The organism is Streptosporangium sp. NPDC053982, from assembly GCF_055585205.1.
Genome location: NZ_JBVJKQ010000010.1, coordinates 1 through 56217, shown reverse-complemented (window position 1 = coordinate 56217; position 56217 = coordinate 1). Strand labels below are relative to the sequence as shown.

The following is a 56217-nucleotide window of genomic DNA, read 5'->3' as shown; positions in this document are numbered from 1 at the left end:
CCGCACCGCTCCCAGCTCGACTTCCTCGGCCGCCCGGCGTACCTGGTCCAGCGTGACCACCACGCCGCATGGGTGAACGGCCGCGCCCTGGAGCTGGCCGGGATCACCCGTGACACCCCCGACCCCGCCGACGGCCGGATCGAGCGCGACGCCGGCGGAGAGCCCACCGGGGTGCTGCACGAGGGCGCGATGGAGCTCGTCGGCCCGCTCGCCCCGCGGCCCACCACCGCCGACCAGGTCGCGGCGCTGCTGGACGCCCAGCGCCACCTGTTCTCCCTGGGCGTCACCGCCTGGCAGGACGCCATCGTCGGCCCCTTCGCCGGCTCCCACGACCAGCTCCCCGCCTACCTGGAGGCCGCCTCCGCAGGAAGGCTCACCGCCCGGGTGGTGGGCGCGCTGTGGTGGGACCGGACGCGCGGCGCCGAGCAGATCCCCGAGCTGCTGGAACGCCGCAAGGCCGCCGAGGGCCTGGAGCGGTTCCGCGCCACCTCGGTGAAGATCATGCAGGACGGCATCGCGGAGAACTTCACCGCCGCGGTGATCGAGCCCTACTGCCGCTGCGGCGGCGCGGGCGGCGGCACGGGCCTGTCGTACGTCGACCCCGAGCTGCTGAAGGGCCACGTCGCCGAGCTGGACCGGCACGGCTTCCAGGTGCACTTCCACGCGATCGGCGAGCGGGCCGTGCGCGAGGTGCTCGACAGCCTCGCCGGGACCGACCCGGCGAACCGCCACCACGTCGCGCACCTGCAGATCATCGAGCCGTCGGACGTCCCGCGCTTCGCGGAGCTGGGCGTGACGGCCAACCTGCAGCCGCTGTGGGCCACCCACCACGCCCAGATGGACGAGCTGACGATCCCGTTCCTCGGCGAGGAGCGCTCGTCGTGGCAGTACCCGTTCGCCGACCTGCTGCGGGCCGGCGCCCGGTTCTGCGCGGGCAGCGACTGGCCGGTCTCCAGCGCCGACCCGATCCAGGGCATGCACGTGGCGGTCAACCGCACCGAGCCGCCGAGCTCGGTGCACGCGGACTACCCGACGGCGCAGACCCCGTTCCTGCCAGGTCAGTCCCTGGACCTCGTGACCGCGCTGACCGCCTACACCGAGGGCTCGGCGTGGATCAACGGCGACGACGACGCGGGGGTCATCGCACCGGGCAACCGCGCCGACCTCGTCGTGCTGGACCGCGACCCGTTCACCGAGCCCGCCGCCGACATCTGGCGGACGAGGGTCGCGGCGACCTTCGTCCGCGGCGAGCAGGTGTACGGCCGCTGACGTCGGGCCGCCCGCGCCGCGCCGTACGGCCCCCTCGGGCCGGACGGCGCGGCACACGCCGCACCGTGGCTTCGTCGTGACCGCGTCCCTCGCACGCCGCCACGGCGTTCGCCTGCTTCGTCCGCGGCGAGCGGGCGTCCCCGGCGCGACGGGTCACTCGATGGCGGCGAGGTTCACCACCACCCGCCTGCCGTTGAGGACATAGTCGAGCAGCCCCGGCGCGGTGTGGTCCAGGTAGGTGTCCTCCAGGTGGGAACTGCGCCCCCGGTCCATTCGCCTGTCGCGGAAGCCCAGGTCGGCGACGCGGCCGGTGGCCAGATCGTAGAGCACGATACGGCTCTGCTGATCGCCGGTGCCGGCGCCGAGGGTGCCGTACTGCGGGAACGTGAGGAACCGGCCGAGTGCCGGAAAGCCCCTCGGCCCTCCCGGGATCACGCGCTCGCCGGAGCCGTCGCGGCGGCGGGCGACCACCTCCGCGCCCCCGCCCGCGGCAGGCCGGGTCAGCGCGCACCAGGTGACCCCGCAGCCGCTGATCCGCTCCTTTCCGGTCTTGACGACACCCTGCTTCTCACCGTTTACGAGGTTGACGATGCGGTCGAAATCGGATTGTGGGTCGCGGCCGCTCCCTGACCCGGCCCAGGGCCACCGGAGAAGGTGATATCCCTGGGAGCGAGGGACCATCGTCGTCTTCCCGCCGGAGAGTGAGACCCGGTAGACGCCGCCTTTCACCACGCGCGACCACACCACGTGCCCGTCGGCGATCTCCATCATGTCGAGGTCGCCGTATTTCATGGTCTGCGGGAACGAGGCGATCCGGCGCGGCGTCCCGCCCGTGACCGGAGCGGTCCAGACGTCCACGAACGAGCGGAGGTCCTTCCAGCGGACGGTCGCCCACGCCAGCCGGCCCTCACCCGACACCGCGGAACGGATGTGGGTCGTGCCGGCGGGCGGAGCGAGGTCGACCAGCCGCCTGGCGCTACCGGAGCCGAGGTCGTAGGCCCAGAACTCGTCGGGCCGGTTCCCAACGTCCTTCCTCCCGGTCCGGACCAGCAGCGTGCGTTCGTCGAGGAACAGCTCCGGAAGCATTTTCCTGCCGTCGGGCAGCTTCGTGGGCATGGTGTGGACCGCGTCCGGCCAGACCTTGACAGGCGGCGGCGCGACCTCGTCGGTGGTCCCCGGCTCAGGAGGCACCGAGGCGGCGGAACGGGGTGCGGGCGTCCTCTTCTGAACGGGAGCCTCCGAGGACGCCTGCCCGGACGATCCGGAGCCGGAGGACAACCCCTCGACCGCGAGCGTGGAACCCACCGCCAGCACGGCGACCGCCGCGGCGGCGGCCAGGACGGGGCCGGGACGGCGGCGCCGTACGTCATGGGGCCGTACGTCACGGGTCCGCAGGAACCGCTCCGGTGACGGCGGCGGCTCCTCTTGAGCCATCTCGGCGAAGGTCTCGCGCAACAGGTCTTCGACGTTCATCGGAACTCCCTCACCGTGTCCAGTTCCGGGGCGACCTTCCTCAGACGTTCCAGCGATCGGTGGATCTGACTGCGGACCGACCCCACCCGGATGCCGAGCGTCCGCGCGATGTCGGTCTCGGACAGGTCCTCGAAGTAGCGCAGCACCAGCATGGTCCGTTGCCGGGGCGTCAGGCGGGCCAGAGCGGCCCGCATCGTCAGCCGGAGGTCCACCGACTCGGCGTGGCCCTCCCCCACCTGCTCGGGCAGCCATCCGACGGCCGTCTCCGTCCCCCGGGAACGGCGACGCCACCGGCTGACCTGCTCGTGGTACATGGCCCGGCGGACGTATCCCTCGATCGCCGCCGGGTCGCGCAGAGCGCTCCACCTGGCCGCCGTCTTCGCCAGTGCCGACTGCACCAGGTCCTCGGCGACATGCCGGTCACCGGTCAGCAGATACGCGGTGCGGAACAGCGCCGCCGACCGGTTGACGACGAACTCCCGGAAGTCCGCCTCGAATCCTGGATCCACCCGTCCTCCTCGTCATGTCAAAGAGCAAGGACGCGGACGAGCCGAGGATCTATGCCGGTCGTCCCGGATCGGCCGGTTTCCACTGTGGCACCGTAGGAGGGTGGGGCGATCGGGAGACGTCCAGCCCGCACGGCTCAGCCGGGTCGACCTGCGATGAGGTGATGCCGGGAACCCCTTCCCGGGTCACGGAAGAGGTTCGGCGTCCTACCTGCCGACTCGACAGCCGGGCGGCGAAGTGGTCGGTTGAGGACAGGGTCACCAAGGATTGCATTTAATGCAATTATTGCATATTGTGCAAATCATGGATGCAGCGGAGGAGCGTCGCGGACGCAACAGGGCGCGGAAACGGCGGCTCATCGGGGACACGGCGGTGGGCCTGGCCCTGGAGGTGGGACTGGAGAACCTGACCGTCGAGAGGATCGCCGAGGCGGCCGACATCTCCACCCGGACCTTCTTCAACTACTTCTCCTCCAAAGAGGAGGCTCTCACCGTCGGGCCCTCACGGTCGGCGGAGGAGCTGGCGGCGCTGGTGGCCGCACGTCCCGCGGACGAACCGGCGGTCCGGACGATGCGGGTCATGGCCAAGGAGATCGCCGACTCCTTCGTGCCCAGCCGACAGCAGATCGCGCTCTGGCGCCGCAACCCCGAACTGCTCGCCCGGGCACGCAGGCCCGCCGACCAGGAGCGAATCTTCGCGACCCTCATGCGGGCCGTGGCCGCTCGGACGAAGCGTCCGCCCGGCGAGGTCTACCCCGGCGTGCTGGTCGTCACGACGTTCTCCATCATCGAGTGGGCCGTACGGGCCTCCTGGCAGGACGACGCCGGCAGGTCGCCGGACGATCTGATCGACGAGGCGTTCGACCTGATCGAGTGCGGCCTGTGACGAGCATGCAGGCGCGGCTGACCACCGTCGCGGTCAGGCTGATGGGCGTCAAACGGCGCATGTACGGCAGCGCGGAGAAGGTGCACAGGAGCATCGCCGCGGATCGCAGGAGAGGCCCCGCCGTACCCGGATACAAGGATCGGCTCTCCGTCGAGGAGCGGCGCATGGCCGCTCACCGCGTCTACACGGTGAGCCCGAAGACCGGCCGCACCGGCCGTCACCTGCTGTACCTGCACGGCGGCGGCTGGTCCCTGTCGATCACCTCGCTGCACTGGGACCTCATCGGCACGCTGGCCGAGCGGCTGGGCTGCTCGATCACCGTCCCCATGTACCCCCTCGCCCCCGAGCACAACGCCCGCGACGTGTGGGCCATGCTCCTGCCTCTCTACCGGGATCTCGCCGGGGAGTCCTCCCCGGAGCGCCTGACCGTGGTGGGCGACTCGGCGGGGGGCAACCTGGCCCTGTCTCTGGTCATGCAGGCCAGACAGGCCGGCCTGCCGCAGCCGGCGCGTCTGGTGCTGGTGTCGCCGTGCGTCGACGTCTCCTGCAGCGATCCGGCGATGGCGAAGCTGGAGCGGGACGACCCGATCCTCGCCCCCGAGGGCGTGCGCGAGGCCGGTCGTCTGTACGCGGGAGGTCTGGACCCGCGTGATCCGGTGGTCAGCCCCCTGTACGGCTCGCTCCGCGGCCTGGCTCCCATCGCCGTCTTCACCGGAACCCTCGACATCCTCAACGTCGACGCCCACCGGCTCAGGGACAGGGCACGACAGGAGGGCGTGTCCCTGGAGTGGTTCGAATACCCCGGCATGATGCACGTCTGGCCCCTGTACTCCCTGCCCGAGTCCAGACGGGCCGTCGACGAGATCGTCGCGATGATCGAAGGGCCCCGGACCTGAGTTCCTCCACCCGTTCCAGCCGGGCGCGCGGGTGGGCCGGCGCGAGCCAGGGCGGCGAAGCCGTACGGTGAGCCGGCCTTGCCGTGACTGCCGACGATCCGGGGCATCTGTCGGGGGATCCGCGATCACTGCCGATGGCGGAAGCCGATGCGCATCAGCCGGCGGTCAGCCCGGTCCTCGAGTCGAGTCGGCCGGACGGTGCCGGGGTCGTGGGGCTGGTTGAGATCCGCGACGATCTCCGCCGGCACGGCCTGACGTTCAGCTGGGTCGGTGACAGGCATGGCCCGTGCAGGCAGATCTGCGCGGATCCCGTTCTTGAGGTGGAAGGTGAAGCCGGGATCGGCGAGAAGGTTCGCATGCCAGTCGGTCTCGGCACCGCCGGCGCCGCTGCACAGGCAGGTGGTGCCCGCAGCACGGTAGAAGAAGATCTCGATGTGGCGTGGCCGGCCGGTGCGGCGCCCCAGCGTCGTGATGTCGATGATCCGTTCGCTGGTGCCTGCCGCAGGTGTGATCTCGATGGCTCGCCGGACGTGATCGGGCAGGTGCGACAAAGACGCGTCATGTGCGGAGTCGTTCCATCCGGTCGTGTCTGGACTGCTCATGCGGTCTCGGTCTGAAGGGCGGGCCCGAGGAGGAGTCCACCGTCGATGACGTACTCCGACCCCGTGATGAACGACGCGTCCGATGACGTGAGGAACAGGAGAAGCCGGGTGACGTCGGCCGGCTCTCCGAGTCGGGGGATGGCGAACGGCTCGGGTGAGTAGAAGTCGGCGATTGCCGCGGTGGCGCCGGCCGCTGGTTCTTGGATGAAGGGAGTCGCGATCACGCCGGGGTGGATGGTGTTCACGCGGATGCGGTCCCGGCCGAGCTCGAGCGCCGCCGTTCGGGTAAGTCCTCGCACGGCCCACTTGCTGGCGACGTACGGCGCGTAGTGCGCCGTGCCGCCCAGGCCCATCGTCGAGGCGATGTTGACGATGGCTCCCCCTGTCGCGCGGCGCAGAGCGGGGGCGGCGACCTTGATGCCGAGGAAGGTCCCTGTGAGGTTGATGTCGAGGATGCGCGACCACGTGGCCTGGTCCGTGTTCTCAATCGGCACCGGCGGGTTCTGGACGCCCGCGTTGTTGACGAGCACGTTCAGGGCGCCGAAGGCGCTCTCGGCGGCCAGCACGGCAGCGGACCACGAACTCTCGTCGGTGACGTCGAGGCGGGTGAAGTGAGCGCGGGTCCCGAGCTCGCCGGCGAGAGCGGCGCCGCGTTCGGTGTCGATGTCGCCGATCACCACGTTCGCTCCCTCCGCGTGAAAGGCGCGTACGTGGCTCGATCCCTGGCCACCGGTCCCACCGGTCACGAGCACGGTCTGGTTGCCGAAGCGGTTCATCCGATGTTCCTTCGGTACGTGGGTGACCGACCGGGATCATCTGCGATGAACGGCCGGCCGATGGTGAGCCGGGCGACTCGCCACTGCCTTGACAGTAGGTCGGCGGCAGTGGCGAGTCAAGCCACTCACCTCGTATGCTCGGTCCATGAACAGGGTCGTACCGACGTACCACCAGCGCGTCGCCCAGGAAAAGCGCGCGCTGATCGTGACGGCCGCGACCGCGCTGTTCCTCGAGTTGGGCTACGACCGGACATCGCTGGCGCGGATCGCAGAGCGCTCGGGTGTCTCGCGGGCCACCTTGTTCAAGCAATTTCCGAGCAAGGCCGCCCTGTTCGACGCCATCGTCACCGAGTCCTGGTCAACCGCCGACGAGGAGGATCCTCCGCCGGCGGGCAACGTCGTCGGCGGGCTCAGCGCCATCGGCCGCCGTTACGCCGAGCTGTTGAGCCGGCCCCAGATGACCGACCTGTTCCGGATCGTCATCGCCGAGCTGCCGCGGTTCCCGGAGCTGGCCCATGCGCAGTTCTCGCACGGGAAGATGCCCTACTTCGAGTCCGTCCGCAGCTACCTTCTGGCTGAGCACGAGGCGGGAACGGTGCGGGTCGAGGACGTGGACCTCGCAGCCACCCAGTTCCTAGGCATGATCTCCAATTACGTCTTCTGGCCGAAACTCCTGGTGCCGGGCTGGGAGGTGAGCGCCGAACGCGTCGCTCAGGTCGTCGACGAGGCCGTCCGCACCATCGCCGCCCGGTACGCCGCGACTGGGCCGGGGGCGTCCACCAACGACTGAGTCCCGCCGCCGCCAAAGGAGTTCGGCGTCCAGGCTTGCGCGGGACTCTCTGACCTGGATGGTGGTGCCGTACGGGTCCAGGCGGGCGGAGAAGCGGCGGAGGCGTTCGACCGAGCGGGCGGAGGTCAGGGCTCCGGCCAGCGGGACGCGCCCTCGATCCACCGCTCCGCCTCGGCCGGGTCCGCCCCGAACACCTTGGCCATCCGCGCCCGGTAGATCGGCCTGATCTCCTGCCGCCCCCGCTCCCAGCGGCTCCACGTCGTCGGCGACACCCACAGCGCCCGTGCGATCTGACTCTGGCTCATCCCCATCCGCTTGCGCGCCCGCACCAGCTCCGGACGCCCCGCGCCGCATCCCGGCCCCTCCATGGCCACCCCGATCACGCATGGCAACCGATACGGAACCCATTGTCAACACGACTGACGGGCGTCGGGTGTCGGCGACGGAAACGACCGGGAAACGACCACCCGGCGGCGTGATCCGCTCGCTGTACGGCGGCGGCCGTACCCGTGGGACGACCCGCGCAGCGAACGGCGACGACATCGGGGGGATCTCCCCCGCGCCGCTCCGGGTGCCGTCTCCTACTGGACGACGGTCACCGACGGCGACGGAGGACGCGCATGCCTTCATCCCCCTGCCGCCCCGCCCGGAGCCCTCCTTCACGACGGGAGCGCCCGGTAAGGCGGTCGGCTTCGCCCTGCCCACCCACTCGGGCGAGCGCCTGACCGCGCCCCCCACTTCACCTGGCCCGCCGTACGGTCCGGCTCCGGTTGAGCCCATGAAGCCGGGCGGACCACCCGGGGCCCGACCGTCCCCCGAAAGGGCGCCAAGGGCGAGTCTCCGCCTTAAAGCCCAGGTCAGCGGGTTACATTGGCGTGAAACGCGACAACGTCGGGCATCGCAGGGCGGGCCACACGACGGGGGCGGCTGGAGGGGTCCATGAACTTCGTGGTGAGTGTCCTGTTCCGCGCCATACCCCTGGTGTTCGGGGCGGTCTGTCTCGCGTACGGCCTCTACATCAGGAGCGGCGGCGCGGACGCCGGCCACTTCGTCGCGGGCTCCGTGAACATGGCGCTGGCCGCGATCTGCTACGCGCTCTTCACCACCGCCGCGACGATCATCCGCCAGTTGATCAACCGTTACAGCCTGTTCTGGCGCGTCGCACTGCCGTTGTCGGGTTACGTCGTCGCGCTCGTCACCATCGGCTGGGGCGTCGCCACCGTGCTCCGGGGTGACGCCGCCGAGTTCGTCGTCGGCGGCCACGTGATCTTCGGCATCGGCCTCATCGCCACCTGCGTCAGTACGGTGGCCACGGCCTCCACGGCCTTCGCCCTCATCCCGGTCAACGCCGCCGGCAGCCCGGAGGACGGTCCTCCGGAGGGCGCCTACCTGCGAGGGCTGGGCATGGTGCTCGTGGCGGTTCCGGTGGTCTGCGCCGTCGTGGGGTTCACCCTCGCCTTCGTCCTCTTCACCCGGGGAGGAAGCGCCGGCTACGTCGCCGGGCACGTCGTCTTCGGGCTGGCGGCGATATGCGCCAGCCTGACCGCCCTGGTGGCGAGCATCGTCCGCCAGGTCCGCAACACCTTCGGCGAAACCGAACGGTACCGGTGGAGCTGGCTGGTCATCGTCATGGGGACGATCAACCTCGTGCTGGGCCTGTACGTCCTGCTGGGCTCCGACAGGCCCTACCGCATCGCACCCGGTTTCATCCTGATCGGCCTCGCGCTGGTCTGCTTCAGCATCCTGTCCAAGGCGCTCCTGCTGGCCCTGGTGTGGCGCCGTTCCTTCCCCCTCGCCGACCGCATCCCCATCCTGCCGATCGTCACCGCACTGACCTGTCTTTTCCTCTCCGCCTTCCTGTTCGAGGCCGCCGTCACCGACTCGCAGTTCTTCGTCCCCGCGCGGGTGATGGTGGGACTGGGCGCGGTGTGCTTCACCCTCTTCTCCATCGTCTCGATCCTGGAGGCCGGGACGTCCGGCTGACCGGGCCCACCGCGCAGGCGGGACGCCGCCGACGGCGACGGCGTCCCGTGCGACCAGGCCGGTTCCCGCCTCGCCCGCCGTCCGCGTCCGGGAACCCGCGGGGGCGGTCCGCCCCCGCGGGTCTCATCCCAGAGGACGCCCCGGCCGGACCGCCCCGTCAGGCACGGCCGGCCTCGCGTGCCAAGTCCTCCAGCCGGGCGCGGTAGCCCTCCCACCACGACCGGTCGCCCGGCGGCAGGTTCCCGGCGTCCTGCCGCAGTCCGGCGGCCCCGTCGATGAGCTCCCGGACGATGTCGGCGTGCCCGGCGTGCCGGTCGGTCTCGGCGATCATATGGATCAGGATCCGGTGCAGGGTCACCTCGTCACGGCCCTCCGGCCACCACGGCACCCGGCCGGTCGCGTCCAGCTCCAGCGCCTCGATCGTCGCGTCCGAATGCGCCTGCACCCGGTGGTACAGCGCGATGATCTCGTCGCGCGACTCCTCCGCGGTCGCCCACATGTCCGCGTTGGCCTCGGCCTCGTCCTCCATCCAGGGCAGCGGTTCGGGGAACGGCCTGCCGAAGACGTCACCGAAGTACCCGGCCTCGGTGCCGGCCACATGTTTGATCAATCCGAGGAGATTGGTCCCGGTGGGGGTCATCGGCCGGCGGATGTCGTACTCCGCCAGTCCGTCGAGCTTCCAGACCAGGGCCTCACGGGCGATCTTCAGGTAACGATGGAGATCCGACTTCGGATCCGATGCAGTCATGCCGGACATCCTGCCACCCGATGCCGCGAACCGGTCCGCCGCTTCCGCGGCACGCCATCCGGGTAGATCCCGGGGATGAGGGACATCATCGTCAGGCGGGTGTACGACGGCGGGCCGTTCGAGGGGACGGCGTTCCTGGTGGACGGCATGTGGCCGCGCGGTGTGCGCAAGGACGAGCTGGAGCGGGTCCGCTGGGTCCGTGACCTCGCGCCCTCGGCGGAGCTGCGGCGCTGGTTCGGGCACCGCCCCGAGCGGTTCGCGGAGTTCCGCCGCCGCTACCGCGAGGAGCTGGACGGCGAGGCGGACACCGTCCAGCCTCTGCTGGAGGCCGCGCGCGGGGGGAAGGTCACGCTGCTGTACGCGGCCAGGGACACCGAGCACAACAACGCCGTGGTGCTGCGGGAGTATCTGCGCGACCGGCTCGCCGGGCCGGACGGCTGACCCTCTCGGACGTCCCCGAAGCCGGCGGCCGCATCGCCGTCGCACGGGTGTCGGCACCGGCCGGAGACCCAACCGGTACGGTGCGGACATGCATCGAAGCCGCGTATACGCCGTTCTGATCGACGCCCCCGAGGCCGAGGCCGCCGACGCCGCGGCCTTCTGGTCCGCCGCGCTCGGCGTGCGGACCGAGCTCATCCCCTCCGAGCCGCAGTTCGTCACGCTGCACGAGGCCCTGCCCGGACTGGTCACCGCCGTCCAGTCGGTCGACGACGCGCCCCGCTTCCACCTGGACATCGAGACCGACGACGTCGAGGCCGAGACCGCGCGTCTGGTCGGGCTCGGCGCCGAGCAGGTGTCACGGTGGCAGGAGTGCCGCGTGCTGCGGGTGCCCGGCGGGCACCTGGTCTGCGTCCTGCCCGTGGAGAGCGACCGGGAGCTCTTCGAGTCCCAGGCCAAGGTCTGGCCCTGATCCCGCCTCCCCGGCCACGGGGCCGGTCTGCGGGCCGGCGGAGGACCTGCGGAGGTCAGTGCGCGACGGTGACCACGATCTTGCCGACCTGGGCGTTCGACTCCAGGTACCGGTGTGCTTCGACGATCTCGCCCAGGTCGAAGGTGCGGTCCACCACCGGCCGGAACGCACCCGAACGCAGCCCGGAGGTCACGAACGCGGCCGCCCGGCGCAGCCGTTCCGGCCGGCTCGCCGTCTCGATCATGGTGTAGGTGCGCATGTTCAGCGCGGGCATGCCGAGGTCGATGCCCGGATAGGGGGTCGGCTCGCCGCTCAGCGCGCCGTACACCAGGAGTGTGCCCTCGTCGGCGACCATCCGGGCCAGGTCCCGCACGCCGGGACCGGCGACGGCGTCGAAGACGAACTCGGCGCCCCGGCCGCCGGTCGCCGTCAGCACCCGCTCGGCCACGTCCTCCGACCCGGTGACGATCACCTCCACCGCGCCCTCCTTCAGCAGCGCCTCCTTCTTGGCGGCGGTGCGGGTGAGGGCGATGGGTGTGGCGCCGACGCGGCCGGCGACGTGGATGGCGGCCAGCCCCACGCTGCTGGAGGCCGCGTTCAGCACGACCGTGTCCCCCGCACGCATCCCCCCGGCCTCCACCAGCGCGCCGTAGGCCGTCAGGTACGGCATCCACACCGCCGCGCCCTCGACGGCGCCGAGTCCTTCGGGGCGGTGCAGCACCGAAGCCGCGGGCACGATCGCCCGTTCGGCGTAGACCCCGTGGTCGTTCTGCGAGAACCCGGGCACGGTGCTGACCGGCTGTCCGGGCCGGAACCCCTCGACGCCCTCGCCGACCGCCTCGACCACGCCCGCGGCCTCGGTGCCCAGCCGGGCGGGGAACCGCTTCACCGGCTCGATGTAGTGGCCGGTGCGGAACAGCACCTCGGCCCGGTTCAGGCCGATCGCGTCCACGCGGATCCGGACCTCGCCCGGACCCGGCTCGCCGATCTCCACGTCCTCCAGCCTCATCACCTCGGGGCCGCCGAGCTCGTGGAACAGCACCGCCTTCGCCATCATGTCGTTCTTCCTCCGTGAGAGACGATGATCGACTCAAACACGGAAGTACGATAGATGTCAAAATACGATGTTCGTCGTACTAAGAGGATCTGCGCCGAACGTATCCGCGGCGTCCCATCGCGTCCCATGGTGTCTTGTAGCGTCCGTGGCGGGCGGACGACCCCGCCCCGGGGTTCCCGATGCTCCCGGCGGACCGGACACGTCATACGGCGGGCGCCCCCTGCGGAAGCCCGCCGCACCGCGGGCGTCCCCTGCGGGAGCCCGCCGTACGGCGGGCACGACGGTTCAGGCGGGTACGGTCGCCGGCGCCCCGAACCACCGGGTCAGGGCGGCGCGGAGGTCCTCGCGCTCACCGGAGTCCGGACGGGGCGAGGACGAGGCCCAGGCGACGTAGCAGTCGGGCCGCAGCAGCAGGGCCGTGATCTCACCGGTCCCGCCCTCCCCGTTCGAGCCGTTCGAGCCGCCCGAGCCGTCCGGAGCACCCGAACCGCCCTGCGCACCGGGGGCGCTCGGGCCCAGCAGGCGCGCGGCGACCACCTTGACCCGGTCGTCCCATCCGGCCGGTTCCCCGGAGAGGGACGCGTCCCCGGTCAGGTCGAGCAGCAGCGGCCGGGCGTCCGCGGTCAGCTCGGCGAGCCGTACCGGACCGGTGCCGGTGCCGGTGCCGGTGCCGGTGTCGGTGTCGAGCGACAGGTCGGGCGCCCACCGGCCCACCAGGGGATGGGCGTCGCCCCCGGCGATCGCGCCCTCGTCGTCCCCGTCGCCCGCGCCCATGTCGTAGCGGATGTCCGATCCGGCCATGGTGGCGGCGATGTGCCGGACGACGTTCCGGTCGCCCAGCAACTCGGTGAACAGCCGCCGCAGCGCGGTGACCTCCGCTCCCGGGGCGATGAGAGCGGACTGCGCCTGGCTGTGCATGACGACCCGCTCCGCCGCGGGTCGCCGTTCGGCCTCGTAGCTGTCCAGCAGGCCGGACGGAGCCCAGCCGTGGATCTCGGCGGCGAGCTTCCAGCCGAGGTTGACCACATCCTGCAGGCCCAGGTTGAGACCGGGACCACCGATCGCCGAGTGCACATGGGCCGCGTCACCGGCCAGCAGCACCCGGCCGTCCCGGAACCGGTCGGCCAGCCGGGTGTTTCCACCGGCCAGGCGGCGCATCACGTGCGGACCGGACCCCGTGGACGGGCCGAGGGGGAGATCGGCCCCGAGAACGCGGCGGACGCTCTCGCCCAGCTCCTCCAGGGTCAGCGGCGGCTGACCGTCGCCCCCGGCCGCGGCGGGCTCCCATTCCATGGTGCTCACCAGGGCCGGGCGGCCGGGGAAGGGCGCGAAGACGAACAACCCGTGTTCGGTGCGGTGGTGCATGAACGGCGGGACGAGTCCGTAGCCGGGCACGTTCAGCCCGCCGGTGGCCGGGTCCACCAGTTCCGGCGGCACGGTGACGGACGCGGTGCGGGAGACCGTGGAGTCCCGCGTCACGCCGGGGAAGCCGATCCCCGCCAGTTTCCGCGTCACGCTGCGCCCGCCGTCGGCCCCGACGAGATAGCGGGCCCTCAGCCGGTAGGGGCCGTCCGGACCGGTGACGTCGGCGACGACCTCCTCGGCGTCCTGCGACAGGCCGGTGAGCTCGTGCCCCCGGCGGATCTCGACGCCCAGCTCGGCGGCACGCTCCTCCAGGACCTGCTCGACGCGCTGCTGCGGCGTCCCCAGCATGTAGAGCGGGTTGTCGTCCAGCGTGCTCAGGTCGAGCGGCAGCGCGCCGAACACGAACCCCGGCACCGGCCGGGGCGGCTCGGCGCCACCGCCGAGCCGCCCGTACAGGCCCCGGCGGTCGAGCATCCGCACCACCTGGCCGACCAGGCCGTTGGCGCGGTTCTCGGTGGTGCGTGCGGGCAGCCGCTCCAGCACGATCGGCCGCACTCCGGCCAGGCTCAGCTCGCAGGCGAGCATCAGCCCGTTGGGGCCGGCTCCGGCGATGACCACGTCTGCGGACATGGCGGTTCCTCCTCGGTGGGATGGATGGGGACTCAGGCCCCGGAGGTTCGGAGCCCGATGAAGAGGGGGCGGAACATGGCGGCACAATTCGTCACGGTATTTTCACGTACGGTGACAGCAGGCGGCCGTGACGGACCACCCGGGCGACGGCCGACGGAGGCACACGGGTACGGGGTTCTGCGGGGTGGGGATCCGGCGGAGACCCGGATCCGGTGGGACGAGCATCCCCGGCCGGACCCCGGAAACCAGGCATTCCGGACCGGACCCCGGAGACCGGACCTCCCGGCCCGGACTCTCTGGGACGGCATCGATCAGAGCCGGCGGATCCGGGAGAGCCGGAAGTTCGGCGGGACCAGAAGGCGGATGAACCGCTCTCAGGCCCGGGGACCGGCGGTTTCCCCTCGACCGGGAACCGGCAGCCCCGCGGCGAGCTGGCCGAGCGCGTCGCGGAGTATCGGCCCGAACGGAACGGGCGGGTCGGCCCGCAGCCAGCGCTCCATGACCAGGCCGACGGCCGCGCCGACCGCGCCGGACACCAGCCGCGGGTACAGGTCGCGGACGGCGTCGGTGCCGGTGCGCTCGGCGATCGCCGCGGCCAGCTCCGCCTCGGCGGCCGCGTTCGCCTTGAACATCTCGCCCTGCAGCGAGGGTTCGCTGATCATCAGCTGGACTCCGGCGATCCACCGCCGGTCGGGTGCCCGTCTGCCGCCGGTCACCTCGTCGCCCGCGCCGCCGGACATGTCACCGGACGCGTCGACGCGCGTGCCACCGGCCGCGCCGCCGGGCATGTCGGCGGGCATGTCGGCGGGCGAGAACTGGGTCTGTACCGCGTTGAGGATCGCCTCCCACAGCGGCTCGGACTCCGGCCGGGCGCGCAGTTCCTCCGCGATCCGGCGTGCGCGGTCGAGGTGGCGGGCGGCGATCGCCTCACCCTTGCTGGAGAAATAGTTGTTGAAGGTGCGGGGGGACACCCCGACCTCGGCGGCGATGTCCTCCACCCGGACGGCGTCCAGCCCGCGCTCCACGACCAGGCGGATGGCCGCCCAGCTCAGCGCGGCACGGGTCTCCTGTTTCTTGCGCTCCCGAAGTCCCGGCCGCTCGGGTTTCCCGGTGTCCATGGGACCACCGTACACATACTTGCGGATTACGAAAAGATGCGTGCCGCGAAATTTTTTCGCCGTATGGCCCGAACCGCGTCGCACGGGCCATTCAGCCCGGCAGCCCGGTACGGGGACACGGACCATCGCCCCGATGCGAGGGCGCAGACCGCCGCCCCGGCGCGGGGACGCGGATCACCGCCCGGTGCGGGAATCGCGGACGGCGATCCGCCGGCACTCCACCCACGGGTGGAGATCGAATCTCTCCACCCCGGCGCCGATCCGCCCCGGCGCGCGTTTCCCTACCGTCTTCCCCGTGAACTCGCTCACTCCGACGAACCCGCTGAGCACGGCGGCCGTCATCGTCCTCGTCATCGCCTTCGTGCTCTACCGGCAGATGATGACCCGGGTCGCCACCCGGACCGGCCTCCTCTGGCTCGCCCTGTTCATGATGGTGGCCGGCGCCGCCTCCGGCGGGCTCGTGGACCCTCGTCGTCTGCCGCTCAGCCTGCTCCTGCTGGCCGTGGATGTCGCCTGCGCGGTGGCCTTCGGCGTCCTGCGCGCCTCGACCGTCCGGGTCTGGCGGGACGGGAAGGGGACGCCCTGGTCCAAGGGCACCCGATGGACCCTGCTGGGCTGGCTGGCCTCCGCCGTCGCGCGCGTCGCGCTGCTCGGCGCCGGCCACGCCCTCGGGCTCGCGTCGGCGCCCACGGCCATCCTGTTCTTCATGGGCGTGACCATCGGCGTCCAGTCCCTCCTCGTCGCCCGCCGAGCCCGCGCCCTGCCCCCGCACCTCACCGCCCCGGCGCACGCGTGACCGCTCCCCGCACCGTACGGCGCTCCGTACCGGGCTCCGTATGCCGCCGCCCACCGCTGGGGCGTCGCCGTACGGCCCGCACCGCCGGACGCCGTCCGGCGCCCGGAGGCCCCGCGCGGCGGAACGCCGGAAACGGCCCGGTACGGAGGGAGGCCGAGCCCACGGGTATCTTCGGGACATGCCCGGAATCCGGTGGCAGGCCGCGGTCCTGCTGCGGGTCGCGGTGGTCGCGACGTTCGCCGCGTTCGCCGTCGTCCAGGTGGTCCGGGACCAGACCGCCGCCCCCGGCCACCGCCTCACGGTCGCGGCACTGGCGCTGGCCGTCGCCGGATGCCTGGCCGCCGCTCCCCCGCCGGGCTCGGCCCGCCGGGAGAAGCCCCCGGTCACGGTCCTCGGGATCCCGGTCAGGCTCGGCACCGCCGTGATCGCCTCGATCGGCCTCCTCGTTCTCTCTCCCGACGGCGGCCTGGCCGTCGCGGCCCTGCTCTTCACCGTCGGGGCGGCGGCCTTCCGCCATCCGCCGCACCGGGCCGTGCCGGTGGGGCTGCTCGCGCTGACCGGCCTGCTGCTGGCCGGGCTGGCCGGCCGTTCCTGGGAACAGGAGCTGCCCCTGGCCGTCAACGTCTGCGTGATCCTCCTCATCGCCTACGCGGTCCGGCAGCGCAGGGCGACCCGGGCCGCCGAGGCACGCGAGGCGGTGCTCGCCGAGCGGGCGCGGATCGCCAGGGAGATCCACGACGTGCTGGCCCACTCCCTGTCCGCGCAGATCGTGCACCTGGAGGGCGCGCGCCTGCTGCTGCGGGCCGAGCGGCACACCGAAGCACTGGAACGGGTGGAGCACGCCGGGCAGCTCGCCAGGTCGGGACTGGAGGAGGCCCGCAGGGCCGTGTCGGCGCTGCGGGAGGACAGCCCGCCACTGCCGGCGGCGATCGAAGCCCTGACCGAGGAGTTCCGGGCCACGACCGGGCAGGCGTGCCCGCTGACGGTGACCGGCCCCGAACGGCGGCTGGCGCCCGAGACCGAGCTGGCGGTGGTCCGCACCGCCCAGGAGGCCCTCACCAACGTCGGCCGGCACGCTCCCGGGGCGCCGGCCACCGTACGGCTGGCCTTCGCCGGCGAGGTCTGCGAGCTGGAGGTGACCAACCCTTCGGGGAGCGGGCCGGGCACGCCGGGAGGGGGGTACGGTCTCGTCGGGATGGCGGAGCGGGCCGAGCTGCTCGGTGGGGCGCTGGAGGCCGGGGAGACGGACGGGGGTTTCCGGGTGCGGCTGAGGCTCCCCGCGGCGGAACGACCCTCCGGCCGGTCCCCCGCCGAACGACGGTCCGGGCGGATCCGTGCGGCGGAACGGTCGGCCGGGCCGTCTCCCATGACGGAGCGGCCCGTTGGGGGGTCTCCGGCGGCGGGGCGCCCTCCGGGCCTGATCCCCGCCGCGCGCCGGCCCGTCGAGCCACCGGAGGAGACCGCAGGATGACCGAGGCCGGGAGGGAGACGGGCGGCGCGCCCGTCCGGGTGTTGGTGGTCGACGACCAGACGGTCGTGCGTGAGGGGCTGACGCTGCTGCTGGGCCTGCTGCCCGGCATCGAGGTGGCCGGTTCCGCGGGCGACGGCGAAGCCGCCCTGCGGCTGGTCCGGGAGACACGGCCGGACGTGGTCCTGATGGACCTGCGGATGCCCCGGATGGACGGCGTCGAGGCCACCGGGCGGATCCGCGCCGCGTATCCGGACGTCCAGGTCGTCGTGCTGACCACCTACTCCGACGACGAGTCGGTGTTCGCCGCGCTGCGGGCCGGGGCCCGGGGCTTCCTCACCAAGAGCGCCGACGCCGAGGAGATCTCCCGGGCCGTCGCCGCAGTGACGCGGGGCGACGCCCAGCTCGACCCGGCCGTCCAGCGCCGCCTCCTGGACGCCATGCCCCCGGCTCCGCCGACCGGTCCGGCCCGGAGAGACCTGGAGGACGCCCGGCCGGACACTTCCCGGGACCACGCCGCCGTGCCGGACCCCGTACGAAACCGTGCCGCCGTGCCGGACCCCGTACGGAACCGCGTCTCCCGGCCGGACCCCGTACGGGACCGCGCCGCCGTGCCGGATCCCGGCCGGGAGCGCGCCGGGCGGACGGGTCCCGCGCAGGAGCGCGACGCCCTGCCCGACGGGCTGACCAGGCGGGAGGGTGAGGTCCTGCGGCTCATCGCCGAGGGCCGCTCCAACGCGGAGATCGCCGCGGCCCTGTTCATCAGCGAGGCCACGGTGAAGACGCACGTCAACAACCTCTTCGCCAAGATCGGGGCGCGCGACCGCGCCCAGGCCGTCGGCTACGCCTACCGCCGCGGCGTGGCCGGGACCTGAACCCCGGCATCCGTACGGCGGGGCCGGGACGCCTCACCCGCCGCCCGGCGTCCCCTGGTCATGGGAGACGCGGAGGGCCCCCGCGGAAGCTCTCCACGGGGGCCCCTCACATCCGCCGGATCAGCGGATCAGTACATCGGGCGGGAGGAGGAACGCAGCCGCTCCAGGGCCTCGGCCAGGATCTGGGCGCCGTCCTTGTCGCTGCGGCGCTCCTTGACGTACGCGAGGTGCGTCTTGTACGGCTCGTTGCGCGGCGGCGCGGGCGGGTTGCTCTCGTCCTGACCGGCCGGGAGGCCGCACCGCGGGCAGTCCCAGAACTCCGGTATGGGGGCGTCGCTGGCGAAGCTGGGGCGCGTCTCATGCATGTTCGCGCACCAGAACGGGACCCTCACACGGGGAGCCGCCTCGCCGCGCTCCGCCTCTCCCATCGGGCCGGCTCCGACACGGCTGCCACGGATCGCGTTGCCACTACCCACGGATGAACTCCTCGCTCGATGGCCCCCCGCCGCTCCGGGTGGGCGCGGGGGGCTGAACCACTGTCACGCTTGGCGAAAGCCAGGGCGTCTGAAAGCCCCGGTCAGGGCTTGAGAAGAAGGCCCAGCGCGATGATGCAGACGAACCAGACCACACCGGTGATGATGGTGAGCCGGTCAAGGTTGCGCTCGACCACGGAGGACCCTCCGAACGATGACGAGAAACCGCCACCGAACAGATCCGACAGACCCCCGCCCTTGCCCTTGTGAAGCAGGACGAGCAGGATCATCAGCAAGCTCGCCAGAATGAGGGCGATGGAGATTCCGATTGTCACCGTTGACCTGTTCCCTATTTACGCGCGGCCCGCGTCCGGGCACGACCCTTGTGTGACGCCTGAGGCGTGACGATTCAAACTTGCTCTAAGAGGGTACGACCTCATGTCAAGTCGTACCCCCCGAACGTCTCGGTCAGCCTGACATTTCACCAAAACGGCAGATTTTCACGAACTCCACCTGATCGAGGCTGGCGCCGCCGACCAGGGCGCCGTCCACGTCGGGCTGCGCCATGATGCCGAGGATGTTGTCGGCCTTGACCGACCCTCCGTAAAGGATACGGACGGCGGCGGCCACATCGGCGTCATACAGCTCGGCGAGTCGGGAGCGCAGCGCCCCGCAGACCTCCTGGGCGTCCTCCGGGGTGGCCACCTCGCCGGTGCCGATCGCCCACACCGGCTCATATGCCAGCACGATCGACGCGGCCTGCTCGGCGGTGACCTTGCGCAGCGCCCCGTCGAGCTGGGCGACGCTGTGGGCCACCTGGCCGCCGGCCCGGCGGACCTCGAGGTTCTCCCCCACGCACAGGATCGGCGTGAGCGAGTGCCGGTAGGCCGCGTGGACCTTGGCGTTGACCACGTCGTCGTCCTCGCGGTGGTACTGCCGCCGCTCCGAGTGCCCGATCACCACGAAGGTGCAGCCGAGCTTGGCGAGCATCGCCCCGGAGATCTCCCCGGTGTACGCGCCGCCGTCGTGCTCGGACAGGTCCTGCGCGCCGTACACCAGGCGCAGCTTGTCGCCGTCCACCAGGGTCTGCACGCTGCGCAGGTCGGTGAACGGCGGCAGGACCGCCACCTCGACCCGGTCGAGGTCCTTGTCGTTCAGCGCGAACGCCAGCTTCTGGGTGTGAGCGATGGCCTCCAGGTGGTTGAGGTTCATCTTCCAGTTGCCGGCGATGAGGGGCTTGCGTGCCGTGCTCATCTGTCACCCGCCGTTCCTCGTCCGCTTCGCGGAGCGCTACTCACGTTTCTGGCGTCGGAAGCGGGCGCGCCGGGACGGCGCGCCCGCTCACCGAGTCGGTTCACTCCCCGCTGTCCAGGGCGACGAGCCCGGGCAGGGTCTTGCCCTCAAGGTATTCGAGGCTGGCCCCGCCACCGGTGGAGATGTGCGAGAACCCGTCCTCGGGCAGCCCGAGCGTGCGCACGGCCGCGGCCGAGTCCCCGCCACCGACGACGGTGAACGCCTCCGAGGCGACCAACGCCTCGGCGACCGCGCGGGTTCCCCCGGAGAACGCCTCGAACTCGAAGACGCCCATCGGGCCGTTCCAGAACACCGTCCGGGCGTCGGCCAGCTTGCCCGCGAACAGCTCGCGGGTGCGCGGGCCGATGTCGAGGCCCTGGCGATCGGCCGGGATCGCGGTGGCGTCGACCACCTCGTACTCGGCGTCCTCGGCGAAGTCGACGGCCGCCAGCACGTCGACCGGCAGGACGAGCTCCACGCCGCGCTTGGCCGCCTCGTCGAGGAAGCCGCGCACGGTGTCGAGCTGGTCCTCCTGGAGCAGCGACTTCCCGACCTCGCGGCCCTGGGCGGCCAGGAAGGTGTAGGCCATGCCGCCGCCGATGAGGAGCCGGTCGACCTTGGTCAGGAGGTTGCCGATCACGCCGAGCTTGTCGGAGACCTTCGCGCCGCCGAGGATCACGACGTACGGCCGGGCCGGCTCCTCGGTCAGCTTCCGCAGGACCTCGACCTCGGCGAGCACGAGCCGGCCCGCCGCGTGCGGCAGCAGCTTCGGCACGTCGTAGACGCTGGCGTGCTTGCGGTGCACCGCGCCGAAGCCGTCTCCGACGTAGAGGTCGGCGAAGGCCGCGAGCCTCTCGGCGAACGCGGCGCGCTCGGCGTCGTCCTTGGACTCCTCGCCCCGCTCGAACCGCAGGTTCTCCAGCAGCGCCACCTGGCCGTCGCCGAGGCCCTCGACGACGGACCGGGCCGAGTCGCCCACCACGTCGGAGGCGAAGGCGACGTCGGCCCCCAGCAGCTCACCGAGGCGCCGGGCCACCGGCGCCAGGGAGTACTTCGGGTTCGGCTCGCCCTTGGGCCGGCCGAGGTGGGCGCAAACCACCACCCGGGCGCCCTTGTCGGCGAGCTCCCGGATCGTCGGGACGGAGGCGCGGATGCGGCCGTCGTCGGTGATGACGTCCCCGTCCAGGGGGACGTTGAGGTCGGCGCGTACCAGGACGCGCCGACCCTTCACATCGAATGCGGACAGGTCCTTCATCAGAGGTCTCGGCCGACCTTCTCGACGAGGTCGACGAGACGGTTGGAGTAACCCCACTCGTTGTCGTACCAGCCGACGACCTTGACCTGGTTGCCGATCACCTTGGTCAGGCCCGCGTCGAAGATGCACGACGACGGGTCGGTGACGATGTCGCTGGAGACGATCGGGTCCTCGGTGTAGGTCAGGTAGCCCTTGAGCGGGCCGTCGGCGGCGGCCTTGAGCGCGGCGTTGACCTCCTCGACGGTGGTCTCGCGGCCGACCTCGACGGTCAGGTCGGTGGCCGAGCCGGTGGGCACCGGCACGCGCAGCGCGTAACCGTCGAGCTTGCCCTTCAGCTCGGGCAGCACCAGGCCGATGGCCTTGGCGGCGCCGGTGGAGGTCGGCACGACGTTCAGGGCGGCGGCGCGGGCGCGGCGCAGGTCGCTGTGCGGGCCGTCCTGCAGGTTCTGGTCCTGCGTGTAGGCGTGGATGGTGGTCATCAGACCCTTCTCGATACCGAAGGTGTCGTTGATGACCTTGGCCATCGGGGCCAGGCAGTTGGTCGTGCAGGAGGCGTTGGAGATGATCGTGTGGCTGGCCGGGTCGTAGGTGTCGTCGTTGACGCCCATCACGACCGTGACGTCCTCGTTCTTGGCCGGAGCCGAGATGATGACCTTCTTGGCGCCGTTCTCGGCGTGCACCCGGGCCTTGTTGGCGTCGGTGAACAGGCCGGTGGACTCGACGACGACGTCCACACCCAGGTCGCCCCAGGGAAGCTTGGCCGGGTCGCGCTCGGCGAAGGCCTTGATGGCCTTGCCGTCCACGATGATCTCGTCGGCGGTGCTCTTCACCTCGTACGGCAGGCGGCCGAGGATGCTGTCGTACTTGAGCAGATGGGCGAGCGTGGCGTTGTCGGTCAGGTCGTTGACCGCAACGATCTCGATGTCCTTGCCGCTGGCAGCGACCGCACGCCAGAAGTTGCGGCCGATGCGGCCAAAGCCGTTGACGCCTACGCGGATGCTCACGGTACCGATCTCCTCGTACGTCGGTGCGCCGGCCCCGGGGACCGGCGGCGTGTGGCGGGCTGAAAACCTCAACACGAACCCTATAGGACCCAAATTGGTTTAGACCACTGGTGGGGTGGGGTGTGTTCGGCGCGCCCGTTGACCTGCCGCGATGCCCCTCACGACATTCGCGGCGCACCCCCGGCACACCGCGCTCCCCCGCGGCGCTCCCGGCGGCTCTCCCGCACCGCACCCCGCGTCGTCACGGCGCCAGCATGTCGACGGTGAGGTTGGCCTCGGTGTTGGGGACGCCGATGTCCTGGGCGCGCTTGTCGGCCATGGCGAGCAGGCGGCGGATGCGCCCGGCGATGGCGTCCTTGGTCAGCGGCGGGTCGGCGAGCTGGCCCAGCTCCTCCAGGGACGCCTGCTTGTGCTCCACCCGCAGCCGCCCGGCCACCACCAGGTGCTCCGGGGCCTCCTCACCGAGGATCTCCAGGGCCCGCTGGACCCGGGCTCCGGCCGCGACCGCGGCGCGGGCCGAGCGGCGCAGGTTGGCGTCGTCGAAGTTGGCCAGGCGGTTGGCCGTCGCCCGCACCTCGCGGCGCATCCGCCGGTCCTCCCACAGCAGCACGCTGTCGTGGGCGCCCAGCCGGGTCAGCAGAGCGCTGATCGCGTCGCCGTCACGGACCACCACCCGGTCGACGCCGCGCACCTCGCGCGCCTTGGCGTGGATCTTCAACCGGCGGGCGGAGCCGACCAGCGCGAGCGCCGCCTCGGGCCCGGGGCAGGTGACCTCCAGCGACATGGAACGGCCCGGCTCGGTGAGGGAGCCGTGCGCCAGGAACGCCCCGCGCCAGGCGGCCTCGGCGTCGCACGTCGCCCCCGCCACCACCTGCCTGGGCAGGCCGCGGACCGGGCGGCCGTGGTTGTCGATCAAGCCGGTCTGGCGGGCCAGCGCCTCACCGTCGCGGTACACCCGCACCACGTAGCGGGCGCCCTTGCGCAGTCCCGCCGGGGCGAGGACGAGCACCTCGGCCCGATGCCCGAACACCTCGGCGATGTCCTTGATGAGCCGCCGCGCCGTGACGTTGGTGTCCAGCTCGGCCTCGATCACGATCCGTCCGCCGACCAGGTGCAGGCCGCTCGCGAAGCGAAGGAGCGTCGACACCTCGGCCTTACGGCAGCACGGCTTCAGGACCGGCAGCCGGCTCAGCTCGTCCTTCACCACTCCTGTCATCGCCGCCATATCGTTCGTCCTCCCCCATCAGACCTCGTGCAGCCCGGAACAACCGGGCACACAGAAGTTTCTCGCACTCACGGGCACCGCTGACCAGGATCAACGCTTCCCACGGAAAATCTCGTCCAGGACGGAGGCAAGACGTTGCGCATCGTGCCGCGGAGAGCCGTCGGGGGACGCGACGTCGGCCAGCACCAGCCGCCCGCCGAGCCCGGCCGCGGCCTTCTCCAGCTCCTCGCGGTCGTCGGCCACCCCCGCGTCGGCGAGCACCACGTCGATCTCCAGGGCAGGCGCGTGCTGGCGGAGCACCTCCAGGTGCTTCTGGGGGGAGAACCCGTCGGTCTCACCGGGCTGCGGGGCGAGGTTCAGCGTGACCAGGCGGCGCGCCCGGGTGGTGTGCAGCGCCTCGGCCAGCTCGGGCACCTTCAGGTGGGGCAGCACGCTGGTGAACCACGACCCGGGGCCGAAGACCACCCAGTCGGCGTCCAGGACCGCCTGAACCGCCTCGGGACCGGCCGGGGGGTCGGCCGGGACCAGGGAGACGGCCCGGACCCTGCCGGGGGTGAGGGCGCAGGCCACCTGCCCGCGCACGGTGCTCACCACACCGTCCAGCTCGACCTCCGCGACGATGTCGAGCGGCACCGACGACATCGGCAGCACCCGGCCGTGCGCGCCGAGCAGCCGCCCGACCCAGTCGAGGCCGGCGACCGTGTCACCGAGCCGCTCCCACAGCGCCACGATCAGCAGGTTCCCGAGGGCGTGCCCGTGCAGCTCGCCCTCGCTGCGGAACCGGTGCTGGACGACCTCGCTCCAGGTGCGGCCCCATTCGTCGTCGCCGCACAGGGCGGCCAGCGCCATCCGCAGGTCACCCGGGGGCAGCACCCCCAGCTCACGGCGGAGCCGCCCGCTCGATCCGCCGTCGTCGGCCACCGTGACCACGGCCGTGAGCCGGGAGGTGACCCGGCGCAGCGCCGACAGCGAGGCGTACAGCCCGTGGCCGCCGCCCAGCGCGACGACCTTGAGATCCTCGGTCACTCCCGGCCCGCATCCCGGTGGCTCACCTGGACGTCCAGGCCGCCGCGGTCACGCAGCCGGGCTCCGATCTGCTCGGCCATGGCGACGCTGCGGTGCTTGCCGCCGGTGCAGCCCACCGCGAGCGTGGCGTAGCTCTTGCCCTCGCGGGTGTAGCCGGCCGCGATGATGCCGACCACCTCCTCGTAGGCGTCGAGCAGTTCCTTGGCGCCCGGCTGGCCGAGGACGTAGTCGCGCACCGCGGGGTCCAGGCCGTTCATCGGGCGCAGCTCGGGCACCCAGTGCGGGTTGGGCAGGAACCGGCAGTCGACGACCAGGTCGGCGTCGACCGGCAGGCCGTACTTGTAGCCGAAGGAGACGACGTTGACCCGCAGGCCCGGACGGTCATCGCCGCCGAAGAAGGCGACGATCTTGCCGCGCAGCTCGTGGACGTTGAGGTTGGAGGTGTCGATGACCAGGTCGGCGTTGGCCCGCACCTCCCGCAGGATGCCCCGCTCGCGGGCGATCCCGTCGACCAGCCGGCCGTCCCCCTGAAGGGGGTGCGGGCGGCGGACGTTCTCGAACCTGCGCACCAGTTCCTCGTCGCTGGCCTCCAGGAACACCACCCGTACGGCGACGCCCCGCCCGTCGAGCTCCCCGATCGCGGCGTTGAGGTCGGTGGTGAAGGCCAGGCTGCGCACGTCGACCACGGCCGCCACCTTGTCGGCGGCCAGCTTGACCCGGCCGGCCTCCTCGGCCATGGCGAACAGCAGCCCGGGCGGCAGGTTGTCGATGACGAACCAGCCCAGGTCCTCCAGGGCCTTGGCCGCGGTGCTCCGCCCCGCCCCGGACATGCCGGTGACGATGACGAACGCGGTCTGGCCGCCGGCCGCCCGGCGCTGATCCGGCCGTCCGCCGTCCGTGCCCTGCGCCTCACCCGCGCCGCGGTCCACGCCCGCGGTCGGCTCGTCGTTCGGGGCCTGTTCCTCGCTCATGATGTCTCATCCTTCAACGCCGACACGATCGTCTCGGCCGTGGCGGGGCCGATCCCGGGAACCTCGCAGATCTGGGCGGCGGTCGCCTCCCGAAGCCGCTTCACCGATCCGAAGTGCTTGATCAGGGCCTGCCTGCGGGCCGGCCCGAGCCCCGGTACCCCGTCCAGGGCGCTTTCCCTGACGCTCCTGGACCGCTTGGAACGATGGTAGGTGATGGCGAAGCGGTGGGCCTCGTCGCGCACCCGCTGCAGCAGGTAAAGGGCCTCGCTCGTGCGGGGGAGGATCACCGGCAGCTCCTCGTCCGGGAGCCAGACCTCCTCCAGCCGCTTGGCCAGGCCGCAGACCGCCACGTCGTCCACGCCCAGCTCGTCCAGCGCGCGCCGGGCCGCGGCGGCCTGGGCCGGGCCGCCGTCCACGACGACGAGGTTGGGCGGGTAGGCGAACCTGCGCGGCCTGCCGGTCTCGGGGTCGATGCCCGGCTCGGCGCCCGCCTGGGGTTCACCGCCCGGCCCGGCGCCCGCCTCGGCACCGGGCTCCCCGGCGCCTGTTTCGGGGCCGACGCCCGGCCTGGCACCCGCCTGAGGTTCCAGGCCCGGCCCGGCATCCGCCTCGACGTCGAGCTCCCCGGTGGCCGAGCGCTCCTCCAGGTAACGCTTGAACCGCCGCGAGATCACCTCGTGGATCGAGGCGACGTCTCCCCCGGTGGTGCGGACGGAGAACCTGCGGTACTCGCTCTTGCGGGCCAGGCCGTCCTCGAAGACCACCATGGAGGCCACCACGTCGGTGCCCTGCATGTGGGAGACGTCGTAGCACTCGATGCGCAGCGGCGCCTGGTCGAGGCCGAGTGCGTCGGCGACCTCCTGCAGCGCCCTGCTGCGCGACGTCAGGTCGCTCGCCCGCTTGAGCTTGTGCTGCCGGAGCGCCTCCGCCGCGTTGCGCTCGACGGTCGTCATCAGGTCCTTCTTGTCGCCGCGCTGCGGGACGCGGATCTCCACCCGGCCGCCGCGGTGCTCGCCGAGCAGCTCGGCGATCGCGTCGGCGTCCGGCGGCGGGGCCGGCACCAGCACCTCGCGGGGGACCGACTCGGCGGCCGCGTCGCCGTAGATCTGCAGCAGGAACCGTTCGACCAGCTCGCCGGGGCCGGTCTCCTCGACCTTGTCCACCACCCAGCCGCGCTGGCCCCTGATACGGCCGCCACGGACGTAGAAGACCTGGACGGCCGCCTCCAGCGGGTCCTCGGCCAGCGCGATCACGTCGCAGTCGGTGTTGTCGCCCAGCACGACGGCCTGCTTCTCCATGGCCCGCCGCAGGGCCTGGATGTCGTCGCGCAGCCGGGCGGCCCGCTCGTACTCCTGCTCGGCGGCGGCCCTGGCCATCTCGCGCTCCAGCCGCCTGACGAACCGGCCGGTGTTGCCCGCCATGAAGTCGCAGAAGTCCTCGGCCAGGGCCCGGTGGTCCTCGGGGCTGATCCGGCCCACGCAGGGCGCCGAGCACTTGTCGATGTAGCCCAGCAGGCAGGGCCGGCCGACCTGCCCGGCCCGGCGGAACACCCCGGCCGAGCAGCTCCGCATCGGGAACACCCGCAGCAGCAGGTCGACCGTCTCGCGGATCGCCCAGACATGGGAGTAGGGGCCGAAGTAGCGGGTGCCCTTGCGCTTGGCCCCCCGCAGGACCTGCACGCGGGGGAACTCCTCCCCCACGGTGACCGCGAGGTAGGGGTAGGACTTGTCGTCGCGGTACTTGACGTTGAACCGCGGGTCGTACTCCTTGATCCAGGAGTATTCGAGCTGGAGCGCCTCCACCTCGGTGCCGACGACCGTCCAGTCGACACCGGCGGCCGTGGTGAGCATGGTCTGGGTGCGCGGGTGCAGCCCGGCGAAGTCGGCGAAGTAGGAGTTCAGCCGCTGGCGGAGGTTCTTGGCCTTGCCGACGTAGATCACCCGGTCGTCGGGGTCCCTGAACCGGTAGACGCCGGGGGACTCGGGGATCGACCCCGGACTCGGCCGGAAGCTCGCCGGACCGCCTGCAGATCTCGCCACACCAAGAGCCTATCGGCCCGCGCCGACAGGTTTCCTTCCCGCGAGCCCTCCCCGGACCGGGGCTCCCGGGCCGGGCCCGGGAGCCCCGAAGGAGGCCCCGGGGGCTCAGGTGAGGACGATCGAGTCGCCCTCGACCTTCACCTCCTTGGCCTCAAGGGGCTTCGTGGCCGGGCCCTGCTTCACGGACCCGTCGGCGATGGCGAACCTGCTGCCGTGGCACGGGCAGTTGATCGTGCCGTCGGAGACGCTCTGCACCTGACATCCCTTGTGGGTGCAGACGGAGCTGAACGCCTTGAACTCCCCCGCCGCGGGCTGGGTGACCACGACCTTGCGGTCCTCGAAGACGGTGCCGCCGCCCACCGGGATGTCGGCCGTCTTGGCCAGGGTCCCCTGGCCCTGCTGCGTGTCGGCGTCGGCCGACCCGGCCGCCGACGGCTCCCCGACCTCGGCGGTCGTCTGCCCGCCGTCCCCGCCGCAGGCGGTCAGCACCGCCGCCACCCCGGCGCCCCCGGCTCCCAGCAGCATTGCGCGGCGTGTCGCGTCCGTCATCGTCACTCTCCCCAGATCGTCGTCGGGTGCGAACTCCCCGATGCGGATCAGCATGCCGTACCCGGCGTCAAAAATCTGTGAAGCTTCAACTTCTGCCGCGCTCCGCACCGGCGCGGCGACGGGCCGGGGGCCGCCGGGCCCCGGCGGTGCGGGAGGGGGGACGCCACGACCGGTCGCCCGGCGCACCGCGGATCAGACGAGGACGATGCCGCCGCCCTCGACCTTCAGCGGGAACTCCGCGAGCGGGGCCTCCGCCGGGCCCTGGAGGAGCTTGCCGGAGTCGGCGGCGAACTCGCTGCCGTGGCAGGGGCACCTGATGACGCCGTCCGCGACGCCGCCGACCGCGCAGCCCCGGTGCGGGCAGCTCGCGCTGAACGCCTTGAACACCCCGGAGGAGGGCTGGGTGATCAGGACCTTCCACTTGGAGATGACGAGGCCGCCGCCCACGGGGACGTCGGAGGTCTGCGCGACCACCTTGCCCTTGACGCCGGGCGGCACGATCGCCGGGCCGGGATCCCCCGAGGCGCATCCGGCGAGCGCCGCCCCGCAGGCCGCCACCGCCGTGGCACCGATGACGTGCCTGCGCGTGGGCATGGCGGAACCTTCACTGCTGCTCATCTGAGGCCCTTCCTCGTCTTCCCCGTACCGGAGGCCGCGGACCGTACCGGGGCGGCCCGTCGGGGGCGGTCCGTCGGGGCCGGCCTGGGCCGCCGGTCACGACCGCCGGCCCGCGCACGCGGGCCGCGCCGGGACCGGACCCCCGCACCAAAAGGCTATTGATGCCGGGGTCCGGTCCCGCATCCGGCCTCAGGCGCCGAGGATCTTCCGCAGGAAGCGGCCGGTGTGGCTGTCCTCCACCAGCGCGACCTCCTCGGGTGTGCCGGTGGCCACCACGGTGCCGCCCCGCGAACCGCCCTCGGGTCCCATGTCGATCACCCAGTCGGCGGTCTTGATGACGTCGAGGTTGTGCTCGATGACGATGACCGTGTTGCCGCCGTCGACGAGCTTGCCGAGCACGCCCAGCAGCCGCCGGATGTCCTCGAAGTGCAGGCCGGTGGTCGGCTCGTCCAGCACGTAGACCGTCCGGCCGGTGGAGCGGCGCTGCAGCTCCGAGGCGAGCTTCACGCGCTGCGCCTCGCCTCCGGACAGGGTCGTGGCCGGCTGTCCGAGCCGGACGTAGCCCAGGCCGACGTCGTTGAGCGTCTTGAGGTACCGCTTGATCGAGGGGATGGAGTCGAAGAACTCCAGCGCCTCCTCGATGGGCATGTCGAGCACCTCGGAGATGGTCTTGCCCTTGTAGTGGACCTCCAGGGTCTCCCGGTTGTACCGCGCGCCGTGGCAGACCTCGCACGGCACGTAGACGTCCGGCAGGAAGTTCATCTCGATCTTGATCGTGCCGTCGCCCGAGCACGCCTCGCAGCGGCCGCCCTTGACGTTGAAGCTGAACCGGCCCTTCTGGTATCCCCGGACCTTCGCCTCGGTGGTCTGCGCGAACAGGTCGCGCACCTTGTCGAAGACGCCGGTGTAGGTCGCCGGGTTGGAGCGCGGGGTGCGGCCGATGGGCGACTGGTCGACGTGGACCACCTTGTCGACGAGGTCCATCCCGTTGATCCGCGAGTGGCGGCCGGGGACGGTGCGCGCGCCGTTGAGCTCCTTGGCCAGGGCGTTGTAGAGGATGTCGTTGACCATCGTCGACTTGCCCGAGCCGGAGACGCCGGTGACGGCGGTGAACACGCCCAGCGGGAACTCCACGTCCACGCCCTTGAGGTTGTGCTCGCGGGCCCCCTTGACGGTGAGCTGGCGCTTCCTGTCGCGCTTGCGGCGCGCCGCCGGGACCGTGATGGCCTTGCGGCCGGACAGGTAGGCGCCGGTCAGCGACTCCTCGCTGGCCAGCAGCTCCGGCACCGTGCCGGAGACGACGACCTGGCCGCCGTGCTCGCCGGCGCCGGGGCCGATGTCCACCACCCAGTCGGCCGCGGCGATGGTGTCCTCGTCGTGCTCGACCACGATGAGGGTGTTTCCCATGTCCCGGAGCCGGATCAGGGTCTCCAGCAGCCGCTGGTTGTCGCGCTGGTGCAGCCCGATGGACGGCTCGTCCAGCACGTACAGGACGCCGACCAGGCCGGAGCCGATCTGGGTGGCCAGGCGGATGCGCTGGGCCTCGCCGCCGGCCAGAGTGCCGGCCGCGCGGTCCATGGTGAGGTAGTCCAGGCCCACGTCGAGCAGGAAGCCCATCCGGGCGTTGATCTCCTTGACCACCCGCTCGGCGATGTGCATGTCGCGCTCGGACAGCTCCAGACGGGCCAGGAACGCCGCGCAGTCGGCGATCGACATCGCCGACACCTCGGCGATCGAGCGGTCGTTCACCGTGACGGCCAGCGAGACGGGCTTGAGCCGGGCGCCCTTGCACGCGGGGCAGGGGATCTCCCGCATGTAGCCTTCGAACTTCTCCCGCATGCCGTCGCTCTCGGCTTCGGCGTGGCGGCGCTGCACCCAGGGGATCGCGCCTTCGAAGGTGGTGTAGTAGGAACGCTCGCGGCCGTAGCGGTTGCGGTAGCGGACGTGGACCTGCTCGTCGTAGCCGTTCAGCAGGGCCTTCTGCGCCTTGCGCGGGAGGCGCTCCCAGGGGGTGTCGAGCTTGAAGCCCATCGCCAGGCCGAGCGCCTCCACCAGGCGGACGAAGTAGTCGCTGGTGTGCCCGCCGGCCCAGGGCGAGATCGCGCCCTCGGCCAGGGTCCTCTCCGGGTCGGGCACGACGAGGTCGGGGTCGACCTCCATCCGCACCCCGAGGCCGGTGCACTCCGGGCAGGCGCCGAAGGGCGAGTTGAAGGAGAACGAGCGGGGCTCCAGCTCCTCGAACGACAGATCGTCGTAGGGGCAGTAGAGGTGCTCGGAGTAGAAGCGCTCGCGGTTCGGGTCGTCCTCGGGGAGGTCGACGAACTCCAGCGTGATGGTGCCGCCCGACAGCTGCAGGGCCGTCTCGACCGAGCCGGTGAGGCGGCTGCGTGAGCCCTCCTTCACCGCGAGCCGGTCGACGATCACCTCGATGTCGTGCTTCTCCTGCTTCTTCAGCGTCGGCGGCTCGTCCAGCCGGACGACCGTGCCGTCGACCCTGGCGCGGGCGAAGCCCTTGGTCTGGAGCTGGCTGAACAGCTCGGCGTACTCGCCCTTGCGGCCGCGGACGACCGGGGCCAGCACCTGGAAGCGGGTGCCCTCGGGCAGCTCCATCACCCGGTCGACGATCTGCTCGGGGCTCTGTCTGGCGATGGGACGCCCGCAGCTCGGGCAGTGCGGCTTGCCCACCCGCGCCCACAGCAGCCGCAGGTAGTCGTAGACCTCGGTGATCGTGCCGACCGTCGAGCGGGGGTTGCGGCTCGTCGACTTCTGGTCGATCGACACCGCGGGCGACAGGCCCTCGATGAAGTCGACGTCGGGCTTGTCCATCTGCCCGAGGAACTGGCGGGCGTAGGCCGACAGCGATTCGACATAGCGACGCTGGCCCTCGGCGAAGATGGTGTCGAAGGCCAGGCTGGACTTGCCCGAGCCGGACAGTCCGGTGAAGACGATCAGAGAGTCTCGCGGCAGGTCCAGCGAGACGTCCTTGAGGTTGTGTTCACGTGCGCCACGCACGATGAGGCGGTCAGCCACAGCAGTCCCGACGTCGATGTGGAAGGTTTCAGAAGCGGTCGCGGGAAGACTAGCGACGGGGTCCGACAATTTCGCGGAGCGTCGTGCGGGGGATGAGGTTTCCCGTCCGCTTCAAGGTTACGGCCTTCCCGCGGGCCGTACGGCCGCCCGATGGACGACCGGGAAGACACGGTCGTCCATACCCTGGCCCGGCGGCCCGCCCAGGTGATGGAGTTGGGGCATGAACGTCATAGACACGCTGTTGGCCGAGCTGGACGGCTCCATGGGGCGGCTGCTCTCCACCGTCGCCGGGCTGTCCGACGACGACGTCCCGGAGCCCTCCCGCCTGCCCGGCTGGAGCAGGGGGCACGTGCTCGCCCACATATCGCGCAACGCCGACAGCCACGTCAACCTGCTGTCCTGGGCCAGGACCGGAGTCGAGACGCCGCAGTACCCCGACGCCGGGGCGCGTGAGGCCGGGATCCTGGCGGGGGCGGCGCGGCCCGTCAAGGAGCAGCTGGCCGACCTGGAGGACAGCGCCGCGCGGCTGGCGGAGGCGGTGCTGGCCATGCCCTCCGACGGGTGGCGGGCGACGGTCGGCGGGATGCGCGGGCCCGCCCACCCCGCCTGGTACGTCCTCGTCCGCCGGCTGCGGGAGGTCGAGATCCACCACGTGGACCTGGGCGCCGGATACCGGTGCGCCGACTGGCCGGAGGCGTTCGTCCGCCGGGAGCTGTACGACGCGATGGTGTCGTGGCCGCACGGTCGCGGCACGGTCAGCGAGATCGTGGTGGAGGAGGTCAAGGAGGGCGACAAGCACCGGCAGGTCTGGCGGGGGCTGGGCTCGGGGCCGGTCGTCCAGGGCGACGCCTGGAGCCTGCTGGGATGGTTGACCGGGCGCGCCCCGGGAACGGGCCTCAGGGTGATGCCGGAGGGGACCGCGGGCAACAGGCCCGCCTCGGCGGACGCCGGGCCGCTGCCCGCGCCGCCGCCCTGGCTGACCCTGACCGCGCCCCCGAACCTGCCCGCCGCCCCGCCCGAGGAGTACCCGTCGACGACCCCCTCCTGAAAGACGGATCCCGAGGTGTGGAAGCGCACCGTGTTCCCCGGCGTTTCCTGATGTTCCCCGGTCCCGAAGGACCGGCTCCCACCCTGGAGGCAACCGATGACCTATACCGGTGACGTGCGGGTCGGCGGTCCCGCCGACGTCCGCGAGCTGAGCGCCCTGACGATCTCCAAGCTGGCCGTCGGGCCGTACGACAACAACGCCTATCTGGTCCGCTGCAACGAGACCGGCGACGGCGTGCTCATCGACGCCGCGGCGGACGCCGACCGGCTGCTGGCGCTCATCGGCGACCGGCCGATCAGCAAGATCGTGACCACCCACCGGCATGCCGACCACTGGCAGGCGCTGGAGCGGGTCGCCGGGGTGACGGGCGCGGCGGTGGTCGCCCACCCGCTCGACGCGCCCGAGCTGCCGGTGCCGGTGGACCAGGAGGTGGAGCACGGCGACGGCGTGACCGTCGGCGTGGTGTCCCTGGAGGTGATCCACCTGAGCGGTCACACCCCCGGCTCGATCGCGCTGTACTATCCCGGGCACCTGTTCACCGGCGACTCGCTGTTCCCCGGCGGCGTCGGCAACACCGACAAGGATCCGAAGCGGTTCGAGCAGCTCTTCAGGGACGTGTCGGAGCGGATCTTCGACCGGCTGCCCGACGACACCTGGGTCTATCCGGGCCACGGCAGGGACACCACGCTGGGCGCCGAGCGCCCGTCCCTGCCGCAGTGGCGGGCCCGCGGCTGGTGAGCCCGCGACGGGACCACGAGGGCGGGTGAGCCCTCGCGCCCGGCGTCCCGTACGGCCCGCGCCCGGATCCGCGCGGCCGTACGGCCGGCGCCGGTCCTGCGCGGGGCCGGCGCACGCACGTCCATGAGCGGCCGCGTGGGTAGCGCGCCGTCCGTGATCGGCCGGGCGGGCGTACGGCCCCGCCCGGCGGAAGCCCTCGGGAGCCGTGCGCCCGGCCGTCAGCCGACGTGCTCGGCCTCGCGGCGCTCCTTGCGCTTGGCCCGCTTGAACATCAGCACGCGCAGCGGGATGGCCGCCACGATGGCGATCTGCATGCCGGCCCCGACCTTGATCAGCGAGTCGCCCCCCGACAGCCCGGCGGCCCATATGGTCAGGCAGGCGACGTTGATCATCATCCAGGCCAGCACGACGGCCGCCAGGTTGCCCTTGGGCTTGGGGTACTCGATCCGGCTGACCATGAGGTAGGCCACGCCCAGGATGGGCACCACCGTCAGCTTCGACGGCGGGAACAGAAGGACGATCGACACCACCGTCATCGCGCCCATGGGGATGGGCAGACCCATGAAGTCGCCGCTCTTGGTCTTGACGCACGCGAACCGGGCGAGCCGGATGACACCGGCCAGCAGCACCGACGCCGCGACCACCATCACCAGCGGGAACGGCGTGCTGGGGGTGAAACCCGCCCAGATGACGACCATGAACGCCGGGGCGAACCCGAAACTGATCACGTCGGCGAGGTTGTCCAGCTCCGCGCCCATGGCCGAGGCGCGGAACTTGCGGGCCACCAGGCCGTCGAACAGGTCGCAGGTGGCGCCGATCAGCAGCAGCACGACGGCGGTGCCGAAGAAGCGGGGGTCGGCCTCGAAGGGCTTGCCCTCCTGCAGCGCGCGGATGGCCGACCAGGCCAGCACGCACACGGCCAGGAACCCGCAGAGCGCGTTGCCGAGCGACAGGGAGTCGGCCGCCGAGAGACGGAACGCCTTGCCGACGGGGCCGCGCGGCTCGTCGTCCGTCTCGTCGAGCGGCCAGCCGGCGTCAGCCGTGGTCAAGACCGGTCACCCCCGCGACGGTCTTCTGTCCGACCGACACGGCGGGGGCGATCCCCTCGGGCAGGTAGACATCCACCCGCGAACCCAGCCGGATGAGTCCGATCCGCTCGCCCCGCCTGACCTTGGCCCCCGCCACCAGGTAGGGCACGATGCGGCGGGCGACGGCGCCGGCGATCTGGACCAGCTCGATGTCACCGAGCTCGGTGTCCAGGTGCCACACGACGCGCTCGTTGGAGTCGCTGTCCTTGTTGAAGGCGGGCAGGAACCCGCCGGGGACGTGCTCGACGGAGGTGACCGTGCCGGTCAGCGGCGCGCGGTTGACGTGCACGTTGAGCGGGCTCATGAAGATGGCCACCCGCGTGCGGCCGTCGGGCCACGGGTCGATGCTCTGCACCACGCCGTCCGCAGGGGACAGGACTCGCGCCGTGCCCGGCACGCGGTCGGGGTCGCGGAAGAACCAGAGCATCCCGCCGGTGAGCGCGGTCAGCGGGAGGGCCGCCAGCGCCCAGCGCCGGTCGCGGCGGCTGAGCAGCGAGGTCGCCGTCGCGGCGGCCACGGTGGGGAGAAGCCACGGGGAGACGCCACGAGCCAGTCTGATCCGGCCGGGCTGAGGGCTTGCTGAATCCTGGGACACGGGGAACCTTTTGTGATGTATTAGGGCATTAGACCGGTATGTCTACCTGCTTGAGGCAGGATGCTACCCATCTGACAACCCTTATACGGCGGAACCAGACAAGAAAACCGCCTCGGGCGCCGATCCGCTAGCCCTGTTCGGCACCCGCGGGGGTGGTCACTTCCCTGCTTTTGCTCTCGTCGCGGCGGATTTTCACCAGGCTGGCGACGGTGGTGGCCGTCATGGTGACGCCGATGACCGCCAGCGAGAGCCAGATCGGCACCTCCGGCGCCCAGGAGACGCCGCTGGAGTGCAGCGCCTCGAGAATCAGCTTAACCCCGATGAAAGCAAGGATGAACGCCAGACCGTAGCTGATGTAGACGAGCCGCTGCAGCAGCCCGCCCAGCAGGAAGTAGAGCTGGCGCAGGCCCATCAGGGCGAACACGTTGGCGGTGAAGACGATGAAGGCGTCGGTGGTGAGGCCGAAGATCGCCGGGATCGAGTCGAGCGCGAACAGCAGGTCGGTGGTGCCGATGGCGACCATCACGATAAGCATCGGGGTGACCATGCGCCTGCCGTCGACCTTGACGAAGACCCGGGAGCCCACGTAGTCGTCGGTGTGCGGCAGCGCCCGGCGGGCCCAGCGCAGGACCGCGTTCTCCTTGAACTCGTCCTCGTCCTGGCCGTGCTGACGGATGAGCTGCACGGCGGTGTAGAGGAGGAAGAGGCCGAAGACGTAGAACAGCCAGCTGAAGCTCGACAGCGCCGCGGCGCCCACGGCGATGAAGACGCCCCGCATGACCAGGGCCATCAGGATGCCGACCAGCAGCACCTTGTGCTGGTGGACCTTGGGCACCGCGAATCGGGTCATGATGATGTAGAAGACGAACAGGTTGTCGACGCTCAGGCTGTACTCGGTGAGATAGCCGGCGATGAACTGCGCCGCGGGGGTCACCCCGGCGGTGATCCACAACACCACCGCGAAGACGACCGCGAGCGCGACGTAGAAGCTGACCCACGCCCCCGCCTGCTTCATGGAGAACTCGCGGGGTTCGCCCCGGTCGACGATCCACAGATCGAGGGCGAGGACCACGAGGAGACCGCCGATGACGGCGATCCAAGCCCAGACAGGAACGATCACAGTTGGTAACCTCCGGCGGCGCGCATGACTGACTGCCGGAGGTCTCTCCCGCCCGCGACAGGACGCGGACCGACAGCCCCGGGGGCCCCGTGGGGCGGGGCGACACCGTGATGACGAGACTGCCGCGAAGGGATACTCCCCCCCTAACCAAGCCAGTATAGGTGGGTGGCTTGGAACCGCCTAATTCAACGATCAGGCGTGGTCGGTTGTTCCGATCCTCCGTTTCCCCCGGACAGCGCCCGGTAAACCACCAGCACGGCCTCCACCGCCTCCCGGCGTCCGGGCAGCGCACGTCCCCGCAGGGCCGCCGCCCGGCCCAGGTCCCGGGTGAGCCCGTCGTCGGCCAGCAGCCGGGCCACCGCCTCGCGCATCGCGCCGGCGTCGCCGTACGGCACCAGCAGCCCGGCCTCCCCCACCATGTCCGGCAGGCCGCCCACGGCGGTGGCCACGACGGGCACCCCGGCCCGCAGCGCCTCCTGGACGGTGAGCGGCTGCCCCTCCCACCGGCTCGGCACCAGCAGGACCCTGGCGACGGCGAGCAGATCCGCGACATCGCCGCGATCACCCAGCAGCCGCACCGGCAGCCCCTCACGCTCGATCCGCTCCCGCAGCGGCCCGCGCAACGGGCCCTCCCCGGCGACCAGGAACACCGGCCCCCGCTCCTCCCCGGCGGCCGAGGGCTCCGGCCCCTGTTCCTCTCCGGTGACCGGGTGCTCCGGTCTCCACTCCTCCCCCGCGGCCGGGCGCTCCGGTCCTCGTCCCTCCCCCGCGCCGGCAGCGAAGGCTGCGGCGACGTCGAGCAGCGTCTCCAGCCCCTTCTGCTGGGCCAGCCTGGCGACGGTCAGCAGGATCGGGCGCTCGCCCACGCCGAGTTCCGCCCGCACCCGGGCGGGCGGGAGCCCGGACGGGGACAGCGGGGGCGCCGGGACCACCGCGGCCGTCACGTGCCGCGCACCGAGCCGGCGCATCCGCTCTCCCAGGTCGGCGGAGACCACCAGGACGCGGTCGGCCCGGCGTGCCACGATCCGCGCCAGGGCGGCGTGGACCGCACCGACCGCGCCGCCCGCGGTGGCGGCGTTGTGCAGCGTCACCACCAGCGGCGTTCCGGTCCCGGCCAGCGCGAGCGCGGCCAGCGCCCCGGCGCGCAGCCCGTGGGCGTGCACGACGCCGGCGCCGCGCAGCGTCCGCAGCCGGCTCAGTGCCCGGAGGTCGTCCCGGGGGCGGGGCCGGTCCGAGATCGGCACGGGCGTGAACCGCGCACCGAGGCGGCCGAACCCGAAGCTCTCCTCGGTGGCCGCAGGGCCCGCCACGACCACCCGCGCCCCCCGCTCCACCAGACCGCCGGCCAGCATCGCGACGTGCCGTCCGACCCCGCCCGCGCTGGTCCCCAGCACGAACGCCACCCGCACCGGCTCAGCCATCGGAACGCCCCTCTTCCGCGACGCCGTCCGCACCGTTCCGGCCACCGGAGACGTCCTTCCCCCGCGACACCGTCCGCGCCGTCTCAGTCATCGGAGCGTCTCCCTCCCGTGGCGGACATCCCCGCCTCCCCGCCGTCCCCGCCGGAGCCCCCGGCCCCGGTGAGCCTGCCCAGGCCGACGATCCCGCCGAACCTGCCCAGCAGCGCCCGGGCGTCCGGCCCGTCGACCACCGCGGCCACGACCGCGAACGCCGTCGCACCCGCCAGGGCGGCCACCGTTCCGGCGATCACGCTCGTCCACGTGGACGTGCCCGTCAGGGCGTCCGCGACGACCAGTCCGGCGCCGTAGGCGGCGGCCCCGCCGAGCACCGCGGCGAGTAGCGCCCGCCCCGTCCCGGCCAGCGCCCCGGCACCCGCGCCCCGACGTACGGCCAGCGCCAGCAGCGCCCCGCCGGCCGTCATCCCGGCGGTGCCGCCCAGCGCCAGCTGCCCCACCACCTGCGGGGGGCCGGACGCGGCACGGGCCAGCACGACCTGCGCGACCAGTGCGACCGCCCACCCGGCGACCGAGGCGAGCGCCGCCGCCCTGCCCTCGCCGCGTGCGTACAGCACCCGGGCGAGGTGGAACATCAGGCCGTAGCCCACCAGGCCGAGCGCGAAGAACGCGACCGCGCGGGCCATCGCCGGGGGGTCGCCGCCCTCGGTGCCCGCCACGAAGAGCCGCGCCACAGGTGTGGCGACCGCCGCCATCACCCCGGCCGACAGGCCCGTCACCAGCAGCACCACCCGTGTGGTGGAGGCCGCGAGGTCGTCGAACCCGGCGCGGTCGCCGTCGGCCGCCCGGGTGGACAGCAGCGGGAAGGAACTGGTGGCCACCGGCACCACGAACACCGCGAAGGGCAGCTGGAACAGCGCCCAGGCGTAGGTGTAGACGCCCACCACGCCCGCCCCGCCGAAGTGGTTGGCCAGCCGGACCACGACCGTCAGCGTGACCTGCTGGGCCACCAGCACGGCCAGGTTCGCGACCGCCAGGCGCCGGGCGTGGGCCGCCACCCCGGGCGGGAACGACAGCGAGGGCCGCAGCCGCAGTCCGAGCCGCGCCGCCGGGCCGAGCACGGTCAGCACCATCGCCGCGGCCGCGACGGTCGCGCCCACGGACAGCGTCAGGCTCCCCGCCGGGGTCAGGCGCGACAGGTCGTCGGCGGCGCCGCCGTTCACCGCCTCGAACACCACGAGGGAGACGACCACGACCAGGCTGGAGACCAGCGGCGCCAGGGCGGGACCCATGAACCGCCGGTGGGCCTGCAGCGCGCCGTACAGGACCACGGCGAGCCCGAAGAAGATCATGCGGGGGGCGAAGACGACGAGCATGTCCGTCCCGGCGGCGACGACCCGCGACAGGTCGCACCCCTTGGCGTCGCCGCTCAGCAGCGAGACGATCGGCCCGGCCAGCACGGCGATGAGCAGGGTCAGCGGCACCAGGACCAGCATCGTCCAGGTGAGCAGCGCCGAGGTGATCCGCCCGGCCTCCACCCGGGCCCCGGGGTCGTCGCCGGACCGGGAGGCGGCCGAGGCCAGCACCGGGACCACCATCCCGGCCAGCGCGCCACCCGCCACCAGCTCGAAGACGATGTTGGGGACGTAGTTGGCGGTGTTGTAGGCGGTGCTCAGGCAGGAGTTGGCGACGGTGTGCGACTGGACCCAGTACCGGCCGAACCCGACGATCCGGGCGGCCATGGTGACGATCCCGATGAGGAGCGCCGCGCCCGCGACCCCCTGCCCGATCTTCCTCCCCATCAGCCGGCGGGCGCCTGCTCCGGGGGACGGCGGCCGAGCATGTCGATGCGGTTGAGCACCGGGTTGCCGGCGATGACCTTGGTGAAGCTGACCTTCTCCGAGGCGGCGGTCAGCGCGGCCACGGTGCCGAGGGCGGCCAGACGGCCGGGACGCCCCAGGGTGACGGAGGCCGCCAGGCCGAGCAGCGCGCCCAGCGCGTTGGCCCCGGCGTCGCCCAGCATCGCCCGCTCGCCGAGGTCCTCGGGCAGCAGGGCGGCCGAGGCGCCGAGCGGCAGCGCGGCCAGGGCCGCGGCCGTCGGGTCGCCGCGGCGCAGGCCCGCGGCGAGCAGCGGCACACCGGTGAGCAGGCCGACCTTGACGGCACGGCCCGGACGCAGGTCGAACAGGTTGGCCAGGTTGGCGGCGCCGGCGATCAGCATGCCGTCGATCACCGCGTCGGCGGGCCGGCGCTCGGCCGACGCGGACACGGTCAGCGCGGCCGCGGCCAGCCCGGTCAGGCCGATTCCGGCTATCTTCACCGCGCCGCTGGTGACCTCGCCCTTGGCCAGCGCGCCCAGATGGCCCCGGAACCCCTTGGAGGCCGTCACGCCGTACAGGTCGTCGTAGGCGCCCAGCCCGCCGGCGCCGGCCGCGGCCAGCAGCGCGGCCGCGCGGACCCGGGCGGGCAGGCCGGGGACCGCCGCGGCGGCGACGCCGGCGCCCGCGACGAACGCCGGGCCCTCCAGCAGCGTGATGGGCTCACCCCGGTGGTTGACGCGGCTCCAGGTGCCGGCGTCGCCGACCGGCGGCCTGCGGGTGAAGGCCGCGTACGCGGCGCGGGCCGCGGCCGCGCCGAGGAAGGCGCCGGCCAGGGCGGCGGTGAGAGCGCGACGAGCCATCGGGTCATCCTCCGGAGGTGGCCGTGGGGGCCGGCGACGCGCTGGGCTCGACGCCCGAGACGCCCGAGCCGATGCCGTACTGGCCGGTGGCCCCGGACAGTTGCTCCCGCAGAGCGTAGACCACCACGACCCGCCCCATGGGCATATCGGCGTTGTCGACGGTGGAGACCTTCTCGGCGGCGGCGGTGTCGTCACGCAGCGCGGCGATGGTCCCACCGGCCGTGGCGGAGGACGGCGCGCCGGCCACGACGACGCCCCGGCCGGTCTCGTCCAGGCCCAGCGCCATCGACACGATCGCGTTCGCCTGCTGGGCCGCGCTCTCCCCGGTGTACGGCTCGGCCGGGGCGATCAGCACCGCCAGGTCGGCGCGCTTGGCCGGCTGGCCGGTGACGGTGAGCAGCCCACCGGCCTCGAAGGCGTCCAGGACCCCGGCGGCCACCGGGTTCTCCTTGCCGATCTGGGCCGGGTCGTCGGTCACGATCGCCCCGGCGAGCGCGGCGGCCACCTTCCGGTACGGCGTGGCGTCGGCGGGAAAGACCATGTCGGCCGGCTTGACGTCGTCGGCGAGCTTCTCGATGAGGGGGGCCTGGGCCGCGTCGACGTAGCTCTCGTCGAGGACGACCCGGCCGGTCACCGTGGCCCCCGCCTTGGTGAGGAGATCCTGGACCCCCTCACGCATGGCGGTCGTGGCGCCGGGGGCCTCGACGATGACGACGCTCTCCGTGGCGAGGGCGTTCTGCACCAGGCGGGGGGCCGAGTCGGTGACGAAGGCGTCGTTGGCCGCCTCGCGCTTCTGCACGGTCTCCAGCTGGTCGCGGTACTCCTCGTTGCTCACCCGGAGCTGGTTGGCGAAGATCTCCGTCGCCTTGATGGCGGGGTCCTCCAGGAAGCTGGTGCCGAGCACGATGCCGACCGAAAGCGCCAGGAAGATCGCGACGATGGAGACGAGGTGATAGCGGAAATCGATCACGAGAAGAGTCCGACCAACCAGAAGATGAAGCCGTTCCAGATGTCGCGGACGCTGTCCAGCCAGATCTTGCCCACCGGGGAGACGATGATCGCCACCCCCATGGTGATCAGCGTGGTGGCCACGAGCAGGAGCAGTGACGGGGTGGAGATCCGGCTGCGGTACAGCCGGCTGACGCCCTTGGCGTCGACGAGCTTGCTCCCCACCCGCAGGCGGGTGAGGAAGGTGCTGGCCATGCCGGCGCGTCCCTTGTCGAGGAACTCCACCAGCGTCGCGTGGGTGCCGACGGCGACGATCAGGTCGGCGCCCTTGTCGTCGGCGAGCAGCATGGCGATGTCCTCGCTGGTGCCGACGGCGGGGAAGACGACGGCGTCGCGGCCGAGCCGCTGGATCCGTTCCAGGCCCGGCGCGTGGCCGTCCCGGTAGGCGTGCACGACCAGCTCGGCGCCGCAGGTGAGCGCCTTGTCCGACACCGAGTCGAAGTCCCCGACGATGACATCGGGGAGGTATCCGGCCTCGATGAGCGCGTCGGCGCCGCCGTCCACCCCGATCATGACGGGGCGGTACTCGCGGATGTAGGGGCGCAGGACGGCGATGTCCTCCTTGTAGTGGTAACCGCGCACCACGATGAGGACGTGCCTGTCCTCCATGGAGGTGTGGACGGCCTCGGGCACGCCGACGCCTTCGATGAGGAGGTCCCGCTCACGCTGGATGTACTCCATCGTGTTGGTCGCGAACGCCTCGATCTGCGTGGTCAGCCCGGCCCGCGCCTCGGCCATGGCGGCCTCGACGGACTCGGCCGTCTGCACGTCGCCCTTGCCGGCGATCTCGTCGTCGAGGTGGACGACGCCGTCGTGCAGCCGGATCAGGTCGCCGTCGGAGATCCGGTCGAACAGCTCGGGGGTGGCGTTGTCGACGAACGGCACGCCGGCCTCGACGATGATCTGCGGCCCCAGGTTGGGGTAGCGCCCGCTGATGCCCGCGGCGACGTTGACCACGCCCGCCGCGCCGCACGCGACAAGGGCCTCCGCGCTCACCCGGTCGACGTCGACGTGGTCGATGATCGCGATCTCCCCGGGACGGAGGCGCTTGGTGAGCCTCTTCGTCCGCCGGTCGATCCGCGCCACGGCCGTCACCCCGGGAAGGTCCGAGACCTTCCTGTGGCGGAGGTAACCGGTGAGCCTGCGTCGAGGCCCGTCAGTCGGCACCTTCATCGAACCCATCCTGCCAGAGGTGACGACCGGGTGAGCCGGGCAGCCCGATGCCCGCCGGATTCGTCACCGCGGATTCCCCGCGTCCGGCTGCTCCCCCGAATGGGCGTGAACAGTCCTCCTCAACCCCTTTTGTCGGCGGCGGCGATCGCCAGCAGTTCCTCGGCGTGCGCGCGGCCCAGCTCGGAGTCCTCAAGGCCGGCGAGCATGCGCGCCAGCTCCCGGGCCCGGCCGTCCTGGTCGAGCGCCACCACGCCGCTGTGGACCACGCTGCCGTCGCTCGCCTTCTCCACCACCAGGTGCTGGTCGGCGAACGCCGCGACCTGGGGCAGGTGTGTGACGACTATCACCTGGGCGGTGCGGGCCAGACGGGCCAGGCGGCGGCCGATCTCCACCGCCGCCTTGCCGCCCACGCCCGCGTCGACCTCGTCGAAGACGAACGTCGGCACCGGGTCGGCGCCGGCGAAGACCACCTCGATGGCGAGCATCACCCGGCTCAGCTCGCCGCCGGAGGCCCCCTTGTTCAGCGGCAGGGGCGGTGAGGCGGGGTGCGGGGACATCCGCAGCTCCACCTCGTCCAGGCCGTGCGGGCCGAACTCGGCGGCGGGCGTGATGACGACCACCACCCGGGCGTGCGGCATGGCCAGCGCCGAGAGCTCCTCGGTCACCGCCTGCCCGAACCGCTCGGCGGCGGAGGCGCGGATCCGGGTCAGCTCGGCCGCGAGCTCGGTGAGACGGCCGGTGAGCTCCTCCTGCTCGCGGGTCAGCTCGCCGATCCGCTCGTCGTCGCCCTCCAGCTCGGTGACGCGCCGCGCGGCCCGCTCCGCCCAGGCCAGCACGGCCCGGGTGTCCTCGCCGTACTTGCGCACCAGATGGGTCAGCACCGCCTGGCGCTCCTGCACCATCGAGAGGCGGGCCGGGTCGGCCTCGACCGACTCGGCGTAGGCGGCCAGCTCGGTGGCCACGTCGGAGATGAGGTAGCCGGCCTCGGCCAGCCGGTCGGCGATCCCGGCCAGCGCCGGGTCGAAGTCACGGACCGCCTCGACGGCGGAGCGTGCCTGCCCGACCAGCGTGACGGCGTCCCGGAGGTCCTGGTCACCGGCCATCGGGTCACCGAGCAGCGCCCGGTGCGCGGTCTCCGCCGCACCGCGGAGCGAGTCGGCATGGGAGAGCCGCTCCTCCTCCTCGCGCAGTTCGGCCTCCTCACCCGCCTTGGGCTCGGCCCGCTCGACCTCCTCCAGCCCGAACCGGAGCATGTCGGCCTCCTGGGCGCGCTCCCGGGCGCGGGCGGTGATCTCGGCGAGCTCGTCGGTCACCTGCCGGTGGCGCCGGTAGGCCTGCTCGTAGGCGCGCAGCGGCTTGACCAGCTCCTCGCCGGCGTAACGGTCGAGGGCCGCGCGCTGACGGCCCGGCTGCAGCAGCCGCTGCTGGTCCATCTGGCCGTGGACGGCCACGAGGTCCTCGGCGAGGTAGGTCAGCGTGCCCACCGGGACGGTGCGCCCGCCCAGCCAGGCCCGGCTGCGGCCCTCGGCCGAGACCGTGCGCGAGATGATCAGCTCGCCGTCCTCGACCTCTCCCCCGAGGTCCTGCACCTGCTGGGCCACCCGGCCCGCCGGGTTCACCACGAGAGTGCCCTCGACGGTCGCCCGGTCGGAGCCCGGACGGACGCGGGCCGGGTCGGCCCGGCCGCCGAACAGCAGCCCCAGGCCGGTCACCACCATCGTCTTGCCCGCGCCGGTCTCGCCCGTGAGCACGGTGAATCCCGGCGACAACGCCAGGACGGCCTCGTCGATCACGCCGAGCCCTTGGATGCGGACCTCCTCGACCCTGGGTCGCACTGGTCCCTCCCGTCACATCGAATTCACCGAACATCAGTGCGGTGCGCGGGCACGATCCTACGCGCTCGGCACCGTGATCGCCGGGATGATCTACGGCCTCGCCCGGCCGCGCCACCCCTGCACAGGAAGGCCGAATTTGGCGACCAGCCTGTCGGTGAACGGCGCCCCGGTGTCCTCCAGGCCGTGCAGTCGCGCCAGCCGTACCGGCACCTCCGCGCGGCGCACCTCGATCCGTGTCCCGGCGGGCAGATCGAAGCGGCGGCGGCCGTCGCACCACAGCACGGCCCCGGCCGTCTCCGGCTGGACCTCCAGCGCCAGCCGGGACCGCGGGGAGACCACCAGCGGCCGGGCGAACAGCGCGTGGGCGCTGATCGGCACCAGCAGCAACGCCTCCACCTCCGGCCACACCACCGGGCCGCCGGCCGAGAAAGCATACGCGGTCGAACCGGTCGGAGTGGCGCAGATGACCCCGTCACACCCCCATCGTGACAGAGGCCGCCCGTCGATCTCGGCGACCACCTCCAGCATCCGGTCGTTCTTCTCCACCGTCGCCTCGTTGAGCGCCCAGGTGTCGGCCAGCAGCCGCCCGTTGAGGCGGGCGGTGACCTCGACGGCCATCCGCTCCTCAACGTCGTAGCGGCCCCGGACCACGCAGTCCACCGCGACCGCCAGGTCCTCCACCTCCGCCTCCGCGAGGAACCCGACGTGCCCGAGGTTGACCCCCAGCAGCGGCACCCCGGCCGGACGGGCGAACTCGGCGGCCCGCAGCAGGCTGCCGTCACCGCCGAGCACGATCATCATCTCGGCGTCCTGGACGGCCACGGCGGTGTCCGGCACCACGTCGGCGCCCGCGCACGCCACGGCCTCGGCCTCGGAGCCGAGGACGCGCACCGCCACCCCCGCCTCCAGCAACCGCCCGATCACCAGCCGGGCGCTCTCGACGGCCGCCTGCCGCCCGGTGTGGGCGGTGACCAGCACGGTGCGCTTGATCGTCATGTTCCACTCTTTCGGGGGGTGAGCACCGGCGCCTTCGGCGCGTCCACCGACAGACCCTAGCGGGGTCCTTCCGCCACCGCGCGCCCGATCTCCGCCTCGACGTCGGCGACCGGCGGCGCGCCCTCTCCCTTGCCCAGCCAGACGACGTACTCGACGTTGCCGGACGGGCCGGGCAGCGGACTCGCGGTGACGCCGCGCACGACGAGACCGAGGCCCCGGGCGGCCTCGGCGACGTCTCGTACGGCCTGAGCCCTCAGGGCGGGGTCCCGGACGACGCCGCCGGCGCCCACCCGCTCCTTGCCCACCTCGAACTGAGGCTTGACCAGCATCGCGAAGTCGGCCCGCCCGGCGGCGCAGCGGGTCAGGGCCGGCAGCACCAGGCGCAGCGAGATGAAGGACAGGTCGCCCACGACCAGGGTGGGAGCCTCCCCCACCATGTCGGGCGTCAGGTCCCTGACGTTGACCCGCTCCATGACCGTGACCCGCTCGTCGGTCCGCAGCGACCAGGCGAGCTGGCCGTACCCGACGTCCACCGCCAGCACGTGCGCCGCGCCGTTGCGCAGCAGCACGTCGGTGAAGCCCCCGGTCGAGGCCCCGGCGTCCAGGCAGCGCCGCCCGGAGACGGTCAGGCCACGGGGCCCGAACGCCTCCAGCGCGCCCAGCAGCTTGTGCGCCCCCCGCGAGACGTAGTCGACACCGCCGGGGGCCTCGGCCACCACGATCGCGGCGGCGGTGTCCACCTGGGTCGCGGACTTGGCGGCCACCTGGCCCCCGACGGTGACCCGGCCGGCCTCGATCAGCTGGGCCGCCTGCTCCCTGGATCTGGCCAGCCGGCGACGAACGAGCTCGCTGTCGAGACGTGCCCGCCGGCTCACCGGCGCCGGTCCGCGGTGTCGTCCGCCGACGCGAGCACCCCCTCCAGTCCGGCGAACACCTCCTCGAACACGCCCACATGCGCCGAGACGGGCATCTCGCCGAGCCGGGTCAGCCCGTTCAGCACGGCGTCGACCCGCTCTCCACCGGTCTCTTCCTCGCCGGTCTCTTCGGGCAGGTGGGTCATCCGTCCCCTCCGGAAGTGCTCTTCGTCGTCCTCTTCGCTGTCCTGTCCGCCGCACGGGCACGGGACGCCCCGCCCGTGGACGCCTTGACGGTATCGGACGCCGCGGCACGCGTCGTCCCGGTCGTACGGCCCGCCTTCCCCGCGGTCTTCCCGGCCGCTCTCTCCTCGGTCTTCCCGGCGGCTCTCTCCTCGGTCTTTCCTGCGGTCTTTCCTGTGGATCTTCCACCGGTCTTCCGCGGCGCGGCGCCACCGCCGCCCTGACCCGCCTCGCCGCCCTCGCCGGACGCCTCCCGGGCCCGCTCCGTGTCCTTCGCCGCCTTCTCGGCGCGTTCCGCGGACCTGCCCGCCTCAGCGGCCTTCTCCGCGGCCCTCTCCGCCTTCGCGGTCGCCCGCTCGGCTGCTTTCTCGGCCTTCGCGGTCGCCCTGTCAGCGCCCTTCCCGTCCTTGCCCGTGTCCTCCCCCGGCTTCTCCGCGGCCTCGCCACCGGTTCTCGCGGCGGTCCTGCCAGTGGCCCCGGGTTTCGCAGCGGCCTTGCCTGCGGTCCCGGACTTCTCAGCGGCCTTGCCCGCGGTCCCGGGCGACGCGGCGGCCTTGCCGGTGGCCCTCTCCTCGGACTTCTCGGTGGCCTTGCCTGCGGTCCCGGGCGACGTGGCGGCCTTGCCGGTGGTCCCCCCAGCGGTCTTCTTCTCCGCCGCCTTTCCCGTGGCCTTCGCCGTACTCGCGGTGCCCTTCCTCGTCTCCTCAGCCGCTTTCGCCGTACCCCTCCCCGCCTTCGCGGTCGTTTTCGCCGTCCCCTTCTCCGTCTTCGCGGTGGCCTTCCCCGTCTCGGCGGTCGCCTTCCCGGCGGCCTTCCCCGTCTTTCCGGCCTTCGCGACGGCCCCTTCAGGCTTCTCCTTCGCCTCGGCCTCGCCGGCGGTCTTCGCCGCCCCCGTCTTCACCGCGGCCTTTCCCGTGGCCTTCGCCGTCTTCGCCGTCTTTGCTGCCTTCCCGGCGGTCCCGTCCGGCTTCTTCGCGGTCTTCGCGGTCTTCGCGGCGGTACGGCTCCGCGTGGCGCGCGGTGCGGCCGTCTCGGATTCGGCCAGCCGGGCCTCCAGTTCGGCCACGCGCGTCCGCAGCCGGTCGATCTCCTCGATCTCTCTCTCGTGCGCCTGATCGAACGCGTCGACCAGGCGGTTCACCTCGTTCTGAATGATCTCGTCGAGCTGGTTCCGGCTCTCCTCCCCCGCCGTGACCAGTTCCCTGGCCATCTCGTCGATCTGATCGGACGCCTGCGGTGACTCCGCCTCCCTCAGACCGAACAGGTCACGGACCACCTCCCGCGCCCTGGCCGTCGTCATCTCGCTGAGGCCGGTGGCCCCCTGCAGGTAACCGCGCAGCGCATCGAACACCATGGCGACGCCTCCCCCCTCCGGCGAACCCCCGGACGCCGGATCGCACATTATGTTCATGTGGAACGCTACCGTCCGTACGTCAAAGGATCCGGAAGCGTCCGGAAAGAGAAAGGAGCGTCGCGCGATGGCGACCGTCGACGAGTGCCGGGTGGCACTGCGCAGACTCGGCGAACAGTTCGACGAGGTTGACCAGGCGAGCCGCGCCAAGCACGTGGTCGAGCGCAGCATCAGCTGCCACATCAGCGACCTCGGCGTCACTTTTTACGGACGCATCCACCACGGCGGCCTTGGCCCCTTCGAGGAGAGGCCCTCCGCCGACGGCAGGCCCGCCGACGTGAAGCTGACCATCGGCAGTGACGATCTGATCTCCCTGGTCAACGGGGAGCTGGACATGGGGCGCGCCCTGTTCGGTGGCAAAGTGAAGATCGACGCCAGCTTCGGCGACCTCCTCCGGCTCCGCAAGCTCCTCTGATCCTCGGAGTCTTCGGCATCCACGACCCGTGCCGCCCCGTGTGACCGGATCATCGACGGCGGACGCCCTCCCCCGGCAGTGAGGAGCCCAAAGCGGCCTTCACCGCGTCCTCGTCCGCCCTCCCTTCGCCGGCGGCCTCCCATGTCGCGGCACAGGCCGCGCGGAGAGCGTCGATCCCCTCCCCATGGCCGTCGAGGCGCAGCCGGCCGCTCTCCCAACGGGCGGTCCAGCCCTCGCAGACCCATCCGTCCCCGGACCGCCGCACCGCGGGGTAGGGCCGGTGCAGCGCCGACAGGTCCGCGGCGACGTAGGTGGGCCTCCCGCGGGGGCCCGCCGTCAGCAGGTCGAGCGGCGCGGTCACGCCGGTCAGCACCAGCAGGGCGTCCACCCCCGCGTTCATCGCCCCTTCGATGTCGGTGTCGAGCCGGTCACCGACCACCAGGGGCCGCCGGGAGCCGGTGCGCAGCATCGACTCCCGGTGCAGGGGTGGCTCCGGCTTCCCGGCGACGACGGGCTCCACCCCGGTCGCCGTGGCGATCACCCGGGTCATCGACCCGTTGCCCGGCAGTTCACCGCGGCCCGAGGGCATAGTGGCATCGGCGTTGGCCGCCACGAACAGGGCGCCCCGCCGTACGGCCAGGGCACCCTCGCAGAGCAGACCGTAGGAGAGGTCGGGAGCGATGCCCTGCACGACCGCGGCGGGCCCCTCCGCCGCGGTGCTCACCGGGCGCAGGCCGTGTGCGCGAAGGGCGCTGCGCAATCCCATCCCCCCGACCACCAGCACCGCCGAACCGGGCTCGACCCGTTCGGCCACCAGCCGCGCGGCGGCCTGGGCCGAGGTGACGACGTCCTCGGCACGCGCCGGGGCGCCGAGCGCGCTCAGGTGCTCGGCGATCGCCCCGGGAGTGCGTGAGGCGTTGTTGGTGACGTAGGCGAGCCGCATCCCTTCCTCCGCCGCCCGCCGCAACGCCTCCGGAGCCCCCGGAACGGCGTCGCGGCCCAGATAGACCACGCCGTCGAGATCGAGGAGGAGGGTGTCGTAGGGATCGATGAGCGCGTTGGAATCCACCGCCCTATTCCACCACCCCGGTCGTCATGCCTGACGGGCGCGGAGGGTCGCACGGACGCTCCGCAGCGCCGACACGTAATGACGCTGGTCGGGGCGCATCGCGACGGCGATCGCCAGGGGCTCCTGCGCCGCTTCCATGTCCCCGGTGCGCCACAGGGCGAGCCCCAGACCGAAGTACGCGTAGTCCTCGGCCGGGTTGGCGTCGATGATCCAGCGGAAACTGTCGACGGCGTCGGCGTACTGCCGCGAGTTGAACTGGGCCCGGGCGAGCCCCTCCCTGATGCTGCGCGACTCCGGTTCGGCGTCGGCGGCCCGCTCCAGCAGCGAGGCCGCGGCGGCCGGGCTGCCCTCGGTCAGAAGTTTCATCCCGCGTTGAAACCAGTCATAGACGTCCCCGACGGGAGCGCCCGCCTCTGGATCGGGGGAATCAGGCGAACCGCTGCGTCCTTGGACCATATGTGAGGCCTCCTTCATCGACAGATGACAGATCTGACCGATTCCCTGACGACCCGGGCACCAGTGCGCCCTCAAGACGGCCCCCGAGCCTTACAGGCCTTTGTGACAACATGCCCTCCATGGCGAATCCTGAACTGCCGGCACCTGACGGGCTGGTGCTACGCCCGTTTCGCGGCGTGCGATTCGCGGTCGGCGATCTGGCCGAGGTGATCTCCCCGCCCTATGACCTCATCTCAGAGGTCGGCGCTCGGGAGCTCCTCGACACACACCCCAACAACGTGGTGCGGCTCATCCTTCCCGGCAGCGACCGCCACCGCTACGCCGAAGCCCGCGAGACCCTTCGGACCTGGCTGTCCTCCGGCGTGCTGGTGGCCGACGAGTCACCCGCCGTGTACGTCTACGAGCAGACCGGACCCGGGATCCTGCAGCGGGGGCTCATCGGGGACGTGGGTCTGGCAGGCCCCGAGGAGCAGATCATCCTGCCGCACGAGGACGTCATGCCGGGGCCCGTCGCCGACCGCCTGGCCCTGATGCGCACGACCGAGGCCAACCTGGAGCCCATCTTCCTGCTCTACGACGGCGACGGCGGGCCGGCCACCAGGCTCGTGGACGAGATCGCCGCCTCACGGACGCCCCTGGCCGAGGCGACGACCGATGACAGGGTGCGACACCGGCTGTGGGCCATCACCGCCCCCGAAGAGCTCGCCCTGCTCAATGAGGATCTGCGTCCCCGCAGGGCGCTGATCGCCGACGGTCATCACCGCTACGCCACTTATCTCGCCCTCCAGCGGGAGCACCACGCCGCCGAAGCCGCCGCCGGAGCCACCGCGCCGGGGCGGCCGCCGATACCGGGCGCCCGGGACTTCGGCCTGGCACTCCTGGTCGACTCCACCGCCTACCCGCCCAACCTCAAGGCCATCCACCGGGTGATCCCGGGGCTGCCGCTCGGTGAAGCGCTCACCCGGGCCGGGGATGCCTGGAGGATCCGGGAGTACGGATCCCTCGGCGAGGGGCTCTCCGCGCTGGCGGCCGCGGCGGAGCCGGCCTACCTGCTGTCGGCCGGAGGCACCGCCCACCTCCTCACCGACCCGAACCGGGAACGTCTGGAGCGGGCCATGCCCGCCGACCGCTCGGCCCGCTGGAGAGCGCTGAACACCTCGGTCCTCGCCGAGTTCCTGCTCCCCGAGATCTGGGGGATGCCCGATGAAGAGCGGTCCGTGCGGGTCGTGCACCACGACGCGGAGGCCGCGGTACGGCTCGCCCGGGATTCGGGCGGAACCGCCGTGCTCATGAACCCCCTGAAGGTCGACGACGTGCTCGCCGTCGCGTCCCACAGGGAACGGGTGCCGCGCAAGTCCACTTCTTTCGGCCCCAAGCCCCGCACAGGTCTGGTCCTGCGAATGTTCGACCTCGACTGAGGACGAAGACCGGCGATGAAGGCGCGGGTGAAGGCCTCGCGGCGAAGTCCGGCCCATCGTCCGGTCGGCCACGGTGTCCTCATCCCGATCCGCAGGCTCCGTCCGAGGGCCGCCCGCCGTCCGGGAGGCGCCCGCCGTTACAAGGCGTGACCTCCGCGTGCTCATGGCGTCCGCCCCCGCCCTGCCTCGGCTCCGCCGCCCCGCGACCCGCTACCGCGGTTCTCATCGGACGGGACTGCTCCGGCCCGCAGCGGTGAGCGTGCCCGACCGGGTCGCACCGGCGGTTTCGACGTGGAGCTCCGGACGGGCGCGGATCCGGGAGGCGGCATGACGGCCGGGGCCGTCCCCTCCCCGCCCCCGTTCCGATCCAGGGCCGCCTCCTCCCCGCCCCGGTCACCGGCGGGTGCCGCCCCGGGAGCGGGGCCGAGATGCCTCGCCGAGCGAACCTCCACCTCGTAGCCGGAGGATTTGGATCCGTCGTCACCCCACCATCGACGGCGAAGCGAACCCGTCACCTCGACCATGTCACCGGGTAGCCACCCGACGGCGGCCAGAGCCACTTCCGGGGCGAACGACGCACAGGGGATGGTGTCAACCTGGATCCTCCGGGCCCGCTGCTGCCGACGGACGATCAGCCGCCACCTGGTGAGCGCGCTCCCGCTTCGCAGTTTCCTGACGCTCGCCGCCTCGGGCAGGCGACCCACCAGGACGACCTCGTTGCGATCCATCGAATCTTCCTCCGATCTCTGCCTCTGCCGATCGGAGACGACTCTTTACGATGTGAGCTGTGCCGGAATGGCCGAACGCCGTTCTGGGGATGCCGGTTCCAGTTCTGAGGTGACCTGTGGACAACATCACCGCTCTCGGCGGCGAGGTCTATGAGATCGACACGAGAATGGCCGGATACTCCGGCATCACAGCGGGATACCTGATCCTGGGAGACCGTCCCTGTCTGGTCGAGACGGGCACGTCCACCTCCGCCCCGATCGTGCGCGACGCCCTCACCTCCCTGGGTGTGGGCCCCGCGGACCTCGCCACGGTGGTCGTGACGCACATCCACCTGGACCACGCGGGCGGGGTCGGCGACATCGCGGGCTTCTACCCGGAGGCCGAGATCGTGGTCCACGAGAAAGGCGCCCGGCATCTGGCCGACCCCTCGCGGCTCATGTCCAGCGCCCGGATGGTCTGGGGCGACAAGCTGGACACCCTCTTCGGGGAGCTCTCCCCCACCGAGTCGTCGCGCATCCGTGCCCTCGGAGACACGGGGAGCATCGATCTCGGCAACGGCCGCACCCTGAGCAGCCACTACTCTCCGGGACACGCCAAGCACCACGTGGGCCTGATCGACTCCGGCACGGGGGATCTCTACGTAGGCGACGCAGCCGGCGTCTATCTTCCGCAGACGGGAGATCTGCGACCGGCGACCCCGCCCCCGGACTTCGACCTGCGGACCGCGCTCGACTCGATCGCGTTGTTCGAGTCACTGGCCCCCCAGCGACTCCTGTTCAGCCATTACGGACCGGTCGCGAACGTGGCGGAGACACTGGAGCGCTCGGCGGAGGAACTACGCGTCTGGGTGGATCTGACCCGCCGGGCCCACTCCGAGGGCATGGACCTCGACCACGCGGTGGCCATGGTCAGGGAGCGCACCCGGGAGCGGTACGCGGCCCTGAAGGACGACGACGGGACGGCCGAGCAGTTCGAGCTGCTCAGCGGCGCCCCGTCCAACGTGGCCGGAATCCTCCACTGGCTGAACCGGGTTCAGCCCTGAGCCGAAGCCGCCGCAGATCGAGCCGATGACCTCCGGCTCCCTCCGGCCCGATCCCGTATCGCCTCGGGTGAGCCTTCCGACCCACCCGAGGCGGCGTGGAACCGCTACTTCTTCTCGTCCTCGTCCCCGTCCTCGTTCGTGTCGTCGAGGGTGTCGCCGAAATTCGGCTCGATGAAGGCCGGGCCAATGCCGGCCTCGGCCTTCCCCCCGGCCTTCGCGACGTCGTCCTCGACGGCCTCGGCCGCCTCATCACCAGCCCCGGTCTCCCGGGTCTCGGCCTCGTCCGCCTCGTCGGCCTCGGCTCCAGCGGCCTCATCTCCGCGTACGGCCTCGTCCGCGGCCTTCGCGGGAGGCTCCTCCTCCGCGGACGGCTCCTCGACGGCGGGTGTCTCATCGGACACACCGCCGAGGTCCGGCTCGCCCTCGTCGAGGTCCGCCTCGTCCTCGAGCTGAGCATCGAGTGCGGCGGCATCGTCGAGGTCCTCGTCCTCCTCCAGGTCCTCGATGACGGTCCCCGTCAGCTGCGCGTACCGCTCGGCGGCGTCGGTCTCGCCGTCCTCGTCGAAGGCCATCGCGCGGCCGAACCACTCGACGGCCGGCTCCTCGTGCCCCGCCTCGGCCAGGGCATCGGCGTACGCGAAGGCGAGACGCGCCGACCACGGGTGCGGACGCGTGTCGCGCAGCTCCGGGAGGCGCTGAAGAGTGATGACGGCGGCGTCGTTCTGGCCGAGGTCCCGGCGAGCGCCCGACTCCACGATGGCGAGTTCGATCTTGCCGGATCGGTCGAGACGCTCCGCCTCCGGGGATCGGACCAGGTCGAGAGCGCGCTCCGGACGGCCGAGACCGCGCTCGCAGTCGGCCATGACCGGCAGGTAGGCGTCGGATCCGGTCATACGACGCGCCGCACGCAGGTCGCTGAGCGCCTCGGCGAAGTGCCCGGAATGGTAGGCGGCGATGCCCACGGCCTCACGGACCACACCGATACGGGCGGCGAAACGACGGGCCACCTTGGTGTGCTCGTAGGCGCGCTCAGGGTCGTCCTCCTCAAGCGCCCGGCCGGCCGCCACCAGATGGCAGGAGACCAGGTCGGCGAGGTCGAGCGGGAGGGAGCGCAGTTCGTCCCTGACGTCCTTGTCGAGCTCGTCCGCCGTGATGTCGGGAGCCAGCGGGGGCAGTTCCTCCCGCGTCCGGCTCCGGGCCTCCTCGCGCTCCTCGGGCCGCTCGTCACGACCGTAACGCGTGCGGGATCCGCCGCCCTCGGAGCGGAATCCACCGTCACGATCCCCGAAGGGACGTGCCCCTCGATCCTCACGGCCGTAGCGGGGGCGGTCGTCACGGTCGCCGTAGGAACGCCGCTCACCACGGTCATCGCGGTAACCACCACGGGGACGATCGTCACGGTTGAACGGACGCCGCTCACCACGATCGTCGCGCCCCTGACCGGGACGCTCCTCGCGGTTGAACGGAGGCCGCTGACCACGATCGTCACGGTTGAACGGAGGCCGCTGGCCGCGGTCATCGCGGTTGAACGGAGGCCGCTGACCACGATCGTCACGGTTGAACGGAGGCCGCTGGCCGCGGTCATCACGACCGTAGCCGGGGCGATCGTCACGGTCGCGGGAACCGTACCGGCTACGCGCCTGATCACGATCACCATACGTACGCCGCTCACCGCGATCATCACGAGCAGAGCCCGGCCGATCGTCACGGTTGAAGGGACGCCGCTCACCACGGTCATCGCGGTTGAACGGAGGCCGCTGACCACGATCGTCACGGTTGAACGGAGGCCGCTGGCCGCGGTCATCACGACCGTAGCCGGGGCGATCGTCACGGTCGCGGGAACCGTACCGGCTACGCGCCTGATCACGATCACCATACGTACGCCGCTCACCGCGATCATCACGAGCAGAGCCCGGCCGATCATCGCGGTTGAACGGACGCCGCTCACCACGGTCATCGCGGTAACCACCACGGGGACGATCGTCACGGTTGAACGGACGCCGCTCACCACGATCGTCACGGCCCTGACCGGGACGCTCCTCGCGGTTGAAGGGACGCCGCTCACCACGGTCATCGCGGTTGAACGGAGGTCGCTGACCACGATCGCCACGGTCGTAGCCGGGGCGATCGTCACGGTCGCGGGAACCGTACCGGCTACGCGCCTGATCACGATCACCATACGTACGCCGCTCACCGCGATCATCACGGCCCTGACCGGGACGCTCCTCGCGGTTGAAGGGACGCCGCTCACCACGATCGTCGCGCCCCTGACCGGGACGCTCCTCGCGGTTGAACGGAGGCCGCTGGCCGCGGTCATCACGACCGTAGCCGGGGCGATCGTCACGGTCGCGGGAACCGTACCGGCTACGCGCCTGATCACGATCACCATATGTACGCCGCTCACCGCGATCATCACGCCCCTGACCCGGCCGATCATCGCGGTTGAACGGACGCCGCTCACCGCTGTCGCGGTAACCACCGGGGCGCTCACCCCGCTCCCGGGAACCGTAGGAACCGCCTCCACGCCCTTCGCGGCGCTCGCCATATCGGGGACCGTCACCTGAACGTCCCCACTCACGGCCCCCTCGGCCGCTCTCTCGACCGCCGAACTCGCGGTTCTCGCCTTCTCCGCGCCGGCCCGTGCCGTCACGCCCGTTATCACTGTTCACTTCTGGTCCATTCATTTGCTCACCGGCGAGCGCGCCCTCTTCGTCTGTGGATGGGCGATCGCTGTACGGGCGGTCTTCGGCCACGGGATACGCCCCGTTCGATATCGCTGCCCCGCCCTATCCGTGGTCCAGCGCGACGAAGGCCACCCGCGGTGGGGTGGCCCGGCATCTCCAGCCTAGCAACCGCCCAGGCCTCCTCTGCCCCCTGTGCTCAGGCATCAACATCCAGTCGACGAAAGTACGCCGACGACTCGGCTACCGGTGACCCCCTCGCCTCTGCGTCTCAGCGGAGATCGAGTCGGCCGCTCCGTCAGCCGGCGAGCCGTACCGGTCAAGGACGCCTGGCATGACGAGCCTCGAGCCTCACCGGTTGGTCTCGGCGAGCCCGCCGTACGGCACGACAGCGCCGTAGAAACACCCGTGCGGAAACCCGGGAAACGCGAAAAAGCGGGGCCCCGGACGACGAACGTCCAGAGCCCCGCTACAAAAATTGTCCGGCGGCGACCTACTCTCCCACACCGTCCCCGGTGCAGTACCATCGGCGCTGAAGAGCTTAACTTCCGGGTTCGGAATGTAACCGGGTG

The 56217-nt window shown here is 72.0% G+C and carries 54 protein-coding genes and 1 rRNA gene (1 of these 55 only partly in view); 16 read left to right on the top strand and 39 right to left on the bottom strand.

The features are described 5' to 3' along the window. Nucleotides 1-1269, top strand: partial view of an amidohydrolase gene (locus ACZ6W9_RS19285; protein WP_389968328.1) — the 3' portion only. Its footprint begins 357 nt before the window's first position; the window shows 1269 of its 1626 coding nt (coding positions 358-1626); its start codon lies beyond the left edge, outside the window; it ends in the stop codon at nucleotides 1267-1269. Between the two features lie 153 nt (nucleotides 1270-1422). Here the strand turns inward: ACZ6W9_RS19285 and ACZ6W9_RS19280 are convergent, their stop codons facing one another. Next, nucleotides 1423-2742 carry a hypothetical protein gene (locus ACZ6W9_RS19280; protein WP_470118895.1) on the bottom strand — a complete coding sequence of 440 codons (1320 nt, stop codon included), beginning with the start codon at nucleotides 2740-2742 and terminating at the stop codon, nucleotides 1423-1425. Then, nucleotides 2739-3251: a SigE family RNA polymerase sigma factor gene (locus ACZ6W9_RS19275; RefSeq protein WP_389968332.1), complete on the bottom strand. Its 513-nt coding sequence runs from the start codon at nucleotides 3249-3251 to the stop codon at nucleotides 2739-2741. Before ACZ6W9_RS19275 ends, ACZ6W9_RS19280 begins: the two co-directional genes overlap by 4 nt. A gap of 301 nt (nucleotides 3252-3552) precedes the next feature. Between ACZ6W9_RS19275 and ACZ6W9_RS19270 the strand changes: the two genes are divergently transcribed. Both ACZ6W9_RS19270 and ACZ6W9_RS19265 read left to right on the top strand, forming a co-directional pair. Beyond that, nucleotides 3553-4134, top strand: coding sequence for a TetR/AcrR family transcriptional regulator (locus ACZ6W9_RS19270; RefSeq protein WP_389968334.1), 582 nt, complete (start codon nucleotides 3553-3555; stop codon nucleotides 4132-4134). 5 nt (nucleotides 4135-4139) lie between these two features. Beyond that, nucleotides 4140-5030: an alpha/beta hydrolase gene (locus ACZ6W9_RS19265; RefSeq protein WP_470119099.1), complete on the top strand. Its 891-nt coding sequence runs from the start codon at nucleotides 4140-4142 to the stop codon at nucleotides 5028-5030. Nucleotides 5031-5155: 125 nt separating this feature from the next. On the opposite strand, the gene ACZ6W9_RS19260 is transcribed toward ACZ6W9_RS19265, so the two are convergent. Both ACZ6W9_RS19260 and ACZ6W9_RS19255 read right to left on the bottom strand, forming a co-directional pair. Beyond that, nucleotides 5156-5632, bottom strand: coding sequence for a nitroreductase/quinone reductase family protein (locus ACZ6W9_RS19260; protein WP_389968336.1), 477 nt, complete (start codon nucleotides 5630-5632; stop codon nucleotides 5156-5158). Continuing rightward, on the bottom strand, nucleotides 5629-6408 hold the full coding sequence (locus tag ACZ6W9_RS19255) for a glucose 1-dehydrogenase (RefSeq protein WP_389968338.1): 780 nt from the start codon (nucleotides 6406-6408) through the stop codon (nucleotides 5629-5631). The genes ACZ6W9_RS19260 and ACZ6W9_RS19255 overlap by 4 nt, the downstream gene beginning before the upstream one ends. Before the next feature lie 145 nt (nucleotides 6409-6553). On the opposite strand from ACZ6W9_RS19255, the gene ACZ6W9_RS19250 reads away from it, so the two are divergent. Next, on the top strand, nucleotides 6554-7198 hold the full coding sequence (locus ACZ6W9_RS19250; protein WP_389968340.1) for a TetR/AcrR family transcriptional regulator: 645 nt from the start codon (nucleotides 6554-6556) through the stop codon (nucleotides 7196-7198). 125 nt (nucleotides 7199-7323) lie between these two features. On the opposite strand, the gene ACZ6W9_RS19245 is transcribed toward ACZ6W9_RS19250, so the two are convergent. After that, on the bottom strand, nucleotides 7324-7581 hold the full coding sequence (locus ACZ6W9_RS19245) for a helix-turn-helix domain-containing protein (RefSeq protein WP_389968342.1): 258 nt from the start codon (nucleotides 7579-7581) through the stop codon (nucleotides 7324-7326). A 556-nt stretch (nucleotides 7582-8137) separates the two neighbouring features. On the opposite strand from ACZ6W9_RS19245, the gene ACZ6W9_RS19240 reads away from it, so the two are divergent. Continuing rightward, entirely contained in the window at nucleotides 8138-9181 is a 1044-nt protein-coding gene (locus ACZ6W9_RS19240; protein ID WP_389968344.1) for a DUF2776 family protein, read from the top strand. 157 nt (nucleotides 9182-9338) lie between these two features. On the opposite strand, the gene ACZ6W9_RS19235 is transcribed toward ACZ6W9_RS19240, so the two are convergent. Beyond that, nucleotides 9339-9929 carry a DinB family protein gene (locus ACZ6W9_RS19235; RefSeq protein ID WP_389968346.1) on the bottom strand — a complete coding sequence of 197 codons (591 nt, stop codon included), beginning with the start codon at nucleotides 9927-9929 and terminating at the stop codon, nucleotides 9339-9341. Between the two features lie 75 nt (nucleotides 9930-10004). Here ACZ6W9_RS19235 and ACZ6W9_RS19230 point away from each other — a divergent pair, with 75 nt between their 5' ends. Both ACZ6W9_RS19230 and ACZ6W9_RS19225 read left to right on the top strand, forming a co-directional pair. After that, the gene (locus ACZ6W9_RS19230) at nucleotides 10005-10370 is read left to right on the top strand and encodes a DUF488 domain-containing protein (RefSeq protein ID WP_389968348.1); all 366 of its coding nucleotides are present in this window, start codon (nucleotides 10005-10007) and stop codon (nucleotides 10368-10370) included. An 88-nt stretch (nucleotides 10371-10458) separates the two neighbouring features. Beyond that, nucleotides 10459-10839: a VOC family protein gene (locus tag ACZ6W9_RS19225; RefSeq protein WP_362944160.1), complete on the top strand. Its 381-nt coding sequence runs from the start codon at nucleotides 10459-10461 to the stop codon at nucleotides 10837-10839. A gap of 55 nt (nucleotides 10840-10894) precedes the next feature. On the opposite strand, the gene ACZ6W9_RS19220 is transcribed toward ACZ6W9_RS19225, so the two are convergent. The 3 genes from ACZ6W9_RS19220 to ACZ6W9_RS19210 form a co-directional block, all read right to left on the bottom strand. Continuing rightward, on the bottom strand, nucleotides 10895-11896 hold the full coding sequence (locus ACZ6W9_RS19220) for a zinc-dependent alcohol dehydrogenase family protein (protein ID WP_389968351.1): 1002 nt from the start codon (nucleotides 11894-11896) through the stop codon (nucleotides 10895-10897). Nucleotides 11897-12181: 285 nt separating this feature from the next. Beyond that, a complete protein-coding gene (locus ACZ6W9_RS19215) occupies nucleotides 12182-13891 on the bottom strand; it encodes an FAD-dependent monooxygenase (RefSeq protein ID WP_470118890.1) in 1710 nt (569 codons plus the stop codon). A 374-nt stretch (nucleotides 13892-14265) separates the two neighbouring features. Further along, nucleotides 14266-15009: a TetR/AcrR family transcriptional regulator gene (locus tag ACZ6W9_RS19210; protein WP_470118888.1), complete on the bottom strand. Its 744-nt coding sequence runs from the start codon at nucleotides 15007-15009 to the stop codon at nucleotides 14266-14268. Between the two features lie 295 nt (nucleotides 15010-15304). On the opposite strand from ACZ6W9_RS19210, the gene ACZ6W9_RS19205 reads away from it, so the two are divergent. The 3 genes from ACZ6W9_RS19205 (at nucleotide 15305) to ACZ6W9_RS19195 (ending at nucleotide 18148) form a co-directional block, all read left to right on the top strand. Then, nucleotides 15305-15805: a hypothetical protein gene (locus ACZ6W9_RS19205; protein WP_389968357.1), complete on the top strand. Its 501-nt coding sequence runs from the start codon at nucleotides 15305-15307 to the stop codon at nucleotides 15803-15805. A gap of 178 nt (nucleotides 15806-15983) precedes the next feature. Further along, nucleotides 15984-17276 (top strand): sensor histidine kinase, encoded by a 1293-nt coding sequence (locus ACZ6W9_RS19200; protein ID WP_389968359.1) that lies wholly within the window; start codon nucleotides 15984-15986, stop codon nucleotides 17274-17276. After that, a complete protein-coding gene (locus ACZ6W9_RS19195; RefSeq protein WP_470118885.1) occupies nucleotides 17273-18148 on the top strand; it encodes a response regulator in 876 nt (291 codons plus the stop codon). The genes ACZ6W9_RS19200 and ACZ6W9_RS19195 overlap by 4 nt, the downstream gene beginning before the upstream one ends. 128 nt (nucleotides 18149-18276) lie before the next feature. On the opposite strand, the gene ACZ6W9_RS19190 is transcribed toward ACZ6W9_RS19195, so the two are convergent. The 12 genes from ACZ6W9_RS19190 to uvrA all read right to left on the bottom strand — a co-directional run bounded on the left by ACZ6W9_RS19190 (nucleotide 18277) and on the right by uvrA (nucleotide 31631). After that, complete coding sequence (locus tag ACZ6W9_RS19190; protein ID WP_179827933.1) at nucleotides 18277-18624, bottom strand: RNA polymerase-binding protein RbpA; 348 nt, start codon at nucleotides 18622-18624, stop codon at nucleotides 18277-18279. A 101-nt stretch (nucleotides 18625-18725) separates the two neighbouring features. After that, nucleotides 18726-18956 (bottom strand): preprotein translocase subunit SecG, encoded by a 231-nt coding sequence (secG, locus tag ACZ6W9_RS19185; RefSeq protein ID WP_179827931.1) that lies wholly within the window; start codon nucleotides 18954-18956, stop codon nucleotides 18726-18728. Between the two features lie 133 nt (nucleotides 18957-19089). Further along, entirely contained in the window at nucleotides 19090-19875 is a 786-nt protein-coding gene (tpiA, locus tag ACZ6W9_RS19180) for a triose-phosphate isomerase (protein WP_389968364.1), read from the bottom strand. A 100-nt stretch (nucleotides 19876-19975) separates the two neighbouring features. Next, a complete protein-coding gene (locus ACZ6W9_RS19175; RefSeq protein WP_389968366.1) occupies nucleotides 19976-21169 on the bottom strand; it encodes a phosphoglycerate kinase in 1194 nt (397 codons plus the stop codon). Then, entirely contained in the window at nucleotides 21169-22173 is a 1005-nt protein-coding gene (gene gap, locus ACZ6W9_RS19170; protein WP_362944188.1) for a type I glyceraldehyde-3-phosphate dehydrogenase, read from the bottom strand. Before gap ends, ACZ6W9_RS19175 begins: the two co-directional genes overlap by 1 nt. 241 nt (nucleotides 22174-22414) lie before the next feature. After that, nucleotides 22415-23398, bottom strand: coding sequence for a DNA-binding protein WhiA (whiA, locus tag ACZ6W9_RS19165; RefSeq protein WP_389968368.1), 984 nt, complete (start codon nucleotides 23396-23398; stop codon nucleotides 22415-22417). A gap of 90 nt (nucleotides 23399-23488) precedes the next feature. Beyond that, on the bottom strand, nucleotides 23489-24424 hold the full coding sequence (locus ACZ6W9_RS19160) for a gluconeogenesis factor YvcK family protein (RefSeq protein WP_362944190.1): 936 nt from the start codon (nucleotides 24422-24424) through the stop codon (nucleotides 23489-23491). Next, nucleotides 24421-25395 carry an RNase adapter RapZ gene (gene rapZ, locus ACZ6W9_RS19155; protein WP_362944192.1) on the bottom strand — a complete coding sequence of 325 codons (975 nt, stop codon included), beginning with the start codon at nucleotides 25393-25395 and terminating at the stop codon, nucleotides 24421-24423. The genes ACZ6W9_RS19160 and rapZ overlap by 4 nt, the downstream gene beginning before the upstream one ends. Beyond that, nucleotides 25392-27434, bottom strand: a complete 2043-nt coding sequence (gene uvrC / locus ACZ6W9_RS19150) for an excinuclease ABC subunit UvrC (RefSeq protein WP_389968371.1) — start codon at nucleotides 27432-27434, stop codon at nucleotides 25392-25394. Before uvrC ends, rapZ begins: the two co-directional genes overlap by 4 nt. A gap of 105 nt (nucleotides 27435-27539) precedes the next feature. Continuing rightward, nucleotides 27540-27983, bottom strand: a complete 444-nt coding sequence (locus tag ACZ6W9_RS19145) for a Rieske (2Fe-2S) protein (protein WP_389968373.1) — start codon at nucleotides 27981-27983, stop codon at nucleotides 27540-27542. Between the two features lie 192 nt (nucleotides 27984-28175). Next, entirely contained in the window at nucleotides 28176-28601 is a 426-nt protein-coding gene (locus tag ACZ6W9_RS19140; protein ID WP_389968375.1) for a Rieske (2Fe-2S) protein, read from the bottom strand. 189 nt (nucleotides 28602-28790) lie between these two features. After that, a complete protein-coding gene (uvrA, locus tag ACZ6W9_RS19135; RefSeq protein WP_389968377.1) occupies nucleotides 28791-31631 on the bottom strand; it encodes an excinuclease ABC subunit UvrA in 2841 nt (946 codons plus the stop codon). 220 nt (nucleotides 31632-31851) lie between these two features. On the opposite strand from uvrA, the gene ACZ6W9_RS19130 reads away from it, so the two are divergent. Further along, the gene (locus tag ACZ6W9_RS19130) at nucleotides 31852-32679 is read left to right on the top strand and encodes a maleylpyruvate isomerase family mycothiol-dependent enzyme (protein WP_362944202.1); all 828 of its coding nucleotides are present in this window, start codon (nucleotides 31852-31854) and stop codon (nucleotides 32677-32679) included. Nucleotides 32680-32775: 96 nt separating this feature from the next. Continuing rightward, on the top strand, nucleotides 32776-33417 hold the full coding sequence (locus tag ACZ6W9_RS19125; RefSeq protein WP_362944204.1) for an MBL fold metallo-hydrolase: 642 nt from the start codon (nucleotides 32776-32778) through the stop codon (nucleotides 33415-33417). 218 nt (nucleotides 33418-33635) lie between these two features. Here ACZ6W9_RS19125 and pssA read toward each other — a convergent pair whose 3' ends face one another. The 13 genes from pssA to ACZ6W9_RS19060 form a co-directional block, all read right to left on the bottom strand. Continuing rightward, nucleotides 33636-34466, bottom strand: a complete 831-nt coding sequence (gene pssA / locus ACZ6W9_RS19120) for a CDP-diacylglycerol--serine O-phosphatidyltransferase (protein WP_470118879.1) — start codon at nucleotides 34464-34466, stop codon at nucleotides 33636-33638. After that, complete coding sequence (locus tag ACZ6W9_RS19115; RefSeq protein ID WP_470118877.1) at nucleotides 34453-35100, bottom strand: phosphatidylserine decarboxylase; 648 nt, start codon at nucleotides 35098-35100, stop codon at nucleotides 34453-34455. The genes pssA and ACZ6W9_RS19115 overlap by 14 nt, the downstream gene beginning before the upstream one ends. A gap of 127 nt (nucleotides 35101-35227) precedes the next feature. Next, complete coding sequence (locus tag ACZ6W9_RS19110) at nucleotides 35228-36220, bottom strand: TerC family protein (protein WP_470118875.1); 993 nt, start codon at nucleotides 36218-36220, stop codon at nucleotides 35228-35230. A gap of 185 nt (nucleotides 36221-36405) precedes the next feature. Continuing rightward, nucleotides 36406-37641, bottom strand: coding sequence for a glycosyltransferase family 4 protein (locus ACZ6W9_RS19105; protein WP_470118873.1), 1236 nt, complete (start codon nucleotides 37639-37641; stop codon nucleotides 36406-36408). Nucleotides 37642-37724: 83 nt separating this feature from the next. Further along, nucleotides 37725-39437 (bottom strand): murein biosynthesis integral membrane protein MurJ, encoded by a 1713-nt coding sequence (gene murJ, locus ACZ6W9_RS19100; protein WP_470118871.1) that lies wholly within the window; start codon nucleotides 39435-39437, stop codon nucleotides 37725-37727. After that, entirely contained in the window at nucleotides 39437-40315 is an 879-nt protein-coding gene (locus tag ACZ6W9_RS19095) for a hypothetical protein (RefSeq protein WP_470118869.1), read from the bottom strand. Before ACZ6W9_RS19095 ends, murJ begins: the two co-directional genes overlap by 1 nt. A gap of 4 nt (nucleotides 40316-40319) precedes the next feature. Further along, a complete protein-coding gene (locus ACZ6W9_RS19090) occupies nucleotides 40320-41285 on the bottom strand; it encodes a copper transporter (RefSeq protein WP_389968389.1) in 966 nt (321 codons plus the stop codon). Then, nucleotides 41282-42496 (bottom strand): putative cytokinetic ring protein SteA, encoded by a 1215-nt coding sequence (steA, locus tag ACZ6W9_RS19085; RefSeq protein WP_389968391.1) that lies wholly within the window; start codon nucleotides 42494-42496, stop codon nucleotides 41282-41284. Before steA ends, ACZ6W9_RS19090 begins: the two co-directional genes overlap by 4 nt. Nucleotides 42497-42615: 119 nt before the next feature. After that, a complete protein-coding gene (gene recN, locus ACZ6W9_RS19080) occupies nucleotides 42616-44331 on the bottom strand; it encodes a DNA repair protein RecN (RefSeq protein WP_389968393.1) in 1716 nt (571 codons plus the stop codon). 90 nt (nucleotides 44332-44421) lie between these two features. Beyond that, nucleotides 44422-45327, bottom strand: coding sequence for an NAD kinase (locus ACZ6W9_RS19075; protein WP_389968395.1), 906 nt, complete (start codon nucleotides 45325-45327; stop codon nucleotides 44422-44424). 56 nt (nucleotides 45328-45383) lie between these two features. Continuing rightward, nucleotides 45384-46202, bottom strand: a complete 819-nt coding sequence (locus ACZ6W9_RS19070; protein ID WP_389968397.1) for a TlyA family RNA methyltransferase — start codon at nucleotides 46200-46202, stop codon at nucleotides 45384-45386. Then, on the bottom strand, nucleotides 46199-46387 hold the full coding sequence (locus ACZ6W9_RS19065) for a hypothetical protein (protein WP_362944230.1): 189 nt from the start codon (nucleotides 46385-46387) through the stop codon (nucleotides 46199-46201). The genes ACZ6W9_RS19070 and ACZ6W9_RS19065 overlap by 4 nt, the downstream gene beginning before the upstream one ends. Then, a complete protein-coding gene (locus ACZ6W9_RS19060) occupies nucleotides 46384-47700 on the bottom strand; it encodes a hypothetical protein (RefSeq protein WP_470118866.1) in 1317 nt (438 codons plus the stop codon). Before ACZ6W9_RS19060 ends, ACZ6W9_RS19065 begins: the two co-directional genes overlap by 4 nt. Before the next feature lie 202 nt (nucleotides 47701-47902). Here ACZ6W9_RS19060 and ACZ6W9_RS19055 point away from each other — a divergent pair, with 202 nt between their 5' ends. Next, a complete protein-coding gene (locus tag ACZ6W9_RS19055; RefSeq protein ID WP_362944234.1) occupies nucleotides 47903-48250 on the top strand; it encodes an SCP2 sterol-binding domain-containing protein in 348 nt (115 codons plus the stop codon). A gap of 49 nt (nucleotides 48251-48299) precedes the next feature. Here ACZ6W9_RS19055 and ACZ6W9_RS19050 read toward each other — a convergent pair whose 3' ends face one another. After that, nucleotides 48300-49319: an HAD-IIA family hydrolase gene (locus tag ACZ6W9_RS19050; RefSeq protein ID WP_389968402.1), complete on the bottom strand. Its 1020-nt coding sequence runs from the start codon at nucleotides 49317-49319 to the stop codon at nucleotides 48300-48302. A gap of 24 nt (nucleotides 49320-49343) precedes the next feature. Next, the gene (locus ACZ6W9_RS19045) at nucleotides 49344-49685 is read right to left on the bottom strand and encodes a tetratricopeptide repeat protein (protein ID WP_362944239.1); all 342 of its coding nucleotides are present in this window, start codon (nucleotides 49683-49685) and stop codon (nucleotides 49344-49346) included. Nucleotides 49686-49885: 200 nt separating this feature from the next. Here ACZ6W9_RS19045 and ACZ6W9_RS19040 point away from each other — a divergent pair, with 200 nt between their 5' ends. Next, nucleotides 49886-51193, top strand: coding sequence for a DUF1015 family protein (locus tag ACZ6W9_RS19040; RefSeq protein ID WP_470118863.1), 1308 nt, complete (start codon nucleotides 49886-49888; stop codon nucleotides 51191-51193). Between the two features lie 161 nt (nucleotides 51194-51354). Here the strand turns inward: ACZ6W9_RS19040 and ACZ6W9_RS19035 are convergent, their stop codons facing one another. After that, complete coding sequence (locus ACZ6W9_RS19035; RefSeq protein WP_470118862.1) at nucleotides 51355-51921, bottom strand: single-stranded DNA-binding protein; 567 nt, start codon at nucleotides 51919-51921, stop codon at nucleotides 51355-51357. A gap of 116 nt (nucleotides 51922-52037) precedes the next feature. Here ACZ6W9_RS19035 and ACZ6W9_RS19030 point away from each other — a divergent pair, with 116 nt between their 5' ends. Then, complete coding sequence (locus ACZ6W9_RS19030) at nucleotides 52038-52964, top strand: MBL fold metallo-hydrolase (RefSeq protein ID WP_470118860.1); 927 nt, start codon at nucleotides 52038-52040, stop codon at nucleotides 52962-52964. Nucleotides 52965-53068: 104 nt separating this feature from the next. Here ACZ6W9_RS19030 and ACZ6W9_RS19025 read toward each other — a convergent pair whose 3' ends face one another. Continuing rightward, a complete protein-coding gene (locus ACZ6W9_RS19025) occupies nucleotides 53069-53719 on the bottom strand; it encodes a hypothetical protein (RefSeq protein ID WP_470118858.1) in 651 nt (216 codons plus the stop codon). Between ACZ6W9_RS19025 and ACZ6W9_RS19020 the strand changes: the two genes are divergently transcribed. Continuing rightward, entirely contained in the window at nucleotides 53627-55528 is a 1902-nt protein-coding gene (locus ACZ6W9_RS19020) for a hypothetical protein (RefSeq protein WP_470118857.1), read from the top strand. The two genes, ACZ6W9_RS19025 and ACZ6W9_RS19020, sit on opposite strands and share 93 nt — an antisense overlap. A 597-nt stretch (nucleotides 55529-56125) precedes the next feature. Here the strand turns inward: ACZ6W9_RS19020 and rrf are convergent. Next, nucleotides 56126-56217 (bottom strand): 5S ribosomal RNA (gene rrf, locus ACZ6W9_RS19015); the annotation flags it as partial.

Bases quoted from the DNA above. Each gene is read 5' to 3' on its own strand.
- ACZ6W9_RS19280 (WP_470118895.1), bottom strand. From the start codon at position 2,742: ATGAACGTCGAAGACCTGTTGCGCGAGACCTTCGCCGAGATGGCTCAA.
- ACZ6W9_RS19270 (WP_389968334.1), top strand. From the start codon at position 3,553: ATGGATGCAGCGGAGGAGCGTCGCGGACGCAACAGGGCGCGGAAACGG.
- ACZ6W9_RS19265 (WP_470119099.1), top strand. From the start codon at position 4,140: ATGCAGGCGCGGCTGACCACCGTCGCGGTCAGGCTGATGGGCGTCAAA.
- ACZ6W9_RS19260 (WP_389968336.1), bottom strand. From the start codon at position 5,632: ATGAGCAGTCCAGACACGACCGGATGGAACGACTCCGCACATGACGCG.
- ACZ6W9_RS19255 (WP_389968338.1), bottom strand. From the start codon at position 6,408: ATGAACCGCTTCGGCAACCAGACCGTGCTCGTGACCGGTGGGACCGGT.
- ACZ6W9_RS19250 (WP_389968340.1), top strand. From the start codon at position 6,554: ATGAACAGGGTCGTACCGACGTACCACCAGCGCGTCGCCCAGGAAAAG.
- ACZ6W9_RS19240 (WP_389968344.1), top strand. From the start codon at position 8,138: ATGAACTTCGTGGTGAGTGTCCTGTTCCGCGCCATACCCCTGGTGTTC.
- ACZ6W9_RS19235 (WP_389968346.1), bottom strand. From the start codon at position 9,929: ATGACTGCATCGGATCCGAAGTCGGATCTCCATCGTTACCTGAAGATC.
- ACZ6W9_RS19230 (WP_389968348.1), top strand. From the start codon at position 10,005: ATGAGGGACATCATCGTCAGGCGGGTGTACGACGGCGGGCCGTTCGAG.
- ACZ6W9_RS19225 (WP_362944160.1), top strand. From the start codon at position 10,459: ATGCATCGAAGCCGCGTATACGCCGTTCTGATCGACGCCCCCGAGGCC.
- ACZ6W9_RS19220 (WP_389968351.1), bottom strand. From the start codon at position 11,896: ATGATGGCGAAGGCGGTGCTGTTCCACGAGCTCGGCGGCCCCGAGGTG.
- ACZ6W9_RS19215 (WP_470118890.1), bottom strand. From the start codon at position 13,891: ATGTCCGCAGACGTGGTCATCGCCGGAGCCGGCCCCAACGGGCTGATG.
- ACZ6W9_RS19210 (WP_470118888.1), bottom strand. From the start codon at position 15,009: ATGGACACCGGGAAACCCGAGCGGCCGGGACTTCGGGAGCGCAAGAAA.
- ACZ6W9_RS19200 (WP_389968359.1), top strand. From the start codon at position 15,984: ATGCCCGGAATCCGGTGGCAGGCCGCGGTCCTGCTGCGGGTCGCGGTG.
- ACZ6W9_RS19195 (WP_470118885.1), top strand. From the start codon at position 17,273: ATGACCGAGGCCGGGAGGGAGACGGGCGGCGCGCCCGTCCGGGTGTTG.
- tpiA (WP_389968364.1), bottom strand. From the start codon at position 19,875: ATGAGCACGGCACGCAAGCCCCTCATCGCCGGCAACTGGAAGATGAAC.
- ACZ6W9_RS19175 (WP_389968366.1), bottom strand. From the start codon at position 21,169: ATGAAGGACCTGTCCGCATTCGATGTGAAGGGTCGGCGCGTCCTGGTA.
- whiA (WP_389968368.1), bottom strand. From the start codon at position 23,398: ATGGCGGCGATGACAGGAGTGGTGAAGGACGAGCTGAGCCGGCTGCCG.
- rapZ (WP_362944192.1), bottom strand. From the start codon at position 25,395: ATGAGCGAGGAACAGGCCCCGAACGACGAGCCGACCGCGGGCGTGGAC.
- ACZ6W9_RS19145 (WP_389968373.1), bottom strand. From the start codon at position 27,983: ATGACGGACGCGACACGCCGCGCAATGCTGCTGGGAGCCGGGGGCGCC.
- ACZ6W9_RS19140 (WP_389968375.1), bottom strand. From the start codon at position 28,601: ATGAGCAGCAGTGAAGGTTCCGCCATGCCCACGCGCAGGCACGTCATC.
- ACZ6W9_RS19130 (WP_362944202.1), top strand. From the start codon at position 31,852: ATGAACGTCATAGACACGCTGTTGGCCGAGCTGGACGGCTCCATGGGG.
- ACZ6W9_RS19125 (WP_362944204.1), top strand. From the start codon at position 32,776: ATGACCTATACCGGTGACGTGCGGGTCGGCGGTCCCGCCGACGTCCGC.
- ACZ6W9_RS19105 (WP_470118873.1), bottom strand. From the start codon at position 37,641: ATGGCTGAGCCGGTGCGGGTGGCGTTCGTGCTGGGGACCAGCGCGGGC.
- murJ (WP_470118871.1), bottom strand. From the start codon at position 39,437: ATGGGGAGGAAGATCGGGCAGGGGGTCGCGGGCGCGGCGCTCCTCATC.
- ACZ6W9_RS19095 (WP_470118869.1), bottom strand. From the start codon at position 40,315: ATGGCTCGTCGCGCTCTCACCGCCGCCCTGGCCGGCGCCTTCCTCGGC.
- steA (WP_389968391.1), bottom strand. From the start codon at position 42,496: ATGAAGGTGCCGACTGACGGGCCTCGACGCAGGCTCACCGGTTACCTC.
- ACZ6W9_RS19075 (WP_389968395.1), bottom strand. From the start codon at position 45,327: ATGACGATCAAGCGCACCGTGCTGGTCACCGCCCACACCGGGCGGCAG.
- ACZ6W9_RS19065 (WP_362944230.1), bottom strand. From the start codon at position 46,387: ATGACCCACCTGCCCGAAGAGACCGGCGAGGAAGAGACCGGTGGAGAG.
- ACZ6W9_RS19055 (WP_362944234.1), top strand. From the start codon at position 47,903: ATGGCGACCGTCGACGAGTGCCGGGTGGCACTGCGCAGACTCGGCGAA.
- ACZ6W9_RS19045 (WP_362944239.1), bottom strand. From the start codon at position 49,685: ATGAAACTTCTGACCGAGGGCAGCCCGGCCGCCGCGGCCTCGCTGCTG.
- ACZ6W9_RS19040 (WP_470118863.1), top strand. From the start codon at position 49,886: ATGCCCTCCATGGCGAATCCTGAACTGCCGGCACCTGACGGGCTGGTG.
- ACZ6W9_RS19035 (WP_470118862.1), bottom strand. From the start codon at position 51,921: ATGGATCGCAACGAGGTCGTCCTGGTGGGTCGCCTGCCCGAGGCGGCG.